Consider the following 49165-nt stretch of genomic DNA (forward strand, 5'->3'; position numbering starts at 1 on the left):
GCATTGACTTCGACGGTGCAGTTCCGCGGCCGCGGCGGGCCCGATGGCGGCGCCTTCCGCTATGTGTCGGCGGCCGACGTCTTGGGGGGGCGGGTCGACAAGGACGTATTGGCCGGCACGATCGTCCTGGTCGGCACCACGGCGCCCGGCCTGCAGGACTTGCGGGCCACGCCGGTGAACGCCGAATACCCGGGTGTCGAGATCCACGCCAACATGATCAAGTCGATGCTCGACGGGCGCTTCAAGACGCGCCACTGGTCGGCCCAGGTGGTCGAGGCGATCCAGCTGCTGGCGGTGGGCGTGGTGCTGAGTCTCGCGCTGGCGGTGCTGGCGCCGGCCTGGTCGGTGCTGCTGGCCGCCTGCGCTTTCGTGGCCTGCGGCGCCTTCAACTATTACATGTACAGCCAGCACGACGCCATCCTCAATGTCTTCACCTGCCTGCTGCTGGTGGGCACGCTGTTCGTGCTGAACCTGGCCTGGGGCTACTTTTTTGAAGTCCGCAGGGGCAGGGCGCTGGTCTCGCGCTTCGGCGAATACGTGGCGCCCGAGCTGGTGGAGAAAATGGCCGACAACCCTGAAGCCTACAACATGGATGGCGAAAGCCGCGAACTCACCGTGATGTTCGTCGACGTGCGCGGCTTCACCACGATCTCCGAGGGCTTGAGCCCGAAGGCGCTGCGCGAATACATCAACCTGTACCTGACGGCGATGTCCGAGGACATCCGCTCCAGCCACCAGGGCACGCTCGACAAATACATCGGCGACGCCGTGATGGCCTTCTGGGGCGCGCCGGTGGCATTTGCCGACCATGCCAGCCGCGCCGTGGCGACTGCGCTGCTGATGCAGGCCAGTGCGGCGCGCCTGGATGCGGACTTCCGCGCGCGTGGCTGGCCTGCTTTAAACATTGGCATTGGCCTGAACAGCGGCACCATGCACGTCGGCGACATGGGCTCGAAGATCCGGCGCGCCTACACGGTGATGGGCGACGCCGTGAACCTGGGCGCGCGTCTGGAAGGCATCACCAAGGTCTATGGCGTGGGCATCGCGGTGGGCGCCGCCACCCGCCTGGGCGCGCCCGAATTCGTCTATCGCGAGCTCGACCTGGTGCGCGTAAAAGGCAAGAGCGAGCCGGTCGCCATCTACGAGCCGCTTGGCAAACCGGAGGCGCTACCCGCCGGGACGCTCGACGAGCTGGCCGAATGGGATGCGGCACTGGCCCTGGTGCGCAGCCAGCAGTGGGAGGCCGCGCAGGCCGCGCTCGGGCGCCTGGCGGCAGGCCAGCCGCATCGCGCCCTGTACCGGCTCTACCTGGAGCGCGTCGCCCGTTTCCGTGCCCAGCCTCCCGGCGCCGACTGGGATGGTGTGACCAACTTCGACACCAAGTAAGGCCTGGCACGCGGGCCGGTGTGTTGTCCGTACAACGCCGGCTTTGCGCTTTCCCCGGTTGGGTGGAAGAAGTTGCTTGCTTAAATGCAATTTTTCCCAATTGCAACAAAAACCTCGGTAGACTTCCACACTGGAGCGCTGTGGCCTTGCTGCCGCGTGTTGCCAGACCAGAAGACAATCTTATAAAAACAACTATCTGTAAAGCAACGCTAATGAATCAACGTTTCGCACGCCTGTTTCTAGGCTCCGTGCTTGCCCTCGCGGTGAGCGCGGCCTGGGCACAGGATCCGGCGCCGGCCGCGGCGCCTGACGACATCGTCCGTTTCGACATCAGCCGCTTCGAGGTGACCGGCAATACCTTGCTGCCGGCCTTTGAGGTCGAGCGCGCCGTCGTCCCCTTTACGGGCGCCGGGCGCGACTTCGGCGACGTCCAGCGCGCGCTGGAAGCGCTCGAAGCCCTGTACCACGAGCGTGGCTACAAGGTCGTGACCGTGCAGCTGCCGGAGCAGGAACTCAATGGTGGCGTGGTGCGCCTGAAGGTGGTGCAGGCTACCATCGGCCAGCTCAAGGTCGCGGGCAACCGCCACGCCGGCACCGACAATATCCGCCGCAGCCTGCCGTCGCTGCGCGAAGGAACCACGCCCAACCTGGAGCAGGTGTCGGCCAACCTGAAACTGGCCAACGAGAACCCGGCGAAAAAAATCAAGTTGAGCCTCGAGAGCGGGCAGGTCGAGGACACCTTGGATGCGCGCGTCGATGTGCTTGATGAGCGTCCCTGGACCGTCATGGCCAACTTCGACAATACCGGCACCCGCGAAACCGGCAAGACCCACGCCGGCCTGGTGCTCCAGCATGCGAACCTGGGGGGGCGCGACCATGTCGGCAGCCTGCAGTACACCACTACGGTGGAAGAACCCTCGCAGGTCGCGGTATGGGGCATGGGCTACCACGTGCCGCTGTATGCGCAGGGCGCCTCGGTTGACCTGTACGCAAGCTATTCGGACGTCGATTCCGGCCTTGTGACCGCCGGCCTGTTCGACCTGGCCGTCAGCGGCCGCGGCGCGGTCTACGGCGCGCGCTACAACAAGGTGCTGGCCAAGCGCACGCTTGCCGGCCACGAACTGGAAGGGCGCATCGTCTACGGCGTCGAAGTCAAGGCGTACAAGAACAGCGTTGTGTTCTTCAACCAGGACTTCGGCAACGACGTCACCGTGCGCCCGGTCAGCATCGGCTACCAGGGCCGGGTGGCGCTCGACAACGGCGAAGCGAACTTCACGGCGACCCTGGTGCGCAACGTCTCGGGCGGCTCGCGCGGTGACCAGGCCGCATTCACGGCCGCACGCGCAGGCGCCAAGGATGGCTATACCGCGCTGCGCTTTGGCGGCGCCTGGGCCCGTGCCCTGGGAAGCGGCGACTGGCAGACCCGCGTGCTGGCCAATGGCCAGTACACGCCGGACGCGCTGGTGCCGGGCGAGCAGTTCGGCGCCGGCGGCTCGACCAGCGTGCGCGGCTTCGACGAGCGCGAACTGTCTACCGACTCGGGCCTGGGCCTGAACCTCGAACTTTACGCCCCGAATGTGTGCGCTGGCGGCGGCTGGCAATGCCGCCTGCTGGCGTTCTACGACACCGCCTGGGGCAAGCGCAATCATGCGCTGCCGGGCGAGCTGCGCAGCACCAGCATCGCCAGTGCGGGCCTCGGCCTGCGCGTCGCGATGGGCAGCGCGGTCAGCCTGCAGATCGATTACGGCAATGTGGTGAAAAAGGGCGCCCTCGCGGGCACCGGCAAGGACAAGCTGCACGTGCGCGTCGGCCTGGCCTACTAGGAGAAGAAATGAGCAACTCGAGCAACATCAGGAACGGATTGATCAGACTCAGCCGGGCGGCGCTGTGCGTTGCCGGCTGCTTCGCCGTCGCGCATGCCGCACCGACGCTGCCGCAGGTGGTGGCGGGGCAGGCCAGCTTCTCCCTGCAGGGCAACGTGTTCTCGATCACGAACACGCCGGGCACCATCATCAACTGGCAAAGCTTCTCGGTGAACGCGGGCGAGATCACCCGCTTCATCCAGCAAAACGGCGATAGCGCGGTGCTCAACCGCATCCTGGGCCAGGACCCGAGCCGCATCCTCGGCGCACTGCAATCGAACGGCAAGGTCTTCCTGATCAACCCGAACGGCGTGGTGTTCGCTCAAGGCGCGCGGGTCGACGTGGGCGGCCTGGTGGCGTCCACGCTGAACCTGAGCGACGCCGATTTCCTGGCCGGGAAGAAGCACTTCACGGCAGGGCTAAACCCCGGCGCAGTGCGCAACGAAGCTGCGATCGCGACGCCTTCCGGCGGCAGGGTCTACCTGGTGGCGCCGAACGTCGAGAACACCGGCATCATCAGCGCGCCGAACGGCGAGGTGGTGCTGGCGGCCGGCCGCAGCGTGCAGCTGGTCGATTCAAACAATCCCGACCTGCAGGTGGTGGTGTCGGCGCCGAACGACCGTGCGATCAACCTCGGCCAGGTGGTGGCGCAGGGCGGCCGCATCGGCATCTACGGCGCACTGGTCAACCAGCGCGGCGTGGTCAACGCCAACAGCGCGGTGGTCGGCCAGGACGGCAGGATCGTCCTGAAGGCCACCCGCGATACGGTATTGGAGGCGGGCAGCGTCACCAGCGCGGTGGGTGCCGGCAAGGGCGGCGAGGTCCAGTTGCTTGGCGCGCGCGTCGGCCTGGCCGGCAACGCAGTGGTCGATGCGAGCGGCCAGTTCGGTGGCGGCACCGTGCTGGTGGGCGGCGACTACCAGGGCAAGAATGCCGCACTGCCCAATGCCCGGCAAACCTGGTTCGGCAAGGATGCCAGCATCCGCGCCGATGCGCTCACTTCCGGCGACGGCGGCAAGATCGTGCTGTGGTCGGACGGCGCCACCAGCGCCCACGGCAGCATCTCGGCGCGCGGCGCCGCCAATGGACACGGCGGTTTGGTCGAGACCTCGGGCCACGACCTGGACACCGCCGGCGTCAAGGTGGACGCGGGCGCCAGCAATGGCAAGAGTGGCACCTGGCTGCTCGACCCCTGGAACATCATCGTGCGCGCCGACGGCACCGCGCACGCAGCGGCGGTCGACGTGTTTGCCAAGCCGCCCGGCAGCGGCGATACCGTGGTGTCGCCGGCGACGCTGCTGGCCACCAATGCCAACATCGTGCTGCAGGCGCAGAACGACCTGACCGTCAGCGACAACCTCGCCGCGGTCAAGAGCGTGCGCGCCGAGGCGGGCAACAACCTGACCGTCAATGCGCTGGTCAGCTCGAGCGGGGGCGACCTCGATTTCCGCGCCGGGAACCGCTTCATCCTGGGTGCAGCCGGCGCGCTCGCCAGCCCGAACTACATCGACCTGAAGGCCGAGCGCATGACGCTGCTCGGAAATATCGTCGGTGTCGCCGGTACCCTGCCGGTCATCTCGTTCAACACCTTCAACAACACCACCGCCATCCATGTCAGGAGCGTCGAAAGCGGCAGCGCGCTCACGCTCGATCCGGCGCGCCTGGGCGCCTTCAGCGCCTTCGGCATCAACATCGGCAACAGCGGCCACGTGGGTGCGGTCAACCTCGACGCTGCCTTGAGCATGCCGGGCCACCTGCAGATCGACTCGGCCGGCATCGTCAACATCAACGCGCCGGTGGTCCTGACCGGCAGCGCCAGCCAGTTCGGCGGCACCCTGCACCCGCACCTGGGCGGCGGCGCCATCAACGTGACCGGACCGGGCGCCTCGATCACCGCGCCGGGGAAGGTCGCGCTCACCGGTGGCGGCATCGTCGTCGACGGCGCGCTCAAGTCAGGCACGATCGCGCTCGCCGCCGGCAACGAAGGCATGAAGCTGGGCGGCGTGCTCGATGCGAGCGGCCTCATGACCCTCAGTTCGATCGCCGACATCACCCAGCACAACGGCTCGGTCGTGAAGGCGGCCAGCCTGCTGGTCGACGCCGGCCAGGTGGACATGAAATACGCCAACCAGGTCGGCACGCTCGCAGGCGCGGCCTCGACCGGCAACTTCCGCTTCGGCTGGACCGGGGCCCTGCAGGTCGGGACCGTGGCCGGCGTGGCGGGCATCGCGGCCGGTTCCGAACTGGACCTGGTGGGCGGCGCCTTCATTGCGAACGCCAACCTGCAAGCGCTGGCGATGTTCATCGAAGCCGATTCGGTTTCCGGCAGCGGCACCCTGGGTGCCAATTTCCTGTCGCTGGCATCGGGCGGGGGCATCGGCACCAATAGCGCTCCGCTGCGCACCAATGCACAGGTGCTCAGCGCCATCAACACCGCGACCGGCAATGCGCCGATCAACATCCTCAGCAGCCGCGCCGTCATTCTGCAGGACGTGGTGCAGGCGGGCCCGGGCAACACCGGCGCCATCACCGTTGACAGCGCCGCCGGCCTGACCGTCTCCGAAACCGGCGTCGAAGGGCAGGGCGTGAAGACCGGCAACGGGTCCATCAGCCTGCTGACCCGGGGCCCGCTCACGGTCCAGGGCAAAGTGCGTTCCGGCAGCGGCAACATCCGCCTCGAGGCCGGCAACGGCGGCGTGCTGACCGTGACCCAGGGCGCGCAGGTGGCGTCGACTTCGGGCAGCGTTCAGGTCACGGCCGGCAGCACTGCCATCGCCACGGGCAGCATCGTCGTCGCCAGCCCGGACAAACTGACCGTGACCATCCCTGGCGCCCCGGCCGAGCCAGGGCCGCCGACGCCAGGCCCGGCACCGACGCTCGAAACTTGTCTCGCCAACCCGGCCGCCACCGGCTGCGGCCCGGTACTGCAAACCGCTACCCAGGCCTGCATCGTCAATCCGGACGGCCCGAACTGCGGCCAGGTGCTGCCGGCGCCGGCCGCCTGCCGCGCCAACCCGTCGACCAACGGCTGCGCGGCCGTGCTCGAACGCGCCGCACTGCTGGCCTGTATCGCCGAGCCATCCGGCGCCGGCTGCGCCAGCGTGCTGCCTGCGCTCGAAGTCTGCGTGGCCACGCCGGGCAAACTGGGCTGCGCCCCGGTGCTGGCGGCGCGCGCCGCATTCGAGGCCTGCGTGGCCAACCCGGCGGGCAGCGGCTGCCAGGCCGTGCTGCCGTCGCTGGCGGTGTGCAAGGCCACCCCCGGCATCGCCGGCTGCGCCCAGGTCCTGCAACTGACCTTCAATGCCTGCCTGGTGAATCCAGGCGATGCGGCCTGCAGCGGCGTGCTGCCGACGGTGTCGCAATGCGTCGTCAACCGCGCGGCGCCGGGTTGCAGCGTGGTGCTGCCGACCGTGGCGCAGTGCGTCTCCAGCCCCTCGCTGCCGGGCTGCTCGGTGATGCTGCCGACTGTCGCACAGTGCGTCGCCAACCCTTCGCTGCCGGGCTGCTCGGTGACCTTGCCGACGCTGTCGCAATGTATCGGCAACCCGTCGCTGCCAGGCTGCCCGGTGACGCTGCCGACCCTGGCCCAGTGCGTCGGCAGCCCTGCGCTGCAGGGCTGCTCGGTGGTGCTGCCGACCCTGACCCAGTGCGCGGCCTCGCCGACGCTGGCGGGTTGCGCGGCGGTGCTGCCTAGCGTCTCGGCCTGCGTGGCCAACCCTTCGCTGCCGGCTTGCCAGGTCCTTGTCCCGCCCACTGGTGGCGAGACCCAGACGCCGGTGTCGCTGGCCCAGCAGACCACGGTCAACCTGATCAATTCGCGCACCCCTACAGCTGTCCTGGCGCCGGTCGTCGCGCCGGCAGGCAGCGGCGAAGGCGCCAAGGGCGGCGGCGAAACGGCTTCGGACAAGACGGAACAGCAGGCCGGTCCTGCAACGGGTACCACCCCAGGAGTAAAGAATGAAACACCAGCTGCAAAAATGTACTGCAATTAAAGCGGCGCTGTTCGCGGCGCTGCTCATGTTCGGCAGCGCGGCCTGGGCGGCGCAGGTGGCCGGGGTCGTGGCGCGCCTGAGCGGCCCGCTGATGGCGAAGAAGCTTGATGGCAGCGTCAAGGTGCTGGCGCTGCGTTCGGAAATCGAAAGCGGCGACACTCTGGTGTCCGAGAAGAACACCTACGCCCAGATCAAGTTCATCGACAACAGCGAGATCACGCTGCGCCCGGGCACCACCTTCAAGGTCGAGAATTTCGCCTATGACGCCGGCAAGCCGGACGAGGACAACGCGAGCTTCAGCCTGGTCAAGGGCGGCCTGCGCTCGATCACGGGCATGATGGGCAAGCGCAACAAGGAGAAGTTCTCGCTGAAGACGCCGAGCGCCACCATCGGCATCCGCGGCACCACCTTCATCGCGCAGTTCGTGCCGCCCGGGATGCCGGGTGCCGGGCCGGCCAAGCTGCCCTCGGCCAGCGGCGCGCCCGGCCTGGCTCCGGGCCTGCACGTGCAGGTGAGCGACGGAATGATCGTGGTGACCAACCAGGGCGGGGCGCTGAACTTCGCGGCCGGCCAGTTCGGCTTCGTGCCGAGCATGACCCAGCCGCCGGTCATCGTACCTGTCAACCCGGGGCTGCAGTTCATGCCGCCGCCGGTGTTCAACGTGGCCGGGCCGGCCGTGCCTGGCGCCAAGAGCCCGTCCGATCCGAACACTGTCGATTGCATCGTGCGCTGATTGGCACGGATGCATTGCGCCCCGCACGGCCCTGGGCATGCGGGGTTTGTTTACGCCCCTTGTTCCCGGGCGCGGGACAGCAGCAGCTCGCGCTCGGCCGCGTTGGCCGTCATGCCGGCGGCGCGTTCGAATTCGGCGCGTGCCTCATCGCAGCGGCCAAGCCTGGACAGCAGGTCGGCGCGCACGCTCGGCAGCCAATGGTAGCCCTGCAGCTTGCCCTCCGTTGCCAGCACGTCGGCCAGCGCCAGCCCGGCCTCCGCTCCCTCGGCCATCCCCACTGCCACCGCGCGATTGAGTTCGACCACGGGCGAAGGCTGGACCTGGGCCAGTTCGCCATACAGCGCCGCGATGGCTGGCCAGTCGGTATCCTGCGCGACGTGGGCGCGGGCGTGGCAGGCCGCGATCTCGGCCTGCAGCAGGTAGGGGCCGCGCGGCGCGCCAAGCTGCGCGGAGCGTTCGAGCGCTGCCAGGCCGCGCCGTACCAGCACGCCGTCCCAGCGCGAGCGGTCCTGGTCCATCAGCAGCACCGGACGGCCTTTGCTGTCGACGCGCGCCTTCATGCGCGAGGCCTGCAATTCCATCAAGGCGACCAGGCCATGGGCTTCCGGCTCGCCAGGCGCCAGTTCGGCCAGCATGCGACCCAGGCGCAGCGCTTCGTCGGCCAGGGCAGGCCGCATCCAGTCTTCGCCCGCGGTGGCGGTATAGCCTTCGTTGAAGATCAGGTAGACCGCCTCTAACACGGCGCCCAGGCGCTCACCGAGTTCGCCAGGTGGCGGCAGCTCGAAAGGCACACGCGCGTCGCCGAGCGTACGCTTGGCGCGCACGATGCGCTGGGCCATGGTCGCTTCCGGCACCAGGAAGGCGCGCGCGATTTCCGCCGTGCCCAGGCCGCCCAGCAGCTTGAGCGTGAGCGCCAGGCGCGCATCGAGCGAGAGCACCGGGTGGCAGGCCGTGAACATCAGGCGCAGCAAATCGTCCTGGAAGACGTCGTTGCGCGCGGCGTCCAGGCTGTCGACGAAGTCGGGTACCACCAGTGCCTCCCGGGCCTCGAGGTCGAGGCCGATCTGCTCGAGCTTCTGGCGTAGCACGCGATCGCGCCGGAGGCGGTCGAGCGCGGCGTGCTTGGCCGTGGTCATCAGCCAGGCGCCCGGCTTGTCCGGGATGCCCTCAAGCGGCCAGTGTTCGAGGGCCGCGACCAAGGCATCCTGAGCCAGCTCCTCGGCCAGGCCGACGTCGCGCACCATGCGCGCCACGCTGGCGACGATCTTCGCGGACTCGATGCGCCAGACCGTGGCGATGCTGCGTTCGACCTGGGCCTGCATCAGATCTGGGCGGCGGCGTCTTCTGCCTGGGACTCCGGCATGCTTTCCATGTACGCCAGCTCCCACAGGTGGCCGTCGAGGTCTTCGAAACCGTGCTGGTACATGAAGCCGTAGTCCTTCGGCTCGTTCGGCCAGGCGGCGCCGGCGGCTTTCGCCTTGGCGGCCAGCTCGTCGACCGCGGCGCGGCTGTCGCAGGACAGGCAGAGCAGCACTTCGGTGGCCTTGCGCGCATCCAGAATCGGTTTGTTGGTAAAGGTCTGGAAGAAGGGCTCGGCCAGCAGCATGACGTAGATGTCGGGTGAGACGATCATGCAGGCCGCGTTCTGGTCGCTGAACTGCGGGTTGAAATCGAAGCCGAGCGCGCCGAAGAAGGCCTTGCTGCGTTCGAGGTCCTTGACCGGGAGGTTGACGTAGATCTGCTTGTTCATGGCGGTGTCCTTTCAGGTAGGGGATGACAGGGAGCGCAAGCGCTCGCGGGCAGGGGAGGCCGGCAGGTCTTCGGGTTCGTAGAGCTGGCGCACTTCGATTTCGGCGTCTGGCAGCTCGCCGTGCGGAGCCGGGAAGCGGCGCGACCATTCCATGGCTTCTTCGCGGCTGCGCACCTGGATCAGGGTATAGCCGGCGATCAGCTCCTTGGTTTCCGCGAAGGGGCCGTCGACCACACTGCGCCGGCCTTCGTGGTGGCGGATGCGCCAGCCGTCGCGGGTGGGGCGCAGCCCGTTGGCGTCGAGCAGGACGCCGGCCCGGGCCAGCTCCTGGTGGTAGCCGGCCATGGCCGCGAACAGCGGCTCGCCGGGCATGACCCCGGCTTCCGTGTCGGGTGTTGCCTTGACGATGATCATGAAACGCATGTAAGTCTCCTTGTCGTGGGCGGAGCCTTTATAGGCTTCCAACTGGTACGACGAATGGAGGGTTGGGAGATCGACATCGTGGTCGAATATTTTTTTGGGCCGAGCTGCGAACCTGGATCCCGGCCTTCGCCGGGATGACGGTTTTAAAGCGAAAGGTAATGGTAGCGCTACCTTACAGCCGCTACCATTAAAACAGTCGTTCCGGTGTAGGCCGGAACCCAATTCAAGCTGCGTATCGCTAGCGTTCAAAGCAGGGCGCCAGCCCCCTGACCTCTACCGTCGCCCATTCGGCCGCCGGACATTCGCCCGCCAGCTTGATCGCTTCTTCGCGCGAATCGACATCGACCAGGAAGAACCCGCCCACCATCTCCTTGGCTTCCGCGAACGGCCCATCCATGATGCGCGTCTTGCCCCCCGGGGCCGTCACACGTGCCGCCCCATCCTGCGAGGCCAGCGATTCGGCGCCCAAGAGCAAGCCGCGGCTGCGCAGGTCGTCGCCCCAGCGCAGCATGCGCTCGTAGACGGCGCGGCCTTCTGCTTCGCTGCGGGTGGCGCGCTGGCCGGCAGGTTCGTGGATCAGGAGCATGTGGGGCATCGAGGACTCTCTATACAAATCTTGGACCGGCTATTCTAAACCGCGTTGCACGGGTGGGCACGCCGCGGCGCGCAAGGCCAGGGCATCGGCCCGCCGCCCCAGCAGCCATTTCACGCCCAGTTGCACCGCCAGCGCGGCGCCGGTTGCGGCAGTGAATGCAAACGCAATCGACTCCGACCGCAGCAGCGAGGACAGCACCAGGCAGAACACGGCAAACGCGTAATAGCCATTGACCATCCCGCGCAGCAGCGCCACCGCGAATCCTGGCCCGCTGGCGCGGTGCGAAAAGCCGACCAGCACGGTGCTCATGACGGGAAACATCGCGAACAGCCCGCTCAGGCGGGGGCCGAGCTGGGCCGCGGCATAGGTCACGCTCAGGCACAGGACTGCGCCGGCCAGCATGCGCCAGGGCAGGTCATTGGCCGGCTTGCCGGCCTTGGCCGCCCCCTGCGGCGCCGGACCGAACAGGAAAGGCGCGCCCAGCAGCGCCGCCAGCACGGCGGCAAACCCGGTCCACATAGGCAGCGAAGTCGATTTCAAGATCACGACCGCGACGGCATAGGCCAGCAGGGCGGCCGCCATCGCCCTCGGCATGCCAAACCTGGCCATGCGCGCATAAGCAATGCTGAAAACGAGAATGGCGAGCACGGCCAACAGGGTATTGGCGGCGGCAACCGAAGCGAAATCGGCGCCTTGCTCCAGCGCGATGGCCAGCAGGATAGGGCCGGAGACGATAGGAAAGGCCGACAGCCGGCCGGCGACTGCGGGACCCCAGCGCCGTCCGGCCAGGGTGACGAGGGCGATCAGGGTCGGGACCAGCAGGAGCTTGAGGAGAAAGAGCGTAGAGAGTTCGGGCATGCGTAGTGAATAGGAAGGAGAAATGAAAAACGCCCGCCTTGCGGCGAGCGTTTCGACAAACCACCTGCTGACTTCGGGCAGGCGATACAAGCAAGGCCAGGCTTACAGCACTTCGCTGGCGTGGTCCGCCAGGCGCGAGCGTTCGCCGCGCGCCAGGGTGACGTGGCCGCCATGGCTCCAGCCCTTGAAGCGGTCGACCACATAGGTCAGGCCGCTCGAGCCTTCGGTCAGGTAAGGCGTGTCGATCTGGGCGATGTTGCCCAGGCACAGGATCTTGGTGCCGGGGCCGGCGCGGGTGACCAGGGTCTTCATCTGCTTCGGCGTCAGGTTCTGCGCCTCGTCGATGATGAGGAACTTGTTCACGAAAGTACGGCCGCGCATGAAGTTCAGCGACTTGATCTTGATGCGCGAGCGGATCAGGTCTTGCGTCGCCGCGCGGCCCCAGTCGCCGGCATCGCCGTCGCCCTTCATCAGTACCTCGAGGTTGTCGTCGAACGCGCCCATCCACGGCGACATCTTTTCTTCCTCGGTACCCGGCAGGAAACCGATGTCCTCGCCCACCGGCACCGTGACGCGGGTGACGATGATCTCGTTGTACTGCTTGGTCTCGAGCACTTGCGCCAGGCCCGCGGCCAGGGCCAGCAGGGTCTTGCCGGTGCCGGCCTGGCCGAGCAGGCTGACGAAATCGCATTCCGGGTTCATGAGCAGGTTCAGTGCGAAATTCTGCTCGCGGTTGCGCGCCGTGATGCCCCAGACATTGTTCTTGTTGTGGCTATAGTCGCGCAGGGTCTGGAACACGGCAGTCTTGCCGGTGATCTGTTTAACCTGGCCATAGAAAGGCGCTTCGCCATTCTTCGGCTCGATGAACACGAACTGGTTCACGAGCAGGGTAGGGATCACCGGGCCGGTCATGCGGTAGTAGGTAGCCGAGTTGCCGTTCTTGTTCTCCTGCCACGACTCCATGTCCTTGCCGTGCTTGTTCCAGAAGTCGTCCGGCAGCTGGACGATGCCCGAGTACAGCAAGTCGGTGTCTTCCAGCACATGGTCGTTGAAATAGTCTTCGGCCGGCAGGCCCAGCGCGCGCGCCTTGATGCGCATGTTGATGTCTTTCGACACGAGCACGATCGCACGGCCGCCCATCTGGTCTTCCAGCGCGCGAACCACGCCCAGGATCTGGTTGTCCGCCTTGCCCGATGGCAGGCCTTCCGGCAGCGGCGCCGCGTCCAGCTTGGTCTGGAAGAACAGGCGGCCCTTGGCATCCTTGTTGCCGAGCTTGGCCAGCGGGATGCCGGCTTCGATCGCATCGTCGTCGATGTTGGCGATCAGGGCGTCGAGGGTGCGCGACACCTGGCGGGCGTTGCGCGCAACTTCCGACATGCCCTTCTTGTGGTTGTCGAGCTCTTCCAACGTCATCATCGGCAGGTAGACGTCGTGTTCCTCGAAGCGGAACAGCGATGTCGGGTCGTGCATCAGGACGTTGGTGTCGAGCACGAAGACCTTGGTGGTGCCGCTGCGGTCGGCCTTGCGGCTGGTGGAGGATTTGACGGTGACTTCCACCGGCTTGTGCTTGGCCGGATGCGGCTGGTCGGCATCGAGCTCATCTCTCGATTCGCGCAGGCGCGCGACCGGCTGGGGCGCGGCGGCGCCGTTCCTGGCCTTGCGGGCCGGGGTCGCAGCCTGCGGTGCTTCGGCGGCGGTATCGTTGGCGGCAGGGGCCATGGTGGACGCGGCGTCGGCTGCAGCCTTGGCCTTGCGCGCCTTGGCCGCTTTCGGGGTCGGCACGGCCTGGCCCGAGATCAGGTCTTCGAGGTCGGCGTCGGCCTTCGCGGCCACCGGGCGCACGGGCGACTTGCCCGGTTCAGCTTTTGGGTAATCTTTTGCCAGCAGCATGGTGGCTGGCTTGGTAGGCATTTTTGGCAATGGCATCAGGTTCTCAATCTAAAAAAAGTCTGGAAGGCCGCAAGGGCGCAGCACAGGGCGCGCCGCTGAACGGAATCGATGCTCTTGGGAGTGTTGCAGAGATACAGGTTGCAGCCGGAGGATGCCGGTCCGGCAGGCAGCCGAAAGGGAATGGTGCGGATGAATGAATCGGATGGAATGCGGTTGACTCAAAATAGGAGGCAGGTTCCAGCAAAGTTAATAACTGGAGCCATCCGTTTTCAGGGCTGGCTCTTCAAAAATTCCAGCACTTCGGTCACGTGGTCATTGACTTTCACGCCACGCCATTCTTTCACCAATCGGCCGTGAGCGTCAATGATAAACGTACTGCGCTCGACCCCGCGCACTTGTTTCCCGTACATATTTTTCGTCTTCATGACGCCGAACTGCTGGCACATCAGCTCGTCCGGATCGGAAATCAGTTCGAACGGCAGTCCGAGCTTGCCCTTGAAGCCTTCGTGTGAGCGCAGCGAGTCGCGGCTGATGCCGTAGATCTCGGCCTCGAGCGCCTGGAACTCCGGATAGGCTTCGCGGAAGGCGATGCTCTCGGTGGTGCAGCCCGGCGTGTTGTCTTTCGGGTAAAAGTACAGCACGGTGTGCTTCGCCGGGCGGCCGGCGAGCTCGAAGGTAAGTCCGCTCGTCATGGCGGCAGAAAAATTCTCGACGGGGGCTGCGGTCAGGCTCTCGGCCACGGGGGTCTCCTGGTTCATGGCGGCAGGCCGCCGGGTCCCTGGCGCTGCCATAAAGGCGGCCAACAACGCGGCGGGAAGCGGATACCGCCATGATAATCGGCGCCGCGTCCCGATGCTAGTGGTCTGTAGCCAGGGTGATAACCCGCGAGATGAGGCGGATTTTAATTTATTCAAGATGCAAACTGGAATTTATTTCGATTTCAACTACGCGCCAGCAGCAACACGCCCAGCATGATCACGCCGATGGCCAGCATGCGCTGGGGCGAGATCACTTCGCCCAGGAACATCCAGGCGCCAACCGCGCCGATGACGTAGCCGAGCGAGAGCATCGGATAGGCAACCGTGACGTCGGTGCGCGACAAACCAAGGATCCAGACCACCAGCGACACGCCGTAGCACACCAGCCCGAGCACGATCGGCCATTGGGTGGCGACTTTCAGGCTGGTGAGCAGCCAGTTGTCGCGGGTGAGATGGATGGCGCCGCCGAGGGCATTGGTGCCGGCCTTGAGCAGGAGCTGGGCCGCGGCGTTCAGGATGACGCCGCTGATGATGAAGGCAAAGGCCGAAGAATTCATGTTCTTGTTATTGTTGGGGGCAGGACCGGCAATCCCGCACTGCAGCGCGGGCATGCCTTGCCGTGGCGCTCTAGGTTCCGGCGGCGCCGTCGATGATCAGGGCCAGCGTGACCTTGCGGCCTTCGCCCATCAGGATGTTGTAGGTGCGGCAGGCGGCGTGGCTGTCCATGCACTCGACCCCGATGCGTTTATCGGACAGGCTGGTGGTCAGACGCGGGTGCACGAAGCGCTGGCGCTCGCCGGTGCCGAGTACGACCACGTCCGGGTTGTCCGCGGCAATTTGCTCGAAGTGAAGGGCGGCCAAGTCTTCGAAGCGCGCCACTTCCCAGGGGCGAGGCGGCACTTCGGGCATGACGGTCAAGCTGAAGTCGAAGCGCTGGGCATTGATCTCGACCCCGCCGGCATCGTAGCCGGTGACGGTCTGGTATTGCTGGGTGTTGTCGGAATGGAGCTTCATCGTGGCGCGAACGGGTAGGTAGATGCGGTAGCGAAATGGGCGAACCGAAGGGTCCGTAACTGGCGTCCATTGTACCCGGAGAGGCGAGGTTGCTTAAATCCTGCGCTTTCGGCAGAATGGTATTTTTTCGCACTGCAACAAAAGCAGGCGCACAACAGACGATGAGCCAGGGGATACTTTGCGACCGATTCTGAAATCGAACAAGCTGGACGACGTCTGCTACGAAATCCGCGGTCCCGCCCTGGAACAGGCCCGGGCCATGGAAGACGACGGCCAGAAGATCATCAAGCTCAACATCGGCAACCTCGCCGTGTTCGGCTTCGACCCGCCCGACGAGATCGTGCACGACATGATCCGCAACATGCACGGCGCGGCCGGCTACACCGATTCGAAGGGCATGTTCGCGCCGCGCAAGGCCGTCATGCACTACACCCAGGGCAAAAACATCCTGGGCGTGGGCATCGACGACATCTACCTTGGCAATGGCGCATCGGAACTGATCGTCATGGCGATGCAGGGCCTGCTCAATACCGGCGACGAGGTGCTGGTGCCGGCGCCCGACTATCCGCTGTGGACCGCGGCCGTGAGCCTGGCCGGCGGCGCCCCGAAGCATTACATCTGCGACGAAGGCGCCGGCTGGCTGCCCGACATCGAGGACATGCGCCGCAAGATTACGCCGAACACGCGCGCGATCGTCGTCATCAACCCGAACAACCCGACCGGCGCCCTGTATCCGCGCGAAATCCTGCTCGAGATCATCGAGCTGGCACGCCAGCACCAGCTGATCGTCTATGCCGACGAGATCTACGACAAGACTTTGTACGACGGCGAGGAACACGTATCGATGGCCTCGCTGGCCGACGACGTGCTGTTCGTTACTTTGAACGGCCTGTCGAAGAACTACCGCTCCTGCGGCTACCGTGCCGGCTGGATGGTGGTCTCGGGCGAGAAGCGCCACGCGAAAGACTATATCGAAGGCCTGAACATGCTGGCCTCGATGCGCCTGTGCGCCAATGCGCCGGGCCAGTACGCGATCCAGACCGCGCTCGGCGGCTACCAGAGCATCGCCGACCTGGTCGGCCCCGGTGGGCGCCTGTTGAAGCAGCGCGACCTTGCCCATAAACTGCTTACCGATATTCCGGGTGTGTCCTGCGTCAAGCCAAAAGCGGCGCTGTACATGTTCCCGCGCCTCGATCCGAAGATGTACCCGATCGCGGACGACCAGCAGTTCATCTGCGAACTGCTGTCCGAGGAAAAAGTGCTGCTGGTGCAAGGCACCGGCTTTAACTGGATCGCCCCGGATCACTTCCGGCTGGTGTTCCTGCCCAATTCCGACGACCTGACGGATGCCTGCGGACGCATTGCGCGCTTCCTCGACGGCTACCGGCGGCGCCACGCGCGTTAGACCCCTTGAGAAGAACCACAATCATGAAACCCATCCGAGTTGGCCTCCTGGGCATCGGCACCGTCGGTGCCGGCACCTTCAACGTCCTGCAGCGCAACCAGGAAGACATCCGGCGTCGCGCCGGCCGCGGTATCGAAATCACGATGGTGGCCGCGCGCGATACCGAGCGAGCCCGTGCACTGACCGGCAACGGGGTGGAAGTCGTGTCCGATCCCTTCGCGATCGTGAACAGCCCGGACATCGACATCGTCGTCGAGCTGATCGGCGGCGTCGAGCTGCCACGTGAACTGGTTTTAAAAGCCATTGCCAACGGCAAGCATGTCGTGACGGCCAACAAGGCGCTGCTGGCGCTGCACGGCAACGAAATCTTTGCCGCCGCCCAGGACAAGGGCGTGATGGTGGCCTTCGAGGCGGCGGTGGCCGGCGGCGTGCCGATCATCAAGGCGTTGCGCGAAGGCCTGACCGCGAACCGCATCGAATCGGTGGCCGGCATCATCAACGGCACCACCAATTTCATCCTGTCGGAAATGCGCGAGAAGGGCCTGGACTTCGCCACCGTGCTCAAGCAGGCACAGGAGCTGGGCTATGCGGAAGCCGACCCGACCTTCGACATCGAAGGCGTAGACGCGGCGCACAAGCTCACCATCATGTCGGCGATTGCCTTCGGCATCCCGGTGCAGTTCGACAAGGCCTATATCGAAGGCATCAGCCAGCTGCAGGCAGTCGATATCCGCTACGCCGAGCAACTGGGCTACCGCATCAAGCTGCTGGGCATCACCCGCCGCACCCGCACCGAAGCAGGCGAGGGCATCGAGCTGCGCGTGCACCCGACCCTGATCCCGAATGCGCGCCTGATCGCCAACGTGGAAGGCGCGATGAATGCCGTGCTGGTGCAGGCCGATGCCGTCGGCGCTTCGCTGTATTACGGCAAGGGCGCCGGCTCGGAACCGACGGCGTCCGCCGTGATTGCCGACCTGGTCGACGTCACCCGCCTGGCCACGGTCGACCCTTACTGCCGCGTGCCGCATTTGGCCTTCCAGCCGAACGAGATGACCGACGTCGCCATCATGCCGATGGCCGAGATCACCACCAGCTACTATCTGCGCGTGTATGTGAAGGACCAGCTCGGCGTGATGGCCGACCTGACCCGCATCCTGGCCGAGGGCGGCATCTCGATCGACGCCGTGCTGCAAAAGGAGCCGGGCAACCAGGTCAACCTGGACATCATCATGCTGACCCACCAGACGCGCGAAAAGAATATCGATGCGGCCATCGCCAAGATCGAAGCCTTGCCGGCCGTGATTGGCAAGGTCACCCGCATCCGCCTGGAAACCCTGGCCTGACCCTTACCGCCAGTTGATGGCGCAAACATGATTCGGATTTGGCGGCCTGTGGCGCTAAACCGAATCATTTTTTTTGCCGGGTCGGCCAGATTGGCCGGCATGCCTCAGGACAGCGGAATGTCCAGCGGCAGCGGGCAATGCGCCGGCATGGCACCCTGAAAAGGTGTGGAAGGAGGCTCGTCATCGTCGATGAAGGCGGAGGCAAGTGCCAGCATGTCGTGTTCGATGTGGTCGAACAGTGCGGTTGTCACACTGGCGTAGCGGAGGAGAAAGTCGGAAGAGGTCATCTGCGGATTCTACCCGCGCTGCGCTGCACAAATCTGACGTATGCAGGCTGGCTTGAGCGGTTTCAATCGGCATTCCAACTCCCCGGATCCAGTCGGGTCGCCGCTTGTGGCTGGCCGCGGTCTATGCCTTTTATCCAACCGGTATCGCCAGTCGAGACTTTACGGATTAGTATCGGAAACTTAATGATGAGAGAGGGCAATAAGTTGGCCAGGCCTCTCCTGTAAGCTTCGCGCTTGCTGTACATTCCGACCATTCTTCATTCAACGACGTGACGCATGAGCCAATCGAGCCAGTTTTTCCTGCTGACGCAGCGCCGTTTCGGTCCTTTCTTCTGGACCCAGTTCCTGGGCGCCTTCAACGACAATTTGTTCAAGACCGCGTTGCTGGTGGTGCTGACCTATGACGCGCTGAGCTGGACGAGCGTCAGCCCATCGCTGCTGAACAACCTGATCCCCGGCCTGTTCATCCTGCCCTTCGTGCTGTTTTCGGCCACTGCCGGGCAGGTCGCAGACAAATTCGACAAGGCGCAGCTGGCAAGGTTTGTCAAGCTGCTGGAAATCGTGATCATGCTCGTGGCCGGCATCGGCTGGATGACCCACACGCTGTGGCTGCTGGTGGCCGCCGTGGTCGGCATGGGCGTGCATTCGACGCTGTTCGGCCCGGTGAAATATGCTTACCTGCCGCAGCAGTTGAAACCCGAAGAGCTGGTGGGCGGCAATGGCGTGATCGAAATGGGGACCTTTGTCGGCATCCTGCTGGGCGAAGTGGCCGGCGCCATGCTGGTCGCCTACAAGCCCTGGGGCATTCACCTGGTTGCCGGTGGCACGCTGTTCTGCGCGGTGCTGGGCCTGCTGGCGAGTTCGCGTATCCCGCCTTCCCCCGCGCCGGCGCCGGAACTGAGAATCAGCCGCAACCCGTTCGCCGAATCGGTGCGCAACCTGAAGTTCTCGCGCCAGAACCGCACCGTCTTCCTGTCGATGCTGGGCAATTCCTGGTTCTGGTTCTATGGTGCACTGCTGCTGTCGCAATTCCCGGTGTATGCCAAGGACTACCTGCACGGCGACCATAGCGTGTTCGTGCTGCTGCTGACCGTGTTTTCGCTCGGCATCGGCACCGGCTCGCTGCTGTGCGAAAAGCTGTCGGGGCACAAGGTCGAGATCGGCCTGGTGCCTTTTGGGTCGATCGGCCTGTCGGTGTTCGGCGTCGACCTGTATTTCGCCAGCATGGGCTATACGAATACCGTCACCGTCGACGCATTTGCCCTGGTCGCATTGCCGGGCATGTGGCGCATCCTGGCCGACCTGGTGCTGATCGGCGTGTTCGGCGGCTTCTTCATCGTGCCGCTGTTCGCCCTGATCCAGACCCGCTGCGACCCGAAACACGTCTCGCGCACCATTGCGGGCATGAACATCCTGAATGCGATCTTCATGGTGGCGGCGGCCGGCGTGGCCATCCTGCTGCTCGGGCAGGGCTTCACCATTCCCGAAATGTTCCTCGTGACCGCGCTGCTCAACGCCTGCGTGGCCGTCTACATCTTCTCGCTGGTGCCGGAATTCCTGATGCGCTTCCTGGCCTGGATGCTGATCCATACCGGCTACCGCGTGCGCACGGTCGACGCCCACCGCATTCCCGAGCAGGGTGCGGCGGTACTGGTCTGCAATCACGTGTCGTATGTGGATGCGCTGGTGATCGGCGCCGCCAGCCCGCGCCCGATCCGCTTCGTGATGGACCACCGCATTTTCAAGACGCCTTTCCTCGGCTGGATCTTCCGCGCTGCCAAGGCGATCCCGATCGCGCCGGCCAAGGAAGACCCGTTCCTGATGGAACGCGCCTTCATCGACATCGCCGAGGCGCTGCACCAGGGCGAACTGGTCTGCATCTTCCCGGAGGGGAAACTGACCAACACCGGCGAGATCAACGAGTTCCGCGGCGGCATCGCCAGGATCGTCGAGCGCAGCAAGGTGCCGGTGATCCCGATGGCGCTGCGCGGACTGTGGGGCAGCGTGTTCACGCGCGATTCGACCAATCTCTTCGAGCGCTCGTTCGCGCGCGGGATCCGCTCGAAGCTGTCGCTGGCGGTCGGCAAGCCGGTGGAGCCGGATGCGGCATCGCCGGAGCATTTGCAGGAGCAGGTACTGGCGCTGCGCGGGGATTGGAAGTAGGGCGTCCTGCGCTGCCGCGATCCGGTGCGGCGGCAGGTGCCACGCCCCTGCGCAAGCGCAAAAAAACCGTTGCATATCCATAACAAAAAATCGGGAGTTTCGGACGAGCTCTGATATAATTCCCAGCTAGTCGGGGCGTAGCGCAGCCTGGTAGCGTACGTGCATGGGGTGCACGGGGTCGGAGGTTCGAATCCTCTCGCCCCGACCAATAGAATCAGATACTTGCAGCGTAAGCTGTATGGAAACAGCACTGTGTATTAGATGATCATCTAATATCGGTGCTGTTTTTTTATGTCTGGCCGAATGCAGCTGTTGTGTATGACAGGGCGGGCGCAAGTATTATTTGTGATCCATGAATAACAGGCACCTCGCTTTGCGGCGGCCCCATGGCACGCCAGGATACCGAACCAGGAAAAAGATAAAGAAAATTATGTCGATGTGCGAGGCGTCGATGTCGCTGATCGGCTGCGCATCGAGCGGACCAATCGCTACCGGAACCGATACCTTTATGCTGGCTAAAAAAAGTGCCGGTGGTGTCTTCGTATCCGGCGCCAGTGTGAAAGCCGACCTGCTGATCGAAGCACATGCATTCTGCGCCAAGCGTGGGAAGGCGATGACGCTGATCGATTGCACTGCAAAGAATGCCATCCCGTTCGCGCGCATGCCTTTGTCGGAAATTAATTTCAAATGCGCTTGAGTTGATCCGGCCTTCGGTACGGGCCTGGATTCACCAGTCTGCGGTGGATCAAAAAAAGGGTTGGAAACATTGTTTCCAACCCTTTTTTTGTTTCAGGCTGCACAGCCCTTCATGCCGTCACTGACGGCTGCGGCGCCGCTGGAGGGCCAGCAGGCCGCCGGCCAGGCCGAACAAGGCGAGGGTGCCGGGTTCTGGTATGCGCACCACGAACAGTCCCGTTATCGGCGCCGCATTGAATGGCGAGACATTCACGGCTGTCGCAACGATGCGCGCACAGTTGGTATAGGCCGGGCAGCTATCGCTCAAAGGGTTGCCCTGCTCGCCGTTGCCGAGGATGGCACTCACGGACCAGCCTAGCCCCATGCCGCTCGCGCCTTGGTGGCCGTTGGAACTCCAGGTCCCCGCGTAACCGGTGCCGGGAACCGTACCGCCCAACTGATAGATGAAGTTGCTTGCTCCCGGTACTGTGGTCCTCCACCCGGAGTCGCCTTCCGAAATGCCCAATCCTTGCAGCATCAGCGCGATTTCCTGTCTCGAGGCGAGGCGGTACATGGTATTCCAGCCGCCAGCGCCGTTGTTGAAATCATTCATGCTCAGGCCGACTGTTTCGGACAGTTTCAGCCATGTCTGCGAAGACGTCTTGTACTCATCGGGATTGATGAGCGACGCATGTACGCTCACGTGCAACGTTGCGATTGCAACGCCGATTAGCGCTTGAGAGAGACGCATACCAATCCTTGATTAGTTGAAGTAACCAAAACTGAGCAACGACTGTGCCAGCGGTAGTTTTCTCTTAATAATCAGCGCTCTGCGAAAACGTGGATTGGATTGTTCTAGAGCTTGTAAGTATCTTCGACAACAATAAGGGAATGAGAAAACGAGAAGTCACTCGGTAGCCGTCAATGGCATTCAACCCATAGTGCATGTTTGCCTGATTATCTGGCGTAAGGAAGCGTAGTACAAATCATTTCCCGCGGTTGCGTAGGCCGAAAATGACCGGATCGGATCCACATTGGGAACCCCAAGCCGGCGATGTTCATGCCGGTATAGCGGGCATTTCATCATCTTCTTGCCGGGCGAGTGTCAGCGCGCCGCTTCGTGGCCGGCAATCAGCACCGCTGCCGCATACAAATCCGGCGCCATGCGCGTGGGTACCCGGCGCGGTCCCAGCCGCCATTCGGTTTCGTTGCCGTTATCGATCAGCAGGGTCCGGCACCCCGCGCGGTTGCCGGCTTCCACGTCGTGCAGGATGTCGCCCACCATCCACGATGAGCGCAAGTCGATGCCATGCTCGTTGGCCGCCTTCATCAGCATGCCGGGCGAGGGCTTGCGGCAGGCGCACACCATGGCGTAGTCGCCGACCGTGCCGAGCGGGTGATGCGGGCAATAGTAAAAGCCTTCCATGGTCAGGTTTTCGCGGAACAGCAGGTCGGCCAGCCGGTCGGCGACCGGGCCCATCGCGTCTTCGCCAAAGCAGCCGTGCGCGATGCCGGACTGGTTGGTGACGACGAAGAAGCGGTAATCGAGCCTGGCCAGAAGCCGCAGCGCGGCGCCGGCGCCGCTGACGAGCCGGATGCGGCGCGGCTCGACGTTATACGGCACGTCGTCCACCAGGGTGCCGTCCTGGTCGAAGAAAACCGCCTTCATGCCGGGAACGCTTGTCGTTGCCGGCGTCGTGGCAAAGCCTTCGTGCGCCCGGAGGATGATTCCGGATTGCCCGCCATGTCGGCGGCAGGGACCGGCTCGCCCGGCGTGGAAAAGGAAATGCTTATCGTCATGCTCGTCGGCTTCCTCAGGTTGTAAGAATGGCGGGACCCGCAGCCAGCCGGGTGTCGTCCAGCACGTCGGCGTAGATGGCAAGCAGCCGCGCGGCGACGTGGTGCCAGGTGTAGTGCTCGCAGGCGCGGCGCCGGCCGGCCTCGCCCATGGCGCGCGCCAGGTCCGGCTGGCGATGCAGCCGCGCCAGGCGCCCGGCCAATGCTTCGGGATCGCGCGAGGGAACGAGGAAGCCGGTCACGCCGTCGTCGACCTTGCTCTTCATGCCGCCGACTTCGGAGCCGATCACGGGACGTGCGCAGGCCATTGCTTCCACCGGGGTGATGCCACAGGGTTCATACCAGGGCGTGTTGGCGAATACGTTGGCAGCGCTGTACCAGTCGCGCAGCGCGGTGCGCGGCTGCTGGCCCGTGAAGCGCACCTGCGTCGCGATGCCGAGGTCGGCCGCGAGGTGGCGGAGCCGTGCCAGCTCGGGGCCATCCCTTCGGATGGCACCGCCGGCATTGCTGTCGGCATTGGCAGCCGCATTGCCACCAGGCCCGCTGCCCGCGTCCCCGCCCACCACCAGCAACTGCGCATCGAGCCCGTGCCGGTGCCGCAGCATGGCCAGGCCCTGGATGACGGTATCGACGCCCTTGCGGGGCACCAGGCGCCCCAGCTGGAGCACGGTGAAACGATGCGGGTCCAGGCCGAGGCGGGCACGGGCTTCCATCATCGGCACCGGCCACAGTTCGCCTGGCGAAAAGCCGCAGGGTGCGATCTCGATGCGAGAGGAAGGCAGGCCATGCAGCTGCGCCATGTCGGCGCGGTCTTGCAGGCAGTCGGCAATGATGCGGTCGGCCGCGCGCATGAGCTTGCTTTCGATGCGGATGCAGGCGATGGTAACGGCATCGGCCGCAACCTGGGCGCGCCGATGTGCCCGCTCGAGCGCGGGGAAGGTCACCACGAAGGGAATATCCAGCGCCTCCTTCAGATGCTGGGCAACCATGCCGGCCATGAAGAAGTTTGCATGCACGATGTCGTAGTGGCCGCTCCGGCGCCGCATGAAGCGCGCGACGAAACGCGAGAACGCGTCGACGTGCGCGAGCATCAGCTCGTTCGGCACGTAGCCGGGCGGTCCGGCCGGGACGTGGATGAGGCGGATGCTGTCGTTCAGTCGCACCACCTGCGGCTGTCCGGGCGCGTCGCGGCGCGTGAAGATGTCGACCAGATGACCGGTGCGGGCAAGTTCGTGGGCGAGCTGGCGGACGTAGAGGTGTCGGCTGCTACAGACGATGCCCCCCGGCCTTGTGCCGGGGGCGGCGCAGTCGCTGACGAGGGCGATGTGCAGGCGCCGGCCAGGCGCGCGCGGCGCGGGAATGCCCTGGACATCGTTGAGTCTCATCTTGGCTCCCTCGGCATGGCGGTCTCACGCGAAGCGGACGCGGTAGCGCACCGCCCCGGCAAGGCGCCAGAACACGCACAAGGGCGGCAGCAGGGCCGAGGTGACGATCATTTCGGCCACGTGGGAGGGGGTATGCGCCGCGCCGCGCAGGCTATGGGCGCAGCGGCGGGCGGTGAGCAGCAGCCAGGCGCCAAAGGCCAGCGCCGCCATGACCGCCATGCCGAGCAGGGCGCTGAGCAGGGCGACCAGCAGCACGCCGGCCACCAGGTAATTGTCCCAGGCGGGGCGGGGCTCGACCTTCTGGCGGTACAGTGCCGGGTGCTTCTTGTACAGCAGGGCGTCGGACTCGGCGTCGCGCACCTGCAGCAGGCTAGCGCCCCATGGCGCCGGCCCGATCGGGTGCAGGACCAGCGCCTTTGGCGCCTGCCCGATGGCGACGCCGTGTTCGAGCAGGCGGAAGTACATGTCGGCATCGGTTCCGCGCGGGACATTGAAGCGCTCGTCGAAGCCGCCGAGGCGCTCGAGCACGGACTTGCGGAAGAAGCAGCTGGCGCTGGTGAAATCGGCCGCTTCGTGCTCGCGCACGCTGCGCCGCCCATCGGCGGGGCGGGGTGGGACCAGCGTCTGGATGCGTCCGCAGACGACTTCGGTGCTGTCGTGCAAAGCCGCCAGGCCGGCGGCCAGCCAGCCGGGCTCGGGCACGGCTTCGTCGCTGGTGAAGGCGACGATGCGGGCGCGCGCAGTGCGCCAGCCGCGGTTGCGCGCAGCGGCGGGACCGTTGGGGCCGGGATTGGCGATGTAGCTCAGCCGTGGCCCGCGGTCGAGCGTGCGGGTGCGCCAGCCGGCCACCAGGTGCAGGGTGTTATGGTTGGGCTCGTCATCGATGACGACGATTTCATAGCTGTGCGGGTCGACCTGCTGGCGCACCAGGGCGTCCAGGCAGCGGTCGAGCAGGTCCATCCGGCCGCAGGCGGGCACGACTACCGATACCGCGATGCTTGCGTCATCCTTCATTGCCGGCATGTTTTGTCTCCAGGTCTTCAGGCGGCCTCTACCGTCGCGATGTGCGGACGACAGGGCCTGTTGCCTGGGGTTGGAGTGGACGGGTACGGCCGGGTTCCTTTGTCGTGATGCGGCTTGGAGGTGGATCAAGGTCCGGGCCGGTCGGGCCCTGAACGCGAAATTGCTGGCGAACCCGTGCAGGCTGTGGTTTGCTACACTGGCCGCTTGTGTTTTTCATGACAACAGGAGCGACATGAAACAACTGTATATCGACGGCCGCTGGCTTGACGGCGCCACGTCCATCACTACGCGCAGCCCGTCCGATCGCAGCGACGTGGTCGGCGAGTACGCCAGCGCCGGCGCCGAACACGCCGCGCTGGCCGTGGCGGCGGCCCATGCGGCGGCGCCCGGCTGGGCGATGTCCGGCGTGCAAATGCGTGCCGACGCGCTCGACGCAATCGGCAGCGAGCTGCTGGCCCGCAAGAGCGAGCTGGGCAACCTGCTGGCGCGCGAAGAGGGCAAGACGCTGCCGGAAGCCATCGGCGAGGTCGGCCGCGCCGGCGCGATCTTCAAGTTCTATGCCCAGGAAGCGCTGCGCGTGCGCGGCGACCGGCTGGCGTCGGTGCGGCCCGGTGTCGAGGTCGACGTCACGCGCGAGCCGGTCGGCGTGGTCGGCATCATCGCGCCGTGGAATTTCCCGATTGCGATCCCGGCCTGGAAGATCGCACCGGCACTGGCCTACGGCAACACGGTCGTGTTCAAGCCGGCCGAGATCGTGCCGGGCAGCGCCTGGGCGCTGGCCGAGATCATCAGCCGCGCGGGCCTGCCGCCGGGCGTTTTCAACCTGGCGATGGGGCCGGGCAGGGTGGTGGGCGAAACCATGCTGAACGACACAAGGGTGAACGCGATCAGCTTTACCGGCTCGACTGCTACCGGCGAGCGCGTGATGCTGGCCTGCGCGCGGCGCCGGGCTCGCGTACAGCTGGAAATGGGCGGCAAGAACCCGCTGGTGGTGCTGGCCGATGCCGACCTGGATGTTGCCGTCAATGCGGCGATCCAGGGCGCCTTCTTTTCCACCGGCCAGCGCTGCACGGCCTCGTCGCGCCTGATCGTCGACGAAGCCGTGTACGGTCGCTTCGTCGATACGATGGCCGGGCGTATGGCGGCGCTCAAAGTCGGGCACGCCCTGGGGCAGGGGATCGATATCGGTCCGGTGGTCGACGCCTCGCAGCTGGAGCAGGACTTGTCGTATATCGGGATTGCGAAGGAAGAGGGGGCGCGCCTGGTCTGCGGCGGCGAGCGCCTGCAGCGCGAGACCGATGGTTATTTCCTCAGTCCGGCATTATTCGCCGATTGCGATCCCGGCATGCGGCATGCGCGCGAAGAAATCTTCGGCCCGGTGGCATCGGTGATCCCGGCCAAGGGCTATGAACACGCGCTGGCGCTGGCCAACGATACCGAGTTCGGCCTGACCGCAGGCATCTGCACGACTTCGCTCAAGCACGCCAGCCACTTCAAGCGGCATGCGAAAGCGGGGATGGTGATGGTTAATTTGCCGACTGCTGGCGTGGATTACCACGTGCCCTTCGGCGGCACCAAGGCATCGAGCTACGGCCCGCGCGAACAAGGCAGTCATGCAGTGGAGTTCTTTACGACCGTGAAGACGAGCTACACGGCGCCGTAAGCCCATGAAGAATGGGCGGCACGGCCGCCCATTCGATGAAACGGTCACACAGCCCCATCAACCCCGCGAGAATCCGGTGTCATCATCCATCTTGCGGTCGCCCGCCAGCTGGTTCGCACCCGCCGGGCTCTTCGGCAGTCCGCCGCCCAGGTCGTTTGAATCGCGCACCGGATTCTTTTCCGCATCCACGCTCTGCGCCGGCAGCCAGCCCGGCTCGTCGCTGGTCGGGCCGCTGTTGCCGGGGCTGCGCGGCAGGCCGCCGGAGACGTCGTTCGACTGGTGCACGTCACGGCTGCCGGCATCGCGCGCGCCGGTGCCGGTCTGCGAGCCGCCGCGGTCGGTGCTCTTCTGGGCATTGCCTTGCTGCGCATTGCCTTGCTGTGCGTTGCCCTGCTGCGTATTTCCCTGCTGATGTGGTGTCGCCATGCCTGTCCCTTCGCCGCCACGCATGGCGCTTTGCTGGTTGGAATAAAAGCCCGGTCCCGCCGGGGCCTGGTAGGTACCCGGCGCCACGTCATGATGGCGACCGAGCGAACCGCCCTGCAGTTCCGGCTGCGCCGGGTTTTGCGGGTTCATCGCTTGTGCGGCCTGGCTATTTCCCTGCTGGGTCGCGGGATGCGCATGCAGGTCGGTGCCGGAATGCTTGTCGCGGCGGCCCACCGGTTGCTCGAGCATGCCCCAGGCGCCGGAGTGTTGTTCCATCTGGCGCTGGTGGCTGTCGGTGATGCCTTGCTGCGGGCCGGTGCCGCCGGTCTGCTGGCTCTGCATCGAGCCGCCCGGCAGGTCGGCTTGCACCGCGCCGGCCAGCGTGCTCTCGTTGCCGGCACGGCCACCATCTTCAGCGGCGACGTCCTGCTGGCCCATGCGGGACGGATCTTGCCCGGCCATTTCGTTATCCCCTCGGATGGATTGCTGCTGGTTTGCTCCTTTGGGGTAGGTATGATCCATCGGGCCAGTGGTAGTGTTGCCCTTGGAGCCAGGCGTCCATTTTTCATTCGCGCCGTTATTAGTCTGGTTATTGACCTCGCTACGTTGGTTCGCATCCATATCGACTCCTTTGTATGTGCGGCGGCGCGGCCGCATAAGGCCATGACCAGCGCCGCCTGATATTGCCATCATGCGCGTGCCCGCGTCGATTCAGTATAGGAAGACGTAGGGGTGCTGTGTAGGACTCTTACTGAAGGGTTTGTTGTCGACTGGAAGGGAACTTTCACTGGTGCATTTTCTGTCGCGTGAAGTCCTACAAAGTCATCTGAAAGTGTCCTATACCCTCATCAATCAGGCGTGCCTAAGATGACTTTCGCCGTCCGCTCATCGGGGAACGACTTGCGGGCGGCAAAGCCTGCCGCACGAAGCGGCGGTTCAAAAGTGAACAGGGAGAAGATGATCATGGCCTCGAGTAACCAGGGTAACAAGCAAGGAAGCAACCAGGGTGGTAACAGCCAGAGCAGCGGCACCCGCAACCGCGGTTTCGCATCGATGGATCCGGCCCGGCAGCGTGAAATCGCCAGCCAGGGTGGCAAGGCCGCCCACGCCAAGGGCACCGCGCACGAATTCACTTCGGAAGAAGCTCGCCGCGCAGGCAGCATGAGCCATGGCAACCGCCAGTCAGCCAGCGCCGGTTCGGGCGGCGCTTCGCGCTCGAGCTCGCCGGCCAAGGGCCGCCAAGGCCCGCAGGGCGGCAACCGCGGCGGCTCGAAAGAGTAAGCCGGCATCTGGGGCTGCACCGGGCCGGGGGGCCGGGAAGCAGCCCTGCGAATACCAATGGGGAGCCTCGCCGGCTCCCCGTTTTGTTTCTGATACCACACAATTGGGCGATGGGATGCGGTAGAATCGCTGCGCCTTTTTCAACCTTTTCAGCAGGGACATCGTCGTGAAACCAGCGGTAATTCGTCAAGCCAAGAGCATCTCCATGTCGTGCGACCGGGTCGGTAACCTGTTGCTCACCAAGTTCTCCACCAAGGGCGCCAGCGACGTGTGCATCCAGCTGCCTGCCACGATCGTGTTCTGGCTGCTCAAGCACCTGCCGGTCAACCGCGATCCGCAACTGGCGGCGCCACCTGCGCCGCCCGTCATCACGCAGCAGGACTGGGACAATCCCTACACCCCGCGCGTTGAATACGTGATGTGCAAGGAACTGCCTGGTGCGATCCGCATGCACTTTGCGCTCAACAGCAAGGAAGACCTGACGGTGGTGCTGGACCGCAGCAACGTCGAGCTGATGCGCCAGATCATGGGAATGTACGCCGCCAGGGACCTGATCGACCTCGACGCGCAATGATCCAGCGCCAAGGGACCAGGTGCGCGCAGTATCGGCCCGCGCCAGTCCGGTAGGATGCGATTCGTTTGAACCGACAATGAAGGATTCACCATGCCCATCAAAATCAGCCAGAGCTTCGATTCCGGCGCCATCGACGTCGTCAGCGCCGCCAACGCCAAGGCGATCGACCTGAACCTGCGTGCCGATTCGAACGCCGACATCCACCAGTGGTTCCACTTTCGCCTGCAGGGCGCGCGTGGCCAAGCTTGCACGATGCGTTTCCTCAATGCCGGCCAGGCGACTTATCCGAAGGGCTTCGAGGGCTACCAGGTCGCGGCGAGCTACGACACCGAAAACTGGTTCCGTGTGCCGACCACGTTTGATGGCCAGGTCATGACGGTGAACCACACGCCCGAGCTCGACAGCATCTATTACGCCTATTTCGAGCCCTATTCCTGGGAGCGCCACCTGCGCCTGCTGGGTGAAGTCGCCGAGAACCCGATCGCGCGCGTGCTCGATATCGGCACCACCTTAGAGGGCCGCGACATGAACCTGGTCGTGATCGGCAACCCGCAAGCGGAAAAGAAGATCTGGGTCATCGCGCGTCAGCATCCGGGCGAAACCATGGCCGAGTGGTATGTCGAAGGCATGATGGATGCGCTGCTCGACAGTTCCAATCCGGTCTCGCGCAAACTCCTGCAGCGCGCCGTCTTCTACATCGTGCCGAACATGAACCCGGACGGATCGGTGCGCGGCAACCTGCGCACCAACGCGGCCGGCGCCAACCTCAACCGCGAGTGGATGACGCCTTCGCTCGAGCGCAGCCCCGAAGTGCTGTGCGTGAAGAACAAGATCCATGAGACTGGCGTCGACATGTTCTTCGACATCCATGGCGACGAGGCATTGCCGTACAACTTCGTGGCCGGCAACGAGATGCTGGCGGACTTCACGCCGGAACGCCAGGCGCGCCAAAGCGCTTTCGTGCAGCAATACATGGCGGCCAGCCCGGACTTCCAGAACGTCTATGGCTACGCGGCCAGCAAGTACAACGAAGAGCTCCTGACGCTGGCGTCGAAGTACATCGGCCATACCTTCAAATGCCTGTCCCTGACCCTGGAAATGCCGTTCAAGGACAATGCCGACCTGCCGGACCCGCACACCGGCTGGAACGGTGCGCGTAGCGCGGCGCTCGGCGCGGCAATCCTGCAGCCGATCCTGCAGTCGCTGGACTGACCAAGTGGGCGTCGAGATCGAGCGCAAGTTCCTGGTTGCAGGCGAAGCCTGGCGTGCGCTGGGCGAGGCAACCCTGCTGCGACAGGGCTACCTGAACACCGATCCGGCGCGCACGGTGCGCGTGCGCATCGAGGGCAACACCGGTGTGCTCACCATCAAAAGCAAGAACGTCGGCGCCAGCAGGGGAGAATGGGAATACGCCATTCCCCTGCTTGACGCCGAGGAAATGCTCGACACCCTGTGCGAGCGGCCGCTGGTCGAAAAAATCCGGCGCCGCATCGACCACGCCGGCTTCACCTGGGAAGTCGATGAGTTCCTGGGCGAGAACGCCGGCCTGGTGGTGGCCGAAATCGAGTTGCCGTCCGAAGACGCCGAATTCAACAAGCCCGACTGGATCGGCCAGGAAGTCACGGGCGAGAAGCGCTACTACAACTCCAGCCTGATCCGTTCCCCATATTCCCAATGGACCACTTCATGACTTTTGTTTCCCGCCGCAGCTTGCTGGCCTTGTGCCTGGCTGCGCTGCTGCCGGCCACCGCCGGCGCTGCATCGCCCATTGCCTCTCCTTATTTCCCGCCGCAAGGCGAGTGGGCCCGCAAGTCGCCTGCCGAACTCGGCATGGATCCCGCAGCGCTCGCCGCTGCCGTGCAGTTCGCGCAGTCGCACGAAACCACGCGCGCCGTGGATTTCTCGGACCAGGAAGCTACTTTTGGTGCCCGCCTCGGCTCGATGCCAACCCAGCGCGCCCGCACCAACGGGCTGGTAATTTATAAAGGCTATGTGGTGGCGGAATTTGGCGACACGCAGTTTGTCGACCCGACCTATTCGGTGGCTAAGAGCATGCTGGCAACCGTCGCGGGCGTGGCCGTGCGCGATGGTCGGATCAAAGTCGACGAAGCGGTCGCGACGCGCGTGAACGACGGCGGCTATACGTCGCCACAGAACGCCGGGATCACCTGGAAGCAGCACCTGCAGCAGGAATCCGAGTGGGAAGGCAGCCTGTTCGGCAAGAATGCCGACTTCATCGGCAAGGCGGCCTTCGGCGCGGGCGAGCGCAAGCCACGCACCCTGGGGCAGCCGGGCAGCTTCTACGAGTACAACGACGTGCGCATCAACCGTTTCGCGCTGTCGCTGCTGCGCGTGTTCGGCCAGCCGGTGCCGGAGGTGTTCCAGCAGCAAATCATGGACCCGATCGGCGCCTCCAATAGCTGGAAATGGGTTCCCTACCATAACAGCTACGTGGACCTGAACGGCAAGCCGGTAGCATCGGTCAGCGGCGGCACGCGCTGGGGCGGCGGCATGTGGATCAATTCCTGGGACATGGCGCGCTTCGGCTACCTGTGGCTGCGCGGCGGCGCATGGAACGGCAAGCAGGTGGTGCAGCCGGACTACGTGAAGGCCGCCTTGACGCCAAGTGCGCACGGGCCCGACTACGGCTATCTCTGGTGGCTCAATACCAAGGGCAAGAATCTGCCGGGCATGCCGACCAATGCCTATGCGGCGCAAGGAGCCGGCAGCAATACCATCCTCGTCTCGCCCGATCATGATCTCGTGATCGTCTGGCGCTGGCATGCCGGCAATGTCGCCGACTTCGCCACCAAGGTCATCAAGACCATCCGCCGCTAGCAGCAGTCCCAGGCCGCTGCACGGGCCGATCTCTACACGGCAGCCGCAGGGTAACTTGCGCTGCCGTGATTCATTTCCGCTTTCCCCATGCTGACGATGGAAAAACCCGCGCAGGCCGGCAGGCCGCGCGGACAGCACATCAATGAAAGTGCTCGGTCCCTGGCGGCGCGTCTTCCGGCATCTCGGCATGCACCAGCTCGCCCGTCGGGTCGGCGAACAGCGGGCCGCCGCAGTCGTCGCAGTACTCGGCCGGGTAGCGTTCGCTGATCCGTTTGATGTGCGTGATGCCGGCTTCGTTCAGGTGGGCCACGATGTCGTTGATCGGGGTCAGCGTCGCAGGGGCGATGGCGAACGGGCCTTCCATCGGGGTGCCGTTCTCATCTTCCTGGCCGTAGAGCGGCCAGACGATGCCGTACATGACGTCGGTGTCCTGGCGGATCGTGAACGACACACGGTATTCGTCGATCTGGATATCCGGCGCCTCTTCGCCGAAGCCGGCGATCACGGCGCGCAGGTCGGAGGCTTCGACGTCGAGCGTGTGGGTCAGGTAGTGCACGGCAGCGCGGATCGAGATGGGGCGGATCAATTTATCCGCTTCACGGCAGGCCACGTAATAGGCTTCCGGCAGCAGCAGCTCGACGCCGCAGCCCGGCATCAGGCGCGCGATGTTGGCGGTGCCCTGGGCACGCCATTGCTCGAGCGCGCGGTTGCGTTCTTCGGCGAAACCGACGTGGTGCTGCGGCTCTTGCCAGCGGAACATCGGCGCGCCCATCGGCGCGATGATCGCCACCAGCAGATAGCGGGTGTCGGCCAGGAACGGCGCGGTTTCTTCCACGCGGGTGGCGGATTTGATCGTCGTACCCTTGTGGGCGGCGCCAGCCAGCTTGTGCGTCAACGCATAGGTTTCGGCATGGGTACGCGGCAACTGGTCGATCGAGTACAGCGAGGGCGCCATCGCCAGGCGGGTGCCTTCGGCGAGCAGGTGGGCCGAGAAATGCGCTTGCAGGGTGGCCAGCATGTCGCCAGGGATGTTGCCAGAGGCGATATTGAAGCGGGTCCAGGCGAGCACCGGCGCGGCCACCAGCAGGGCCTGCCAGGTGACTTCCTTGCCGTCCTGCTGCTCCACCATGGTGGCCGATTCGCTGACCGCCTCGACCGCATCCATCAGCACGTCGTACGAGGCGAGATCGTCCTTGAACAGGGCGTTCAGCGCGGCGTCGATGCTGTCCTGGTGGTTGGTCTTGAGCAGCTTTTGCAGTTGCGTGTCCAGTTGGCGCTCCCAGGTCCGTTCCTCGACGCGGCTGGCGGCCTGCATGATGGCTTGCGCGACGCTGACGAGACGCTGGCTTTCGGCGGACAGTTTAGGGGATGAATCTTTGGAAGGACGACGCATGGCGCTGGGGATTCTCTTTTTTGGAAAGGTGTGTTGAAGGTCATGATAAACCCTAGTCCCGGTTATTGTAGTTGATTCGGCTACATGCCATGACACAAGCCCCCCCTCGGAGGGACAAACCGCGGGAAGAGCTCATCCAGGCTTGCAAAAATCCGCAATAGAAACGATAATGCGAATCGTTCTCATTTATATTCAGACCGATTAATTTACTCGTCCGCCACTTTGACGACAATCACGACCAAAAAAAACATGACCACGATTACGCCGCAGGCCAGCAGCCCCTTCATCAAGAGCAAGAAGCACACCCAGAAGCACACCCGTCTTTCCGCGCCGGCCCTGTCGGGTCCCGCGCTGGCCGTGCTTGCCACGCTGGCGATGCCGCTGGCCCATGCCGACGAAGCGCCTGAGCTGCTTGATAACGCCAACCTGCCGAAAGTGATCGTCAGAACCGGCCCGGACCGCTCGGTGCAGGGTCCGAACCGCTCTGCATCCGACAAGTTCACCGCGCCGCTGCTGGACACCCCGAAATCGATCACCGTGGTCACGTCCGAGACGATTTCGCAGACCGGCGCCGTATCGCTGACCGACGCACTGCGCACCGTGCCGGGCATTACCATCGGCGCCGCCGAAGGCGGCAACCCGGTGGGCGACAACCTGTTCATCCGCGGCTACAACGCCCAGACCGACACCTATGTCGACGGCGTGCGCGATTCGGGTTCGCAGTCGCGCGAGATCTTCGCGATCGAGCAGATCGAGGTGGTCAAAGGTCCAAACTCGGCGCTGGGCGGACGCTCGTCGGCCGGCGGCGGCATCAACATCGTCACCAAGACCGCCAAGGAATACGACTTCAACAACGCCACCGTGGGCATCGGCACCGACCAATATCGCCGCGTTACCGGCGACGTGAACCGCGTTCTGGGCAACAACGCCGCCTTCCGCCTGAACGTGATGGCCCACGAAAACAAGGTCGCCGGCCGCAACGTGGTCGGCGGCGAGCGCTGGGGCATCGCCCCGAGCGTCACCTTCGGCCTTACCGGCCCCACCCGCGCGACCCTGAGCTATTACCACATGGAGAGCAGCGAGATCCCGGACACCGGCATCCCGTTCAATAACCCGTTCACGACCGGCGCCAATGTGGCCCGCAATGGCGGCGGCACCCCGTACACTGTGGACCGCGAAGCCTTCTACGGCCTGGCCAACCGCGACTTTCGCGACACCGAGACCGATGTCGCCACCGTCGACCTGCACCACGAGTTCAGCCCCAGCCTGGCGCTGCGCAACGTGACCCGCTACGGCAAGAGCGGCCAGGATTATGTCTGGACCCAGCCGGACGACTCGAAGGGCAATGTCGCCCTGTACGGCACCGTCTGGCGCCGCGCCAACACCCGCGTGGTCGACACCGAGACCATCGCCAACTCCACCAGCCTGGGCGGCACCTGGAACGCGGCGGGCATGAAGCACAGCTTCAACGTCGGCGTCGAGTTCTCGGGCGAGCAGACGGACCGCGGCAGCTATGTCTTCACCCCGGGCACCAACAACCCGCTCACCAAGACCTTCACCTGCCCGACCGCAGGCGCGCCGACCCTGTACAACTGCACCACCCTGGTCAACCCGAACCCGTACGAACCCTGGGCTTACACCCGCGCCCAGTCGCCGCTGCTGACCAGCGTCGAGACCAGCACCCGCGCCGTATACGGCTTCGACACCATCGAATTCACCCCGCAGTGGCAGCTGAACCTGGGCGCGCGCTGGGATGATTTCCGCACCGAGCTGCATACCCCGGCCGCAGGCACCACCGCCGCGGTGCGTGCACGGGTCGATACCAATTTCGACACTTACCAGGCCGGCCTGGTGTACAAGCCGAAGGCCAACGGCAGCGTCTACCTGTCCTGGGCCACGTCGGCCACGCCGCCGGGCAACGACGGCGGCGACGGCCTGGATCCGCTCACCGCGGCAGTGCAGAACCTGCAGCCGCAGAAGAGCCGCAACATCGAGCTGGGCACCAAGTGGGAAGTGCTGCCGGGTGGCCGCCTGTCGCTGAGCGCAGCCGTGTTCAAGAGCGACATGGACAATGCCCGCGTCACCGCACCGGACGGCACCACCCAGAACGTCGGCCGCAAGGAACTCAAGGGCGTCGAGCTGGGCTTCTCGGGCCGCCTCACCACTGCCTGGACCGTGTTCGGCGGCTACACCTACCTGGACGGCGTCATTGCCGACAACGGTTTCGTCAACACCGGCACCACGGCAAGCCCGCGCTGGACCCCGTCGCCGTTCAACGGCAATGCCTTCCCGACCACGCCAAAGCACAGCGCCTCGCTGTGGACGACCTATGCGCTGAACAAATCGCTGACGGTCGGCGGCGGCGCCAACTTCGCGGACCGCCAGTTCGCCAACATCAACAACACCAAGTTCGCCCCAGCCTATACCCGCTTCGATGCGATGGCGACTTACACCCTGAACCCGAGCGTGTCGTTCCAGCTCAATATCCAGAACCTGACGGACAAGCTGTACTTCGACCGCGTCTCGTCGCCGCACTATGCGGGCGTGGGCGCCGGCCGTTCGGCCAGCTTGATGGCCAACCTCAAGTTCTGATTTCTCCCGCACCACCCCCGCCGGGCAACCGGATTCGCCCTCCTGATATTATCGGGAGGGCTTTTTTCTTCGTCGAAGGAATCGAATCATGATGCTGCATATTCCTGGTGTGCTCACGCGCGGGCAGGTAGCCACTATCCGCGCGCGGATGGAGGGGGCGCCGGAATGGGTGGACGGCCGCGAGAGCGTCGGCCCGCAGGGCGCACGGGTGAAACGCAACCGCCAGCTCAAGGAAGGCTCGCCGCTCGCCGTGGAACTGGGGCAGGCGGTGAGCAGCGCCCTGATGGCCAACCCGCTGTTCTTTTCCAGCGTGCTGCCGCTGCGCGTGCTGGCGCCGTATTTCAATGCCTACGGCGGGGGAGAGCACTACGGCCTGCACGTGGACGGCGCGGTGCGCGCCCAGCGCGGCGGCTTGCCGCCGGTGCGCGCGGACGTCTCGACCACCGTCTTCCTGAGCGAGCCTGAAGACTATGATGGCGGCGAGCTGGTGGTGGTCGACGCCTACGGCACCCACGAAGTCAAACTGCCGGCAGGCGATGCAATCGTGTATCCGTCGGGGAGCCTGCACCAGGTGCTGCCGGTGACGCGCGGCGAGCGGGTGGCTTCTTTTCTGTGGACCCAGAGCATGGTGCGCGACGATGCCAGGCGCGCGATGCTGTTCGAGCTGGACGCGAATATCCAGAAGCTGCGCGCGGCGCATGGCGAAACCGAAGCGGTAGTCGGCATCACGGGGCATTATCACAACCTGTTGCGGATGTGGGCGGAGATGTGATGATCCTGGTCCCGCCAGCGCATCTTGACGCCGCGTCCCTGCTTGCTTTCGAGCTGGACAACCGCCCCTTTTTTGAGGCGACCATCAATGCGCGGCCCGCCGGCTACTACTCGCTCGAGGGCGTGCAGGCGTCGATCAGCAGCGCGATGGCCGACGCGATGGTCGACCGCGGTTACCAGTTCCTGCTCAAGGACGACACCGGGGCGATATTGGGCAGGGCAAACCTGAGTGCGGTGAAGAGGGCACATTTTCATTCGGCCGTCCTGGGCTACCGTATCGGCGAATCCGCGTGCGGCAAGGGCTGCGCCCGAGAAGCGGTGCGTCAAATCCTCGACATCGCCTTCGTCAAGCTGCGCCTGGCAAGGATCGAAGCAGACTGCCGCGTCGATAACGAGGCGTCGAGGCGCGTGTTGCTGCGTAATGGGTTTGTGCAGTTCGGGCATTCCCGGCGCAGTTTCGAGCTTGGGGGCGTGTGGCATGATCGGCTGCATTTCGAATGCCATGCGCCGGAGATGTAGAGCGAAGGACGGATAGCAACGCCATCGGATTCGCTAGCTGTACCCATCCCCGCACCTGAATAAACGTCACTCCCGCCTGCGCGGGAACGACGGTCTTGGAGTTAACGGTGCTCCATCTGCGCCCATTCAATCGAGCCTGAGTGCGCAACGACGTCGCGCCATCTCCAAAAACAAAAGGCCGGAATCCTTATAGGTTCCGGCCTTTTTCAATTACGAGCTGGTGTTCGTCAAAGCACTTTTCGGCCCGTGAACAGGCGGATCAGGATGACGACGACGGCAACGACCAGCAGGATGTGGATCAGTCCACCGGCGGCCACGGAAGTGACCATGCCGAGCAGCCACAGGACGAGGAGGATGATTGCAATGGTATATAGCATGATGATTCTTTCGCTTTGGTGAGGGAGGTGCAAACCTGCGTGCTGGCTGCTTTCCCGATGACCCATCTTCTCTCTTGTTGGCCGCCTCTTCCGTGCGTTGCCGAACTGAACGCTTGTTTTTATGATAATTTTCGGGCGATCGCGCGGGAAGCCGCGATCGCCATACGGCATGTCGGATGACGTCGTAGTGAAAAAGTAGGGTGTTAATCCTACAGCCGGCGCAGCGGCAGCGTGGCGTCATCTGCGCCTCTGCGGGCAACCATGCGCAAGGTGTCGCGCTGTCGGCCTCGCTGCTGCGCTGCCGCGCGCTGATCGTCATGCCAACTACGACACCCGCCGTGAGGATCGACGCGGTGAGGCAGCACGGCGGTGCCTTTGTCGACATCGTGCTCCATGGGAATCGTATACCGACGCGTTCAGGCATGCCCATATGCTGGAGACCGAACTGCAATTGAACTTCGTGCATCCTTTCGACGATCCCGACGTCATTGCTGGACAGGGGAACTGTGCACACAACTGTCACTGATCAGGCTGCTCTTTGTCAATTCAACATACCTGCGGTTAGCACGAATTTTACACATAAGAAACTCTTGCAAGAACGCCCTCAATTATTGTGGTCACGTTCAGACCAGTACTGAGAATAATAACTGTTCAGACAACGTGGTTGACAACACTGGCCCAGACACTTTCGACCGAATCAGTGAACTTTCAATGGCGCCCGAAAGGGCTCATGTGACACTTCGATCGAAAGGTTATGGTAAGTCATGGATGCCATTAGATGAGATCGCAACACTGGTTCCAAATAAACCAGAACTAGGCAAAGGTTAGAAACTTATCGTGCGGGGGATGTCTTTAACCGTTGCCCCAGCCCGTCAGGTGACATAGAGTCAAGACCTCCAAGCTGACGCGAGCTCAATATGAGCCCGAAGGGTAATCCTGGACGCAGCGACTTCGAGCGTTTGCATCAACGTGCGCAGCTGCGCCGCTATCAGGCGAGCCGATTCGCTCGGATGGTCATCTGTTGAGTTTGGCAGCGCCCTGCAGCCCCAGAAGGCGCTGGAAAGTCGGACACTCCATATGAGTCGGCGCCGGACAGGCGGCGGCGTGGCGCAAGCCGTCGCGCATGGCGATAAGCTTGCGGATGGTGACATCGAGTTCATCCGCTTTGCTGCTGAGCATGCCGCGGTCTATCTGCGGACCACCATCGGGCCCGAACATCGCTGCAATCTCGTCCAATGAAAAACCGGCGGCACGGCCCAGCCTGATCAGGGCCAGCCGCTGCAGTACATCATTGCCGAACAACCGGCGCAGGCCCCGTCTTCCAACCGCGCTGATCAATCCCTTCTCCTCATAAAACCGCAGTGCCGAGGTCGATATTCCGGAACGCCGTGCCACTTCCCCAATGTCCATGTTATTTCCCTTGACTTCAAGTTGACTTGAAGTCGTACGCTACCAGTACTGCATAACAAACGCAAACCAGTGAGAAGATCATGGAACTGACATTCGCAGTACTCGTCATGGGTGTGGGCGCCACTTGGACAGTCGACGTATGGGCCGTTGTCCGCCAACTGTTGCTGGGCGTGCCCCGGCCGAACTATGGACACCTCGGGCGCTGGCTGGGGCACATGACGCGGGGCCAGTTCCTGCACAAGTCGATCGCTACGGCTGCGCAGTATCCAGGTGAGGTGGTGATCGGCTGGATTGCCCACTATCTGATCGGGATCGCGTTTGCCGCGCTACTGCTGGCCGTCACCGGTCCTGGCTGGCTGGCCCTACCCACCATCGGTCCGGCTCTGTTGTTTGGCATCGGCACTGTGCTGGCGCCGTTTCTCTTGATGCAGCCTGGAATGGGGGCCGGCATTGCGGCCGCGAGGGCGCCGCGCCCGGCCTTTGCGCGCTTGCAAAGCGTCCTCACCCATGCAGTGTTCGGCCTTGGGCTGTACGCCAGCGCCTGGCTAACCCATTAATCACATTCAACCAAGAGAGTCACCATGCAAATCCAGGCCCGCTTCGCACCAATCCTCTTCAGCGCCATCTTGTCGGCAATCATGGTCAGTATCGTCTCGGCGTTCGTATTGCTCAATACACAGGGCTTGCACCCCGGACTTCCCGGGCAGTGGGTGCGCAGTTGTCTAACCACCTGGCCGGTTGCGTTTCCCACTGTCGCGATCGTCGCGCCACTGGTTCGCAAGCTGGTCGCCAGGCTCACCAGGCAAGTCTAGCTACCTACGGACTTACCCAGGCACGGACCTCAAGCATGCCAATGAGCTCCAGAGCGACCGCCAGCAGCAAACATGCACTCCATCGTGCACCTCTACACTAATCCGATTTGTCGACGCTCGGGAAGGCCCGAATCCGACCCGAAGCAGACCTTCAACGTGGGCAGACAAGAGGTCTTGCTTTACTAGCGCGCCGCACAGCTACGAGATGCGCGACGTCAAAATCGTCCGTGTCTTGCTTGGCCGTTTGGTGCTCATCAATTTCCACGGTAGCCTGCCCCTGAACGCCGCACTCCCTGACCTTCGCTGGGGATGGAATGCGCAGCATCCGCTTCGCGTCGTCGATGTTTGTGAAGCAAAACCACATTAGTCTTCGGTCATCAGCTGGCCGGGTATGCCGAAATCGCGAACCAGAACGCGGATAGAAGCACACCGTGTCGCCCAACTGTTCCAGACTTTCCGCATCGGTGCTGTAAGTGTAGGTTCCTATGACAACGTTAGGAGACTTATCCAAGGTCTGCGCTTGGAGCGCTGAAACGCAGGCAAACAGGAGCACCCCGATACGAAAGCGATTCATGATTTTCTCGTCATCTTCTCAGCGGTAAAACGCAAATTAAGGTCCATTGCAGCCTGTGCAAGCTCTGCCGCCGATGCAATATTGCTAACGGTGTGCAAGTACTATCCGCACAGCTGTGTACAGCTTGATGCATGCAAGCGGCCAAAGAAGAATGGCTGCGGTTGCAATCATCAGTTCTAGACCGAGCAAATGCTCCGAGCCGGGAACATAGCATTCGCCATTTTGTGGGCAGCCGATTGCTGCATGATACCCGCGCCAATACGATATTAGAACGAACGGAAAATATCCGACCGCCGCCCAGTAGACAACGAGTAAGACGCCTAGAAATTTTTTATTTGGCTCTCTATTCATCAGTTCTGCTTTTGGCCGAAAGCGGCAGTTAGCGTACTTAAATTTTCCCCGTTTAGTTGTACACAGAGCTTGGCTTCGAAACTTCCGATACGGCAGCGGCCGGAAGTACGGTAGCGCGCAAAACCTCCGTGCTTGGTTTGCTCTTTGACTGAAAACGCACGGTACGAAAGCCGGCTTGCTGTAGGCGCGCGTCCCGCAATTTGTCCTTTTTGTGCGAGTGCGTCTGGTCATCCAGTTCGACTACGGCCACCACCTTACAGCTTCTGTCGCAGACTACATAATCAACACGCTGTTGCGCGATCCTCAGTCGGTCACTATGGGCCGTTTTTTTGTCAACGGTGGCGGCCTCAATGAGGGCCGTCATGGCGACCTGCGGGAAAATGTAATGGTCCGGCAGGGCTACCACTAAACGGCCGAAGAACTCTGCCTCATTATCCGTCATCAGCTGCCGCGCTTTATACGTGCTGGCTCGACTAGAGCCTTTGAGCATTGGCGATACGACTAAAATCGCCAGTGCCAGAAGGACGAGTACCACAATCATTATTTCCATTCCATTCTCCGTTTTATATCTCTTCGTCAACTTGAGAGCAAATTAACCGTACTCTGCAAGTCTTCTTCCGTTTTCGACCCATAACGGACGTTCGCCTGAGCTCGAGTTAAAGGAAGTAACTCGTATCACCCAAATCTATCGTGGACTTGCTTTCGCAGCATCGCATTCTACCTATTCCAGCACGGCCCCCTGCTGAGCTGCAAATCTGACGTGCGGCAAAAATACGTGACTCCTTGGTATAAGCAGCTGGAATGAATTGTTCAACATCTATGATTGTGCGACGCAGCAATTGACAGTGACACTGTTCAATAATCTAGTGGGCAAGGGTCGAAGCCTCAAGCCAATAAAATCCGTTAATCGTTGTTTTTAGCAGAAGTTCGTAAAAAAACGCTGGAACTATCAGCAAATTGGTCTACTCTAACGAGCTCGTGTCAGCGGCTTTCACTGAAAAGGACGGTGGCGCGGTGCAGCATCACATGTGAGTGTCGGCTGCGGCCGTCTCGATCGCAGCGCAATCACATCCATTGAACGGATACACTTATTAAGGGGTCATCCATGTTCCTATTTTCCCATTCTGTTACTCCTGCAGCTCGTACGCATCTGGACGCTCAAGTTGCCTTTCTGAACGACATGTCTAAATCATGGTCGCGTTCTATTCAAAGCATTGTGGAAGCGAACATCCAGTTAGGCCAGACTCTGCTTGAAGAGACCAATATTGCTGGACAGCAACTTTTTACTACTAATCGTCCAACAGATATCATCTCAACCACAGCTGCGCGCGCCCAGCCAACCGCTGAAAAGCTGCGCGCCTACCAGCAGCAACTTTCCCGTATCGTAGCTGAATCCCAGGTCGAACAAGCTCATGTAGCCCAGCAACATGTCCAGGAGACCTCGCGTACCGCGAGTGTCTTGGCCGAAGAGGTTGCGCGGGCTGCGACAGAAGAAACGCAAAACAGCATTCGTACCCAGCAAGAAAACTTGAAGAACTTCCGTAATCCGTTCGAACATGCCCGCTCTAACGGTGAAACATACCGCGGCAACCTTCAAAGCAACGGTGACGGCGCAAGCGCTGGTGCAGAGGTTCGAGCTGACGGGCGCAACGGAAGTATTTCTGGCACTGTGCAAGGTGGCTCGCATGGCAGCCAACAGGGTTCACAACAGGGCAAGTCGAGTGCGAAACCAAGCTAACAAGAAGTAGAAGTCCTGCGCCGGGCTTGGTATCTCTCCACTGTCTGGGTAATACAGCGCCCCGAAAGGGGCGTTTTTCTTTGCGGCTTCGCAGATTACACTTTTTTCGCTGAGGCAACGTAGCTTCTCCTGCGTGAGGCGCTACCTTGCCTGATATGCGGTGCTGCAGCGAAGTGCAAGTCTCGTGAAACTCTTATGAGATTTCTCATCTCCGAGGAAACACAATGCTGATTACCTTATTCGAGGCAATGACTTCTTTTACTCAATCCCAACGGCAAGCTCCGCTATTCGGCTTTCCGTTTGCCAATGCTGCCCATGGCGTGTCCGGAAGATTCATTCGGAAGCAGTACGTGGGTGACAGGGGATCCTTGCGATATAAACTATTCATACCAAGTAATTACACTGACTCTCCAGTCCCGCTGATTGTCATGCTCCATGGTGGGGGCCAGGATGCAGACGATTTTGCGCTTGGGACAGGTATGAACCATTTGGCTGAGGAATTTGGGTGCATGGTAGCCTATCCAGAACAATCGCTGGACGCCAACTTGGGTCGTTGCTGGAATTGGTTTGACCAGGCACACCACCGAACCGGCGGCGGCGAGCCTGTGCTTATCGCAGGCCTGACGCGCAAGATCATGGACGACTACACCGTCGATATAGCGCGCGTTTACGTTGCCGGAATGTCGTCCGGCGGCGCCATGGCGGTCCTACTGGGGCGAAACCATTCCGATTTGTTCAGCGCAGTCGGGTGCCACTCCGGACTCGCGGATGGCAGCGCCAGCGACCACTATGGCGCCATGTTGGTGATGCGCGACGGGCCAAGCGGTCGCACCCAGGCGGATGCCGGCCTTATGGCAAGCATTCCGACGATTGCCTTCCACGGCGATCAGGACTTCACCGTACACCCGGCCAACAGCCTCGAAGTCGTACAGCAGTCGGTCAACTACTATACCGCGACGGCATCTGGCACGCGTGCCCCTATCGTCACTAGAAAAGAGACCGGAGAAACCGCCGGGCGTCGTTATAGCCGAACCGTTTATCAGGGACCGGCTGGCAATACCGTCGCTGAGCAGTGGGTCGTGCATGGCACTGGGCATGCATGGTCTGGCGGGGATATCAGAGGAACGTATAGCGATAGGGCAGGGCCTAATGCTAGCAAGGAAATGTTACGGTTCTTCTTGCAACAAAAAACGCAGTCGAGCTAGACGACGGGAAGCGCTCGAGCCAGGCGCTTGGCGCTGCGCCTCAATCAGTGTTCGGAACCTGTTGCTCAGTCGCCTTTGCAAGTGGCTCCATCGCGACGACATACTCGTTCTATGCGATCGCGCCGCGGTTCGGTCATCGGTAGCACAAGCTGCGTGCGTGCGCGCTGAGGGAGTTCATGCCTCATTCGTCACGAGCGCGCAACAGGACGCGTTCACTAACCAAGATTGCATGCTTCCTCATCAGCGCCACTTTCAACCGCGGTAAAGATCGTATGGCGAAAGACACGTCCAAAATACTCTTGCATCCTCTTGCATCCGATAAAAAATCTTCCCACACGATACGGCTCTTTTAGTAGCGCGAATAGCATCTTTAATTCAGCTTGGTCACCGTCCGCTTCTGGCCGAACCCGGCCGTTGAGCTCAGCATAGCAGGTCGCCAAGACGGAAAAATCGCAGACGGTCAGGAAGGACCAGATCCGACTGTGGATTCAACTGGTGAACGCAACACTCTAAGAAGGTATGGAGGAGTGTTCATATGAAGCAGCGACCTCGAATTTACTACACGGACAGTCAAAAGGCGCTCATGTGGGAGCGATGGCGCCAGGGCGATTCGCTTCAAAAGATTGCCCGGCTGTTCGACCGTAACCACTCGTCTGTCATGCGGATTCTCGCGGAAACAGGTGGCATCCGTCCAGCGCAACGATGCCGTTCGCGATTGGCGCTCACATTGGTCGAGCGCGAAGAGATATCGCGCGCAGTCGTAGCCGGCAAGTCGATCCGTTCTATCGCTACCTCTCTTGGACGAGCTTCATCCACAGTGAGTCGGGAGTCAAGAGAAATGGCGGCCTGGAAGGTTACCGGGCAATCCAGGCCGAGCAGCGTGTCTGGGATCGGGCGCGACGGCCCAAGCCGTGTAAGCTCGTAGCGAACCGGAAGCTGGCCGACATCGTCGCCGACAAGCTCAAGTTCCAATGGTCGCCGGAGCAAATCGCTGGTTGGCTAAAGCAGGCATATGCGGGTGACGAGGACTATCACGTGTCGCACGAAACGATCTACCGCAGCCTCTATATCCAGGCTCGGGGCGCGCTGAAAAAGGAATTGCTCGAGCACTTGCGGCGCAGCCGAAACATGCGCCGATCACGCCATCACACACAAAAGACGGACGACCATGGCAGGATCAATGAGACGGGTCGCTTTAGATGCTCACGTTACGTCTGCTTCTGGCCGAACTTGGTCATTCAGCGCGAAACAATTTTGTAAGACCATCTCTGCGGCAAGTGCGCATTCATACTCATAGCTAGGGAAGCGATGATTAATTCAAAAATTGGTAAATTTATATTTAAACTTTGGTCTTAAATGTCCGACTTTCGGGAAGCTGAACTAATTAGCACTTCCCTATGTGTCTTCGAAGTCAGCAACTTATGCTCATACTGAAGTTGAAAATCAAATTAAGCAGCGCTTGTTTAGCTAGCGAACAGCCTCAGTAACGCTACTGCTGGGGTGGCTGCCCCGATCCTGCGATTGGCTTGGGCGGCCTCCAAGACCTCGACAAGTTCATCGTATTTGTCGGCTTGGCGGTCATTCAAATTGGTCATGTTCATACTCCAGCGAGGAAATGTACGAAACTTGGCCGGTTCGTTGTAGAGAACTCGCGAATTTTTGTGGCGAGGATCAAGTTCAATTTTTTGGTAAAGTTCGTTAAGGGTAGATTCTGGACCCTCCAGAACCTGCAAGAACCACCCACCGTTGTAGAACAAACTTCCGGTTACGTCGAGTGGAGCATTATTGTTTTTGGCCTTTTCCTGAATTGCGGCCAGATCGGCTTGGGACATCTTGCGTGTGGCTTGGCTAACGTATACAAGTTGATTGATTGACATTTTAAAATCCTTTCTGCATGGAAACAGAAAAACTATAGCTTGGCACAAAAATACTGTCGACAAAATAGTGCGTGATGGAAATCAAAAGCGGGTCAAAGATGCGCGGATGCTGGCGTCTGTTAATAGATTGCCAATTTCTCGTCGGAAGTGGGCCGTGTGCATGCAAGACCAACACCGCTCTACTCAAGCGAACCGTGTGGATGATACCAATGGACGTCGCATCGGGCGCCTGGGTAGCTGAGCTCAGCATAGCAGGTCGCCGCGGTCGAAAAACCGCAGACTGTCACGAAGTACTGGATCCGACCCAACGCGGACACAGGAGTCCAGCGATCGTATTTCGCCAAGAAGTGGTGAGTCTCTTGGTCTGCAGCTTCCAAATTGGTACCACGAGCCTCATCTACGGTGACAAGTCCGAGCAGCTCTGTCTAGCTTCCGGAGTGAAAGCGCAAGCCGTCTTTCTCAGCATGCCGGCCTTCGTATCCAGGTGCGGTAACGGTTTACACCTTCTGACTGAGCGCGAGGCAGGCCGGGACGTCTACGTTCGCAGTCGCGCGCAGTCGCCGGAGCTATTGGATAGTGTGGGGGGGCTCAGTGTAGGGCTTAATGCCGTTAAGCATGGGGTCAGTGGCAAGGCAGCGGTGGACTTGTGGCGACTCAGGCCAACTTTAATAAGCTACAAGCTAGCGGCGGACTAGCCAGAAAGTTGTAATCTTAGCCCCAGGGCTGGAATTCGAAACCATTGGTCATCACGCCAACCAATTGCGTGTAGTTTTCTTGACTTTCGCTAAATGCCACTAGAACCTCGGCAAGCGATGCCATTCCCTTGTCGAGCACATTCACCCAGTAAACGACGCCAGCCTGATCGGGCGTCCGGTTCAGTACGTTCTCGTAGAGCTCCGTCACGATCGCGAGATTGCTCGGCCTGGCGCCGTTCAAGACCCTAAATTCAGTCGATGCAATAAATGCGCCGGCGACCGATGCAAGGCTCGCGCCACTATCAAGCTGTGCAATCCAATAGCCCAACCCAATCTTGTCAGGCGTTCGATCGAACGCAGCCTGGTAGAGGCGATACGCCTGTCCGCCTTCGCCGTTAATATCGAGCGCGACACTTACATCGGCGAATTCAAGACGTTCAACATTCACCAGCAAATCCGTGCCTTCAGTGCGCAAGCGGTCGCCGACGAAGAAGCTGTCGCCATAGGACGATATAGTGAAGTCAGCACGCTTGCCATTGTAGAAGGCGACATCAATGCCAGCGCCACCATTGATATAGTCGTCGCCGCCACCGCCGAACAGCGAGTCGGCCCCGTCATAACCGAACATGTCGTCATCGTATTTAGTACCGTCAAGGACGTCGACCCGCGGCGTTCCACGCACGGCTGTGACCATTATCGGGTCAAGATCTTCCAGAATGGACAGGGTAACCGTCTGTTCGCCATAGTAGTCGCCTTGGACCCACGAGGCATTAACGTAATAGATACCGGTATATGGAGCAACGAAAGTCAGATAATCAGTACCGTAAAAACCCGATAGATTATCAATTGCAATGGCTTCACCGTCGCCGTTATAGATGATGAGGTCGTCAGGGTCGTAGAAACTGGCCGACGAGACAGAGTAAATCGCGCCCGCCAAAGCTGTGAAGCTGAAAATGGAATCGTGTTCCGCACCGGGGTAGCTGGTAGTAAAGAGGACCGCATTCTCGTACCCTGTGGCCGCGCCGGCGCCTGGTCCATACATCGACAAGGGAAGGTAGGTAGCCGTACTCATGTCTTGCCATAAAAGAGGACGATAAAGGGCGCTGTAATTCACAAAATTCTCATGTGGTGGTATCGGAAATGGAGTTAACTTATCCTGATACGATGTAATCGGGCGAAGAATTACAATTTGTTTCACCCCGCGCGAGCCTGTCAGATTTTCTGTGTGGAACGGGGTCATGAAATAATGCCCAAAGGATTGTTCGATGATCGACGAAATGACCACCAAGAAGCCGAAGAAGCAGAAAGCAGAATGCAGAAAGCAGCGTATCCATTCCCAGTCGAGCTGATCGACCAATTGCTCGCCCAGGTTGAGAACAAGGACGCTGAATCGATCCTTGGCGAATCCGGCCTGGCCGGGCAGTTGAAGAAGATGCTGGCCGAGCGCATGCTGTCTGCCGAGATGACCCATCACCTTGCCAGCGAAGGCGAGCGCAGCAGAAACCATCGAAATGGCACGAGCCCGAAAAAGATGCTGACGCCAGGCGGGGAACTCAATCTGGACATCCCGCGCGACCGCTTGTCGAGCTTTGAGCCTAAGCTGGTTGCCAAGCACCAGCGGCGGATGACGGGCTTTGATGACCATGTCATCAGCATGTACGCGCGTGGCATGAGCGTGCGCGAGATTTAGTCCCATCTGCGGAGCTGTACGGTACAGAGGTGTCGCCGGACCTGATCTCCACCATCACCGACGAAGTCCTCGACGAGGTCACGCAGTGGCAGCAGCGACCGCTTGAAGCGATGTACCCGATCGTTTATTTCGACGCACTGCGCCTGAAGATTCGGGACGAAGGCATCGTCAAGAACAAGGCCGTGTATCCGGCGCTGGGCATCTGCGCCGACGGTCGCAAGGAAGTGCTGGGGCTGTGGATCGAGCAGACCGAGGGCGCCAAATTCTGGCTGAAGGTCTTTAACGAGCTCAAGAACCGCGGGCTGGAAGACATCCTGATTACCGTGGTCGATGGCCTGCGCGGCTTCACGGAGGCCATCGAGGCCGTGTATCCGCAAGCGCAGGTCCAAACCTGCATCGTGCACCTGACCCGCAATTCGACCACGCTGGCGTCCTGGAAGGAGCGCAAGGACCTCGCAGCAGCCTTAAAGCCCGTCTACCAGGCCGCCAACGCGGATTTGGCATCGGCGGCGCTGGACAGCTTTGCCGCAGGGCCGTGGGAATTGCGTTTCCCGACCGTGGTGGCGATGTGGTGGCGCCAATGGCAGCAAGTGATTCCCTTCTTTGCCTACCCGCCCGAGGTACGCAGGATCATCTACACGACCAAGCCATCGAGAGCTTGCACATGCGCCTGCGCAAGATCGTCAAGAACCGCGGCCACTTCCCGACCGACGAAGCGGCCACCAAATTAAAGTTCCTGGCCTTGCGCAATATCGAGAAAGATTGGAAGATGCCTCCGATCGTCTGGAAGCAAGCTGCCAACCAGTTCGCCATTCTGTTCGGCGAGCGCTTCACCAACGCGATTCACTAACTACAGATTTCTGGCCCCGCACACAGAATTTCTGACAGGTCCACTGTCACCAAGGACCGAAACCGACCCGAAGCAATGGGATGGACTCCTCCTCCCCCTGAGGGCACGTTAGTGCCAAACTGGAGTTTCCACACAACCGGTTCGGAAAGAAGGAGTCCACCATGAAGCTTATCCGCGTTGGGGTCGATCT

Annotated in this window: 43 protein-coding genes, 1 tRNA gene and 3 pseudogenes (1 of these 47 only partly in view); 25 read left to right on the top strand and 22 right to left on the bottom strand. The window is 62.5% G+C overall.

Going from position 1 to position 49165, the window contains the following annotated elements; translation table 11 throughout:
* From AC56K1_RS12705 to AC56K1_RS12720, 4 genes are all read left to right on the top strand, one after another.
* Positions 1–1386, top strand: the 3' portion of a protein-coding gene (locus AC56K1_RS12705; protein WP_497158202.1) for a CHASE2 domain-containing protein. 882 nt of this gene lie to the left of the window's left edge; the window shows 1386 of its 2268 coding nt (coding positions 883–2268); the start codon falls outside the window, past its left edge; its stop codon occupies positions 1384–1386.
* Between the two features lie 212 nt (positions 1387–1598).
* Positions 1599–3209 (top strand): ShlB/FhaC/HecB family hemolysin secretion/activation protein, encoded by a 1611-nt coding sequence (locus AC56K1_RS12710; RefSeq protein WP_497158203.1) that lies wholly within the window; start codon positions 1599–1601, stop codon positions 3207–3209.
* Between the two features lie 8 nt (positions 3210–3217).
* Positions 3218–7240, top strand: a complete 4023-nt coding sequence (locus tag AC56K1_RS12715) for a two-partner secretion domain-containing protein (RefSeq protein ID WP_497158204.1) — start codon at positions 3218–3220, stop codon at positions 7238–7240.
* The gene (locus tag AC56K1_RS12720) at positions 7206–7973 is read left to right on the top strand and encodes a FecR family protein (protein WP_497158205.1); all 768 of its coding nucleotides are present in this window, start codon (positions 7206–7208) and stop codon (positions 7971–7973) included. Before AC56K1_RS12715 ends, AC56K1_RS12720 begins: the two co-directional genes overlap by 35 nt.
* Before the next feature lie 50 nt (positions 7974–8023).
* Here AC56K1_RS12720 and AC56K1_RS12725 read toward each other — a convergent pair whose 3' ends face one another.
* From AC56K1_RS12725 to AC56K1_RS12765, 9 genes are all read right to left on the bottom strand, one after another.
* Entirely contained in the window at positions 8024–9295 is a 1272-nt protein-coding gene (locus AC56K1_RS12725) for an RNA polymerase sigma factor (RefSeq protein ID WP_497158206.1), read from the bottom strand.
* Positions 9295–9723, bottom strand: coding sequence for a VOC family protein (locus AC56K1_RS12730; RefSeq protein ID WP_497158207.1), 429 nt, complete (start codon positions 9721–9723; stop codon positions 9295–9297). Before AC56K1_RS12730 ends, AC56K1_RS12725 begins: the two co-directional genes overlap by 1 nt.
* A 12-nt stretch (positions 9724–9735) precedes the next feature.
* Positions 9736–10146, bottom strand: a complete 411-nt coding sequence (locus AC56K1_RS12735) for a YciI family protein (RefSeq protein ID WP_497158208.1) — start codon at positions 10144–10146, stop codon at positions 9736–9738.
* 238 nt (positions 10147–10384) lie between these two features.
* Positions 10385–10741 (bottom strand): YciI family protein, encoded by a 357-nt coding sequence (locus AC56K1_RS12740; protein ID WP_497158209.1) that lies wholly within the window; start codon positions 10739–10741, stop codon positions 10385–10387.
* A gap of 30 nt (positions 10742–10771) precedes the next feature.
* On the bottom strand, positions 10772–11599 hold the full coding sequence (locus tag AC56K1_RS12745; RefSeq protein WP_497158210.1) for a hypothetical protein: 828 nt from the start codon (positions 11597–11599) through the stop codon (positions 10772–10774).
* A gap of 102 nt (positions 11600–11701) precedes the next feature.
* Entirely contained in the window at positions 11702–13525 is a 1824-nt protein-coding gene (locus AC56K1_RS12750) for a PhoH family protein (RefSeq protein ID WP_497158211.1), read from the bottom strand.
* Positions 13526–13758: 233 nt separating this feature from the next.
* A complete protein-coding gene (locus AC56K1_RS12755) occupies positions 13759–14247 on the bottom strand; it encodes a peroxiredoxin (protein WP_497158212.1) in 489 nt (162 codons plus the stop codon).
* A 182-nt stretch (positions 14248–14429) separates the two neighbouring features.
* The gene (locus tag AC56K1_RS12760; protein WP_497158213.1) at positions 14430–14804 is read right to left on the bottom strand and encodes an SMR family transporter; all 375 of its coding nucleotides are present in this window, start codon (positions 14802–14804) and stop codon (positions 14430–14432) included.
* A gap of 70 nt (positions 14805–14874) precedes the next feature.
* Positions 14875–15261 carry an Mth938-like domain-containing protein gene (locus tag AC56K1_RS12765; RefSeq protein ID WP_497158214.1) on the bottom strand — a complete coding sequence of 129 codons (387 nt, stop codon included), beginning with the start codon at positions 15259–15261 and terminating at the stop codon, positions 14875–14877.
* Between the two features lie 178 nt (positions 15262–15439).
* Here AC56K1_RS12765 and AC56K1_RS12770 point away from each other — a divergent pair, with 178 nt between their 5' ends.
* On the top strand, positions 15440–16666 hold the full coding sequence (locus tag AC56K1_RS12770; protein WP_497158215.1) for a pyridoxal phosphate-dependent aminotransferase: 1227 nt from the start codon (positions 15440–15442) through the stop codon (positions 16664–16666).
* Between the two features lie 23 nt (positions 16667–16689).
* Complete coding sequence (locus AC56K1_RS12775) at positions 16690–18009, top strand: homoserine dehydrogenase (protein ID WP_497158216.1); 1320 nt, start codon at positions 16690–16692, stop codon at positions 18007–18009.
* Positions 18010–18113: 104 nt separating this feature from the next.
* On the opposite strand, the gene AC56K1_RS12780 is transcribed toward AC56K1_RS12775, so the two are convergent.
* Positions 18114–18296, bottom strand: coding sequence for a hypothetical protein (locus AC56K1_RS12780; protein WP_497158217.1), 183 nt, complete (start codon positions 18294–18296; stop codon positions 18114–18116).
* A 276-nt stretch (positions 18297–18572) separates the two neighbouring features.
* Between AC56K1_RS12780 and AC56K1_RS12785 the strand changes: the two genes are divergently transcribed.
* From AC56K1_RS12785 to AC56K1_RS12795, 3 genes are all read left to right on the top strand, one after another.
* The gene (locus AC56K1_RS12785; protein ID WP_497158218.1) at positions 18573–20459 is read left to right on the top strand and encodes an MFS transporter; all 1887 of its coding nucleotides are present in this window, start codon (positions 18573–18575) and stop codon (positions 20457–20459) included.
* Positions 20460–20590: 131 nt separating this feature from the next.
* Positions 20591–20667, top strand: a tRNA-Pro gene (locus tag AC56K1_RS12790).
* A 222-nt stretch (positions 20668–20889) separates the two neighbouring features.
* On the top strand, positions 20890–21156 hold the full coding sequence (locus AC56K1_RS12795; protein WP_497158219.1) for a hypothetical protein: 267 nt from the start codon (positions 20890–20892) through the stop codon (positions 21154–21156).
* Between the two features lie 117 nt (positions 21157–21273).
* Here the strand turns inward: AC56K1_RS12795 and AC56K1_RS12800 are convergent, their stop codons facing one another.
* The 4 genes from AC56K1_RS12800 to AC56K1_RS12815 form a co-directional block, all read right to left on the bottom strand.
* On the bottom strand, positions 21274–21885 hold the full coding sequence (locus tag AC56K1_RS12800) for a PEP-CTERM sorting domain-containing protein (protein WP_497158220.1): 612 nt from the start codon (positions 21883–21885) through the stop codon (positions 21274–21276).
* Between the two features lie 354 nt (positions 21886–22239).
* On the bottom strand, positions 22240–22803 hold the full coding sequence (locus AC56K1_RS12805; RefSeq protein ID WP_497158221.1) for a D-glycero-alpha-D-manno-heptose-1,7-bisphosphate 7-phosphatase: 564 nt from the start codon (positions 22801–22803) through the stop codon (positions 22240–22242).
* Positions 22804–22948: 145 nt separating this feature from the next.
* Complete coding sequence (locus AC56K1_RS12810; protein WP_497158222.1) at positions 22949–24316, bottom strand: glycosyltransferase; 1368 nt, start codon at positions 24314–24316, stop codon at positions 22949–22951.
* Between the two features lie 24 nt (positions 24317–24340).
* Entirely contained in the window at positions 24341–25339 is a 999-nt protein-coding gene (locus AC56K1_RS12815; protein ID WP_497158223.1) for a glycosyltransferase family 2 protein, read from the bottom strand.
* Positions 25340–25571: 232 nt separating this feature from the next.
* Between AC56K1_RS12815 and AC56K1_RS12820 the strand changes: the two genes are divergently transcribed.
* On the top strand, positions 25572–27002 hold the full coding sequence (locus AC56K1_RS12820; protein ID WP_497158224.1) for an aldehyde dehydrogenase family protein: 1431 nt from the start codon (positions 25572–25574) through the stop codon (positions 27000–27002).
* A gap of 57 nt (positions 27003–27059) precedes the next feature.
* Here AC56K1_RS12820 and AC56K1_RS12825 read toward each other — a convergent pair whose 3' ends face one another.
* Positions 27060–27890 (bottom strand): hypothetical protein, encoded by an 831-nt coding sequence (locus tag AC56K1_RS12825; protein ID WP_497158225.1) that lies wholly within the window; start codon positions 27888–27890, stop codon positions 27060–27062.
* Positions 27891–28391: 501 nt separating this feature from the next.
* Here AC56K1_RS12825 and AC56K1_RS12830 point away from each other — a divergent pair.
* The 5 genes from AC56K1_RS12830 to AC56K1_RS12850 all read left to right on the top strand — a co-directional run bounded on the left by AC56K1_RS12830 (position 28392) and on the right by AC56K1_RS12850 (position 32121).
* Entirely contained in the window at positions 28392–28709 is a 318-nt protein-coding gene (locus tag AC56K1_RS12830; protein WP_497158226.1) for a KGG domain-containing protein, read from the top strand.
* A gap of 166 nt (positions 28710–28875) precedes the next feature.
* Positions 28876–29283: a hypothetical protein gene (locus AC56K1_RS12835; protein WP_497158227.1), complete on the top strand. Its 408-nt coding sequence runs from the start codon at positions 28876–28878 to the stop codon at positions 29281–29283.
* A 90-nt stretch (positions 29284–29373) separates the two neighbouring features.
* Complete coding sequence (locus AC56K1_RS12840; protein WP_497158228.1) at positions 29374–30495, top strand: M14 family metallopeptidase; 1122 nt, start codon at positions 29374–29376, stop codon at positions 30493–30495.
* 4 nt (positions 30496–30499) lie between these two features.
* Positions 30500–30973, top strand: a complete 474-nt coding sequence (locus tag AC56K1_RS12845) for a CYTH domain-containing protein (protein ID WP_497158229.1) — start codon at positions 30500–30502, stop codon at positions 30971–30973.
* Positions 30970–32121: a serine hydrolase domain-containing protein gene (locus tag AC56K1_RS12850; protein ID WP_497158230.1), complete on the top strand. Its 1152-nt coding sequence runs from the start codon at positions 30970–30972 to the stop codon at positions 32119–32121. Before AC56K1_RS12845 ends, AC56K1_RS12850 begins: the two co-directional genes overlap by 4 nt.
* Positions 32122–32260: 139 nt before the next feature.
* On the opposite strand, the gene AC56K1_RS12855 is transcribed toward AC56K1_RS12850, so the two are convergent.
* Positions 32261–33514, bottom strand: coding sequence for a DUF2863 family protein (locus tag AC56K1_RS12855; RefSeq protein WP_497158231.1), 1254 nt, complete (start codon positions 33512–33514; stop codon positions 32261–32263).
* Positions 33515–33763: 249 nt separating this feature from the next.
* Here AC56K1_RS12855 and AC56K1_RS12860 point away from each other — a divergent pair, with 249 nt between their 5' ends.
* The 3 genes from AC56K1_RS12860 (at position 33764) to AC56K1_RS12870 (ending at position 37396) form a co-directional block, all read left to right on the top strand.
* The gene (locus AC56K1_RS12860) at positions 33764–36106 is read left to right on the top strand and encodes a TonB-dependent receptor (RefSeq protein ID WP_497158232.1); all 2343 of its coding nucleotides are present in this window, start codon (positions 33764–33766) and stop codon (positions 36104–36106) included.
* 88 nt (positions 36107–36194) lie between these two features.
* Positions 36195–36878, top strand: a complete 684-nt coding sequence (locus tag AC56K1_RS12865; protein ID WP_497158233.1) for a Fe2+-dependent dioxygenase — start codon at positions 36195–36197, stop codon at positions 36876–36878.
* Positions 36878–37396: a GNAT family N-acetyltransferase gene (locus tag AC56K1_RS12870; RefSeq protein WP_497158234.1), complete on the top strand. Its 519-nt coding sequence runs from the start codon at positions 36878–36880 to the stop codon at positions 37394–37396. The genes AC56K1_RS12865 and AC56K1_RS12870 overlap by 1 nt, the downstream gene beginning before the upstream one ends.
* 227 nt (positions 37397–37623) lie before the next feature.
* Here the strand turns inward: AC56K1_RS12870 and AC56K1_RS12875 are convergent, their stop codons facing one another.
* Positions 37624–37773, bottom strand: coding sequence for a lmo0937 family membrane protein (locus AC56K1_RS12875; RefSeq protein WP_497158235.1), 150 nt, complete (start codon positions 37771–37773; stop codon positions 37624–37626).
* A gap of 209 nt (positions 37774–37982) precedes the next feature.
* Between AC56K1_RS12875 and AC56K1_RS12880 the strand changes: the two are divergent.
* Positions 37983–38275: pseudogene (locus tag AC56K1_RS12880) on the top strand (pyridoxal-phosphate dependent enzyme); the annotation flags it as partial.
* Positions 38276–38787: 512 nt separating this feature from the next.
* On the opposite strand, the gene AC56K1_RS12885 reads toward AC56K1_RS12880, so the two are convergent.
* The gene (locus AC56K1_RS12885) at positions 38788–39183 is read right to left on the bottom strand and encodes a helix-turn-helix domain-containing protein (RefSeq protein WP_497158236.1); all 396 of its coding nucleotides are present in this window, start codon (positions 39181–39183) and stop codon (positions 38788–38790) included.
* Between the two features lie 80 nt (positions 39184–39263).
* On the opposite strand from AC56K1_RS12885, the gene AC56K1_RS12890 reads away from it, so the two are divergent.
* Together AC56K1_RS12890 and AC56K1_RS12895 are read left to right on the top strand one after the other, a co-directional pair.
* The gene (locus AC56K1_RS12890) at positions 39264–39740 is read left to right on the top strand and encodes a DUF2938 domain-containing protein (protein ID WP_497158237.1); all 477 of its coding nucleotides are present in this window, start codon (positions 39264–39266) and stop codon (positions 39738–39740) included.
* Between the two features lie 24 nt (positions 39741–39764).
* Positions 39765–39995 carry a DUF2798 domain-containing protein gene (locus tag AC56K1_RS12895; RefSeq protein WP_497158238.1) on the top strand — a complete coding sequence of 77 codons (231 nt, stop codon included), beginning with the start codon at positions 39765–39767 and terminating at the stop codon, positions 39993–39995.
* A 151-nt stretch (positions 39996–40146) separates the two neighbouring features.
* On the opposite strand, the gene AC56K1_RS12900 is transcribed toward AC56K1_RS12895, so the two are convergent.
* Both AC56K1_RS12900 and AC56K1_RS12905 read right to left on the bottom strand, forming a co-directional pair.
* Complete coding sequence (locus AC56K1_RS12900) at positions 40147–40569, bottom strand: hypothetical protein (protein ID WP_497158239.1); 423 nt, start codon at positions 40567–40569, stop codon at positions 40147–40149.
* A gap of 403 nt (positions 40570–40972) precedes the next feature.
* Positions 40973–41470, bottom strand: a complete 498-nt coding sequence (locus tag AC56K1_RS12905) for a DUF2726 domain-containing protein (protein ID WP_497158240.1) — start codon at positions 41468–41470, stop codon at positions 40973–40975.
* Between the two features lie 555 nt (positions 41471–42025).
* Here AC56K1_RS12905 and AC56K1_RS12910 point away from each other — a divergent pair.
* The 3 genes and pseudogenes from AC56K1_RS12910 to AC56K1_RS12920 form a co-directional block, all read left to right on the top strand.
* Positions 42026–42658, top strand: a complete 633-nt coding sequence (locus AC56K1_RS12910) for a phasin family protein (RefSeq protein WP_497158241.1) — start codon at positions 42026–42028, stop codon at positions 42656–42658.
* Between the two features lie 224 nt (positions 42659–42882).
* Positions 42883–43863 (top strand): extracellular catalytic domain type 1 short-chain-length polyhydroxyalkanoate depolymerase, encoded by a 981-nt coding sequence (locus AC56K1_RS12915; protein WP_497158242.1) that lies wholly within the window; start codon positions 42883–42885, stop codon positions 43861–43863.
* 535 nt (positions 43864–44398) lie between these two features.
* Positions 44399–45042: pseudogene (locus AC56K1_RS12920) on the top strand (transposase); the annotation flags it as partial.
* A 284-nt stretch (positions 45043–45326) separates the two neighbouring features.
* Here AC56K1_RS12920 and AC56K1_RS12925 read toward each other — a convergent pair.
* Positions 45327–45740 (bottom strand): BLUF domain-containing protein, encoded by a 414-nt coding sequence (locus AC56K1_RS12925; protein WP_497158243.1) that lies wholly within the window; start codon positions 45738–45740, stop codon positions 45327–45329.
* Positions 45741–46451: 711 nt separating this feature from the next.
* A complete protein-coding gene (locus tag AC56K1_RS12930) occupies positions 46452–47675 on the bottom strand; it encodes a DUF4214 domain-containing protein (RefSeq protein WP_497158244.1) in 1224 nt (407 codons plus the stop codon).
* A 37-nt stretch (positions 47676–47712) separates the two neighbouring features.
* Here AC56K1_RS12930 and AC56K1_RS12935 point away from each other — a divergent pair.
* Positions 47713–48975, top strand: a pseudogene (locus AC56K1_RS12935) (IS256 family transposase).
* Positions 48976–49165 lie beyond the last annotated feature (190 nt).

This window comes from Telluria sp. ZB4P37 (assembly GCF_059685855.1).

Coding starts and splice junctions, on each gene's coding strand:
- AC56K1_RS12795 (WP_497158219.1), top strand. CDS start 20,890: ATGTCGATGTGCGAGGCGTCGATGTCGCTGATCGGCTGCGCATCGAGC.
- AC56K1_RS12840 (WP_497158228.1), top strand. CDS start 29,374: ATGCCCATCAAAATCAGCCAGAGCTTCGATTCCGGCGCCATCGACGTC.
- AC56K1_RS12715 (WP_497158204.1), top strand. CDS start 3,218: ATGAGCAACTCGAGCAACATCAGGAACGGATTGATCAGACTCAGCCGG.
- AC56K1_RS12860 (WP_497158232.1), top strand. CDS start 33,764: ATGACCACGATTACGCCGCAGGCCAGCAGCCCCTTCATCAAGAGCAAG.
- AC56K1_RS12785 (WP_497158218.1), top strand. CDS start 18,573: ATGAGCCAATCGAGCCAGTTTTTCCTGCTGACGCAGCGCCGTTTCGGT.
- AC56K1_RS12805 (WP_497158221.1), bottom strand. CDS start 22,803: ATGAAGGCGGTTTTCTTCGACCAGGACGGCACCCTGGTGGACGACGTG.
- AC56K1_RS12765 (WP_497158214.1), bottom strand. CDS start 15,261: ATGAAGCTCCATTCCGACAACACCCAGCAATACCAGACCGTCACCGGC.
- AC56K1_RS12900 (WP_497158239.1), bottom strand. CDS start 40,569: ATGAATCGCTTTCGTATCGGGGTGCTCCTGTTTGCCTGCGTTTCAGCG.
- AC56K1_RS12720 (WP_497158205.1), top strand. CDS start 7,206: ATGAAACACCAGCTGCAAAAATGTACTGCAATTAAAGCGGCGCTGTTC.
- AC56K1_RS12815 (WP_497158223.1), bottom strand. CDS start 25,339: ATGCCGGCAATGAAGGATGACGCAAGCATCGCGGTATCGGTAGTCGTG.
- AC56K1_RS12875 (WP_497158235.1), bottom strand. CDS start 37,773: ATGCTATATACCATTGCAATCATCCTCCTCGTCCTGTGGCTGCTCGGC.
- AC56K1_RS12820 (WP_497158224.1), top strand. CDS start 25,572: ATGAAACAACTGTATATCGACGGCCGCTGGCTTGACGGCGCCACGTCC.
- AC56K1_RS12895 (WP_497158238.1), top strand. CDS start 39,765: ATGCAAATCCAGGCCCGCTTCGCACCAATCCTCTTCAGCGCCATCTTG.
- AC56K1_RS12760 (WP_497158213.1), bottom strand. CDS start 14,804: ATGAATTCTTCGGCCTTTGCCTTCATCATCAGCGGCGTCATCCTGAAC.
- AC56K1_RS12735 (WP_497158208.1), bottom strand. CDS start 10,146: ATGCGTTTCATGATCATCGTCAAGGCAACACCCGACACGGAAGCCGGG.
- AC56K1_RS12825 (WP_497158225.1), bottom strand. CDS start 27,890: ATGGCCGGGCAAGATCCGTCCCGCATGGGCCAGCAGGACGTCGCCGCT.
- AC56K1_RS12710 (WP_497158203.1), top strand. CDS start 1,599: ATGAATCAACGTTTCGCACGCCTGTTTCTAGGCTCCGTGCTTGCCCTC.
- AC56K1_RS12810 (WP_497158222.1), bottom strand. CDS start 24,316: ATGAGACTCAACGATGTCCAGGGCATTCCCGCGCCGCGCGCGCCTGGC.
- AC56K1_RS12915 (WP_497158242.1), top strand. CDS start 42,883: ATGCTGATTACCTTATTCGAGGCAATGACTTCTTTTACTCAATCCCAA.
- AC56K1_RS12725 (WP_497158206.1), bottom strand. CDS start 9,295: ATGCAGGCCCAGGTCGAACGCAGCATCGCCACGGTCTGGCGCATCGAG.
- AC56K1_RS12890 (WP_497158237.1), top strand. CDS start 39,264: ATGGAACTGACATTCGCAGTACTCGTCATGGGTGTGGGCGCCACTTGG.
- AC56K1_RS12855 (WP_497158231.1), bottom strand. CDS start 33,514: ATGCGTCGTCCTTCCAAAGATTCATCCCCTAAACTGTCCGCCGAAAGC.
- AC56K1_RS12830 (WP_497158226.1), top strand. CDS start 28,392: ATGGCCTCGAGTAACCAGGGTAACAAGCAAGGAAGCAACCAGGGTGGT.
- AC56K1_RS12745 (WP_497158210.1), bottom strand. CDS start 11,599: ATGCCCGAACTCTCTACGCTCTTTCTCCTCAAGCTCCTGCTGGTCCCG.
- AC56K1_RS12800 (WP_497158220.1), bottom strand. CDS start 21,885: ATGCGTCTCTCTCAAGCGCTAATCGGCGTTGCAATCGCAACGTTGCAC.
- AC56K1_RS12925 (WP_497158243.1), bottom strand. CDS start 45,740: ATGTCAATCAATCAACTTGTATACGTTAGCCAAGCCACACGCAAGATG.
- AC56K1_RS12930 (WP_497158244.1), bottom strand. CDS start 47,675: ATGACCCCGTTCCACACAGAAAATCTGACAGGCTCGCGCGGGGTGAAA.
- AC56K1_RS12775 (WP_497158216.1), top strand. CDS start 16,690: ATGAAACCCATCCGAGTTGGCCTCCTGGGCATCGGCACCGTCGGTGCC.
- AC56K1_RS12730 (WP_497158207.1), bottom strand. CDS start 9,723: ATGAACAAGCAGATCTACGTCAACCTCCCGGTCAAGGACCTCGAACGC.
- AC56K1_RS12865 (WP_497158233.1), top strand. CDS start 36,195: ATGATGCTGCATATTCCTGGTGTGCTCACGCGCGGGCAGGTAGCCACT.
- AC56K1_RS12780 (WP_497158217.1), bottom strand. CDS start 18,296: ATGACCTCTTCCGACTTTCTCCTCCGCTACGCCAGTGTGACAACCGCA.
- AC56K1_RS12910 (WP_497158241.1), top strand. CDS start 42,026: ATGTTCCTATTTTCCCATTCTGTTACTCCTGCAGCTCGTACGCATCTG.
- AC56K1_RS12905 (WP_497158240.1), bottom strand. CDS start 41,470: ATGGAAATAATGATTGTGGTACTCGTCCTTCTGGCACTGGCGATTTTA.
- AC56K1_RS12850 (WP_497158230.1), top strand. CDS start 30,970: ATGACTTTTGTTTCCCGCCGCAGCTTGCTGGCCTTGTGCCTGGCTGCG.
- AC56K1_RS12885 (WP_497158236.1), bottom strand. CDS start 39,183: ATGGACATTGGGGAAGTGGCACGGCGTTCCGGAATATCGACCTCGGCA.
- AC56K1_RS12870 (WP_497158234.1), top strand. CDS start 36,878: ATGATCCTGGTCCCGCCAGCGCATCTTGACGCCGCGTCCCTGCTTGCT.
- AC56K1_RS12750 (WP_497158211.1), bottom strand. CDS start 13,525: ATGCCATTGCCAAAAATGCCTACCAAGCCAGCCACCATGCTGCTGGCA.
- AC56K1_RS12755 (WP_497158212.1), bottom strand. CDS start 14,247: ATGAACCAGGAGACCCCCGTGGCCGAGAGCCTGACCGCAGCCCCCGTC.
- AC56K1_RS12740 (WP_497158209.1), bottom strand. CDS start 10,741: ATGCCCCACATGCTCCTGATCCACGAACCTGCCGGCCAGCGCGCCACC.